Source organism: Labrenzia sp. THAF187b (assembly GCF_009363375.1).
Classification (GTDB): domain Bacteria; phylum Pseudomonadota; class Alphaproteobacteria; order Rhizobiales; family Stappiaceae; genus Roseibium; species Roseibium algicola.
In genome coordinates, this window is sequence record NZ_CP045344.1 from 3,509,846 (window position 1) to 3,565,662 (window position 55,817).

Annotated in this window: 55 protein-coding genes (3 of these 55 only partly in view); 23 read left to right on the forward strand and 32 right to left on the reverse strand. The window is 59.3% G+C overall.

What is annotated here, in order from left to right; genetic code table 11:
* Positions 1–62, reverse strand: partial view of a flagellar biosynthesis regulator FlaF gene (flaF, locus tag FIV03_RS16075; RefSeq protein ID WP_075284275.1) — the beginning only. It extends 304 nt beyond the left edge of the window; 62 of the gene's 366 nt are visible here — the first part of the coding sequence; it begins with the start codon at positions 60–62; the stop codon falls past the left edge of the window.
* Positions 1–438 carry the 5' portion of a flagellar biosynthesis repressor FlbT gene (gene flbT, locus FIV03_RS16080; protein ID WP_006932693.1) on the reverse strand. It extends 57 nt beyond the left edge of the window, so 438 of the gene's 495 nt are visible here — the first part of the coding sequence; the start codon lies at positions 436–438; the stop codon falls past the left edge of the window. Before flbT ends, flaF begins: the two co-directional genes overlap by 119 nt.
* 92 nt (positions 439–530) lie before the next feature.
* Positions 531–2,024 carry a flagellin gene (locus FIV03_RS16085; protein ID WP_152510259.1) on the reverse strand — a complete coding sequence of 498 codons (1,494 nt, stop codon included), beginning with the start codon at positions 2,022–2,024 and terminating at the stop codon, positions 531–533.
* Between the two features lie 289 nt (positions 2,025–2,313).
* Entirely contained in the window at positions 2,314–3,810 is a 1,497-nt protein-coding gene (locus FIV03_RS16090) for a flagellin (protein ID WP_152510260.1), read from the reverse strand.
* A gap of 690 nt (positions 3,811–4,500) precedes the next feature.
* Positions 4,501–5,997, reverse strand: a complete 1,497-nt coding sequence (locus FIV03_RS16095) for a flagellin (protein WP_152510261.1) — start codon at positions 5,995–5,997, stop codon at positions 4,501–4,503.
* Between the two features lie 629 nt (positions 5,998–6,626).
* A complete protein-coding gene (locus FIV03_RS16100) occupies positions 6,627–7,022 on the reverse strand; it encodes a hypothetical protein (RefSeq protein WP_152510262.1) in 396 nt (131 codons plus the stop codon).
* A gap of 274 nt (positions 7,023–7,296) precedes the next feature.
* Positions 7,297–7,791 carry a hypothetical protein gene (locus FIV03_RS16105; RefSeq protein WP_023000699.1) on the reverse strand — a complete coding sequence of 165 codons (495 nt, stop codon included), beginning with the start codon at positions 7,789–7,791 and terminating at the stop codon, positions 7,297–7,299.
* The gene (locus FIV03_RS16110) at positions 7,788–8,099 is read right to left on the reverse strand and encodes a rod-binding protein (RefSeq protein ID WP_023000700.1); all 312 of its coding nucleotides are present in this window, start codon (positions 8,097–8,099) and stop codon (positions 7,788–7,790) included. The genes FIV03_RS16105 and FIV03_RS16110 overlap by 4 nt, the downstream gene beginning before the upstream one ends.
* Complete coding sequence (locus FIV03_RS16115) at positions 8,099–9,223, reverse strand: flagellar basal body P-ring protein FlgI (protein WP_023000701.1); 1,125 nt, start codon at positions 9,221–9,223, stop codon at positions 8,099–8,101. The genes FIV03_RS16110 and FIV03_RS16115 overlap by 1 nt, the downstream gene beginning before the upstream one ends.
* Here FIV03_RS16115 and FIV03_RS16120 point away from each other — a divergent pair.
* The 3 genes from FIV03_RS16120 to dksA all read left to right on the forward strand — a co-directional run bounded on the left by FIV03_RS16120 (position 9,204) and on the right by dksA (position 10,558).
* Entirely contained in the window at positions 9,204–9,500 is a 297-nt protein-coding gene (locus FIV03_RS16120; RefSeq protein ID WP_152510263.1) for a hypothetical protein, read from the forward strand. The genes FIV03_RS16115 and FIV03_RS16120 overlap by 20 nt on opposite strands.
* Before the next feature lie 56 nt (positions 9,501–9,556).
* The gene (locus tag FIV03_RS16125; protein WP_023000703.1) at positions 9,557–9,976 is read left to right on the forward strand and encodes a flagellar assembly protein FliX; all 420 of its coding nucleotides are present in this window, start codon (positions 9,557–9,559) and stop codon (positions 9,974–9,976) included.
* A 165-nt stretch (positions 9,977–10,141) separates the two neighbouring features.
* Positions 10,142–10,558, forward strand: a complete 417-nt coding sequence (dksA, locus tag FIV03_RS16130; protein WP_006932683.1) for an RNA polymerase-binding protein DksA — start codon at positions 10,142–10,144, stop codon at positions 10,556–10,558.
* Positions 10,559–10,836: 278 nt separating this feature from the next.
* On the opposite strand, the gene FIV03_RS16135 is transcribed toward dksA, so the two are convergent.
* The 7 genes from FIV03_RS16135 to flgF form a co-directional block, all read right to left on the reverse strand.
* Positions 10,837–12,819 (reverse strand): bifunctional 2',3'-cyclic-nucleotide 2'-phosphodiesterase/3'-nucleotidase, encoded by a 1,983-nt coding sequence (locus FIV03_RS16135; protein ID WP_209009678.1) that lies wholly within the window; start codon positions 12,817–12,819, stop codon positions 10,837–10,839.
* A 206-nt stretch (positions 12,820–13,025) separates the two neighbouring features.
* Entirely contained in the window at positions 13,026–13,832 is an 807-nt protein-coding gene (locus FIV03_RS16140) for a lytic murein transglycosylase (RefSeq protein ID WP_152510264.1), read from the reverse strand.
* Positions 13,833–13,964: 132 nt separating this feature from the next.
* Complete coding sequence (locus tag FIV03_RS16145) at positions 13,965–14,729, reverse strand: NAD(P)H-dependent oxidoreductase (protein ID WP_152510265.1); 765 nt, start codon at positions 14,727–14,729, stop codon at positions 13,965–13,967.
* 189 nt (positions 14,730–14,918) lie between these two features.
* Positions 14,919–15,668, reverse strand: a complete 750-nt coding sequence (flgH, locus tag FIV03_RS16150; protein WP_023000707.1) for a flagellar basal body L-ring protein FlgH — start codon at positions 15,666–15,668, stop codon at positions 14,919–14,921.
* Positions 15,669–16,646 (reverse strand): flagellar basal body P-ring formation chaperone FlgA, encoded by a 978-nt coding sequence (gene flgA, locus FIV03_RS16155; protein ID WP_152510266.1) that lies wholly within the window; start codon positions 16,644–16,646, stop codon positions 15,669–15,671. It lies immediately after the preceding gene.
* 17 nt (positions 16,647–16,663) lie between these two features.
* Complete coding sequence (flgG, locus tag FIV03_RS16160) at positions 16,664–17,446, reverse strand: flagellar basal-body rod protein FlgG (protein WP_023000709.1); 783 nt, start codon at positions 17,444–17,446, stop codon at positions 16,664–16,666.
* A 22-nt stretch (positions 17,447–17,468) separates the two neighbouring features.
* Positions 17,469–18,209 (reverse strand): flagellar basal-body rod protein FlgF, encoded by a 741-nt coding sequence (gene flgF / locus FIV03_RS16165; RefSeq protein WP_152510267.1) that lies wholly within the window; start codon positions 18,207–18,209, stop codon positions 17,469–17,471.
* A 282-nt stretch (positions 18,210–18,491) separates the two neighbouring features.
* On the opposite strand from flgF, the gene FIV03_RS16170 reads away from it, so the two are divergent.
* The 6 genes from FIV03_RS16170 (at position 18,492) to FIV03_RS16195 (ending at position 26,912) form a co-directional block, all read left to right on the forward strand.
* Positions 18,492–19,010, forward strand: a complete 519-nt coding sequence (locus FIV03_RS16170) for a flagellar basal body-associated FliL family protein (protein WP_152510268.1) — start codon at positions 18,492–18,494, stop codon at positions 19,008–19,010.
* 50 nt (positions 19,011–19,060) lie between these two features.
* A complete protein-coding gene (gene fliM / locus FIV03_RS16175; protein WP_228872743.1) occupies positions 19,061–20,257 on the forward strand; it encodes a flagellar motor switch protein FliM in 1,197 nt (398 codons plus the stop codon).
* Complete coding sequence (locus FIV03_RS16180; protein WP_031269186.1) at positions 20,254–20,811, forward strand: DUF6468 domain-containing protein; 558 nt, start codon at positions 20,254–20,256, stop codon at positions 20,809–20,811. The genes fliM and FIV03_RS16180 overlap by 4 nt, the downstream gene beginning before the upstream one ends.
* Positions 20,808–21,539, forward strand: a complete 732-nt coding sequence (locus FIV03_RS16185; protein ID WP_152510269.1) for a hypothetical protein — start codon at positions 20,808–20,810, stop codon at positions 21,537–21,539. The genes FIV03_RS16180 and FIV03_RS16185 overlap by 4 nt, the downstream gene beginning before the upstream one ends.
* Before the next feature lie 93 nt (positions 21,540–21,632).
* A complete protein-coding gene (locus FIV03_RS16190; RefSeq protein ID WP_209009679.1) occupies positions 21,633–25,922 on the forward strand; it encodes a hypothetical protein in 4,290 nt (1,429 codons plus the stop codon).
* 225 nt (positions 25,923–26,147) lie between these two features.
* Positions 26,148–26,912, forward strand: a complete 765-nt coding sequence (locus FIV03_RS16195; RefSeq protein ID WP_152510270.1) for an alpha/beta hydrolase — start codon at positions 26,148–26,150, stop codon at positions 26,910–26,912.
* A gap of 36 nt (positions 26,913–26,948) precedes the next feature.
* Here FIV03_RS16195 and FIV03_RS16200 read toward each other — a convergent pair whose 3' ends face one another.
* The 3 genes from FIV03_RS16200 to FIV03_RS16210 all read right to left on the reverse strand — a co-directional run bounded on the left by FIV03_RS16200 (position 26,949) and on the right by FIV03_RS16210 (position 30,757).
* Positions 26,949–28,025, reverse strand: a complete 1,077-nt coding sequence (locus tag FIV03_RS16200; RefSeq protein WP_031269187.1) for a DUF2336 domain-containing protein — start codon at positions 28,023–28,025, stop codon at positions 26,949–26,951.
* A 105-nt stretch (positions 28,026–28,130) separates the two neighbouring features.
* Positions 28,131–28,853 carry a flagellar type III secretion system pore protein FliP gene (fliP, locus tag FIV03_RS16205; RefSeq protein ID WP_031269188.1) on the reverse strand — a complete coding sequence of 241 codons (723 nt, stop codon included), beginning with the start codon at positions 28,851–28,853 and terminating at the stop codon, positions 28,131–28,133.
* Positions 28,854–28,897: 44 nt separating this feature from the next.
* A complete protein-coding gene (locus FIV03_RS16210; RefSeq protein ID WP_152510271.1) occupies positions 28,898–30,757 on the reverse strand; it encodes a flagellar biosynthetic protein FliO in 1,860 nt (619 codons plus the stop codon).
* Between the two features lie 423 nt (positions 30,758–31,180).
* Here FIV03_RS16210 and flgB point away from each other — a divergent pair, with 423 nt between their 5' ends.
* From flgB to chrA, 9 genes are all read left to right on the forward strand, one after another.
* Positions 31,181–31,585 (forward strand): flagellar basal body rod protein FlgB, encoded by a 405-nt coding sequence (gene flgB, locus FIV03_RS16215; RefSeq protein WP_023000722.1) that lies wholly within the window; start codon positions 31,181–31,183, stop codon positions 31,583–31,585.
* A gap of 32 nt (positions 31,586–31,617) precedes the next feature.
* Positions 31,618–32,028, forward strand: a complete 411-nt coding sequence (gene flgC, locus FIV03_RS16220) for a flagellar basal body rod protein FlgC (RefSeq protein WP_023000723.1) — start codon at positions 31,618–31,620, stop codon at positions 32,026–32,028.
* Positions 32,029–32,062: 34 nt separating this feature from the next.
* Positions 32,063–32,383 (forward strand): flagellar hook-basal body complex protein FliE, encoded by a 321-nt coding sequence (locus tag FIV03_RS16225; protein WP_031269190.1) that lies wholly within the window; start codon positions 32,063–32,065, stop codon positions 32,381–32,383.
* Between the two features lie 24 nt (positions 32,384–32,407).
* The gene (gene fliQ / locus FIV03_RS16230) at positions 32,408–32,674 is read left to right on the forward strand and encodes a flagellar biosynthesis protein FliQ (protein ID WP_023000725.1); all 267 of its coding nucleotides are present in this window, start codon (positions 32,408–32,410) and stop codon (positions 32,672–32,674) included.
* Positions 32,675–32,687: 13 nt separating this feature from the next.
* Positions 32,688–33,461 carry a flagellar biosynthetic protein FliR gene (gene fliR / locus FIV03_RS16235; protein WP_152510272.1) on the forward strand — a complete coding sequence of 258 codons (774 nt, stop codon included), beginning with the start codon at positions 32,688–32,690 and terminating at the stop codon, positions 33,459–33,461.
* A 9-nt stretch (positions 33,462–33,470) separates the two neighbouring features.
* Positions 33,471–34,550 carry a flagellar biosynthesis protein FlhB gene (flhB, locus tag FIV03_RS16240; RefSeq protein WP_152510273.1) on the forward strand — a complete coding sequence of 360 codons (1,080 nt, stop codon included), beginning with the start codon at positions 33,471–33,473 and terminating at the stop codon, positions 34,548–34,550.
* Positions 34,551–34,703: 153 nt separating this feature from the next.
* On the forward strand, positions 34,704–37,256 hold the full coding sequence (gene cckA, locus FIV03_RS16245) for a cell cycle histidine kinase CckA (RefSeq protein WP_023000728.1): 2,553 nt from the start codon (positions 34,704–34,706) through the stop codon (positions 37,254–37,256).
* Between the two features lie 52 nt (positions 37,257–37,308).
* Positions 37,309–37,644: a cupin domain-containing protein gene (locus FIV03_RS16250; protein ID WP_152510274.1), complete on the forward strand. Its 336-nt coding sequence runs from the start codon at positions 37,309–37,311 to the stop codon at positions 37,642–37,644.
* Between the two features lie 213 nt (positions 37,645–37,857).
* On the forward strand, positions 37,858–39,126 hold the full coding sequence (gene chrA / locus FIV03_RS16255; RefSeq protein ID WP_152511953.1) for a chromate efflux transporter: 1,269 nt from the start codon (positions 37,858–37,860) through the stop codon (positions 39,124–39,126).
* 18 nt (positions 39,127–39,144) lie between these two features.
* On the opposite strand, the gene FIV03_RS16260 is transcribed toward chrA, so the two are convergent.
* The 9 genes from FIV03_RS16260 to FIV03_RS16300 all read right to left on the reverse strand — a co-directional run bounded on the left by FIV03_RS16260 (position 39,145) and on the right by FIV03_RS16300 (position 46,809).
* Entirely contained in the window at positions 39,145–39,684 is a 540-nt protein-coding gene (locus FIV03_RS16260; RefSeq protein ID WP_062488279.1) for a hypothetical protein, read from the reverse strand.
* A gap of 4 nt (positions 39,685–39,688) precedes the next feature.
* On the reverse strand, positions 39,689–40,318 hold the full coding sequence (locus FIV03_RS16265; protein WP_152510275.1) for a lysophospholipid acyltransferase family protein: 630 nt from the start codon (positions 40,316–40,318) through the stop codon (positions 39,689–39,691).
* Between the two features lie 277 nt (positions 40,319–40,595).
* On the reverse strand, positions 40,596–41,522 hold the full coding sequence (locus FIV03_RS16270; RefSeq protein ID WP_152510276.1) for a phosphatidate cytidylyltransferase: 927 nt from the start codon (positions 41,520–41,522) through the stop codon (positions 40,596–40,598).
* A complete protein-coding gene (locus FIV03_RS16275) occupies positions 41,519–42,130 on the reverse strand; it encodes a CDP-alcohol phosphatidyltransferase family protein (protein ID WP_152510277.1) in 612 nt (203 codons plus the stop codon). The genes FIV03_RS16270 and FIV03_RS16275 overlap by 4 nt, the downstream gene beginning before the upstream one ends.
* Before the next feature lie 81 nt (positions 42,131–42,211).
* The gene (locus tag FIV03_RS16280) at positions 42,212–42,922 is read right to left on the reverse strand and encodes an alpha/beta fold hydrolase (protein ID WP_152510278.1); all 711 of its coding nucleotides are present in this window, start codon (positions 42,920–42,922) and stop codon (positions 42,212–42,214) included.
* Positions 42,919–43,719, reverse strand: coding sequence for a CoA ester lyase (locus FIV03_RS16285; protein WP_152510279.1), 801 nt, complete (start codon positions 43,717–43,719; stop codon positions 42,919–42,921). The genes FIV03_RS16280 and FIV03_RS16285 overlap by 4 nt, the downstream gene beginning before the upstream one ends.
* On the reverse strand, positions 43,713–44,549 hold the full coding sequence (locus FIV03_RS16290; RefSeq protein WP_152510280.1) for a MaoC family dehydratase N-terminal domain-containing protein: 837 nt from the start codon (positions 44,547–44,549) through the stop codon (positions 43,713–43,715). The genes FIV03_RS16285 and FIV03_RS16290 overlap by 7 nt, the downstream gene beginning before the upstream one ends.
* A gap of 2 nt (positions 44,550–44,551) precedes the next feature.
* A complete protein-coding gene (locus tag FIV03_RS16295; protein ID WP_152510281.1) occupies positions 44,552–45,649 on the reverse strand; it encodes a CaiB/BaiF CoA-transferase family protein in 1,098 nt (365 codons plus the stop codon).
* On the reverse strand, positions 45,649–46,809 hold the full coding sequence (locus FIV03_RS16300) for an acyl-CoA dehydrogenase family protein (RefSeq protein ID WP_152510282.1): 1,161 nt from the start codon (positions 46,807–46,809) through the stop codon (positions 45,649–45,651). Before FIV03_RS16300 ends, FIV03_RS16295 begins: the two co-directional genes overlap by 1 nt.
* Before the next feature lie 113 nt (positions 46,810–46,922).
* Between FIV03_RS16300 and FIV03_RS16305 the strand changes: the two genes are divergently transcribed.
* Both FIV03_RS16305 and FIV03_RS16310 read left to right on the forward strand, forming a co-directional pair.
* Complete coding sequence (locus FIV03_RS16305) at positions 46,923–47,870, forward strand: LysR family transcriptional regulator (protein WP_152510283.1); 948 nt, start codon at positions 46,923–46,925, stop codon at positions 47,868–47,870.
* A gap of 113 nt (positions 47,871–47,983) precedes the next feature.
* Positions 47,984–48,709: a serine protease gene (locus tag FIV03_RS16310; protein ID WP_152510284.1), complete on the forward strand. Its 726-nt coding sequence runs from the start codon at positions 47,984–47,986 to the stop codon at positions 48,707–48,709.
* Positions 48,710–48,742: 33 nt separating this feature from the next.
* On the opposite strand, the gene FIV03_RS16315 is transcribed toward FIV03_RS16310, so the two are convergent.
* Positions 48,743–49,444: a DUF1287 domain-containing protein gene (locus FIV03_RS16315; protein WP_152510285.1), complete on the reverse strand. Its 702-nt coding sequence runs from the start codon at positions 49,442–49,444 to the stop codon at positions 48,743–48,745.
* Positions 49,445–49,670: 226 nt separating this feature from the next.
* Here FIV03_RS16315 and FIV03_RS16320 point away from each other — a divergent pair, with 226 nt between their 5' ends.
* On the forward strand, positions 49,671–51,167 hold the full coding sequence (locus tag FIV03_RS16320) for a sensor domain-containing diguanylate cyclase (protein WP_173013868.1): 1,497 nt from the start codon (positions 49,671–49,673) through the stop codon (positions 51,165–51,167).
* 60 nt (positions 51,168–51,227) lie between these two features.
* On the opposite strand, the gene FIV03_RS16325 is transcribed toward FIV03_RS16320, so the two are convergent.
* Both FIV03_RS16325 and FIV03_RS16330 read right to left on the reverse strand, forming a co-directional pair.
* Positions 51,228–52,268, reverse strand: coding sequence for a PLP-dependent cysteine synthase family protein (locus FIV03_RS16325; protein WP_152510287.1), 1,041 nt, complete (start codon positions 52,266–52,268; stop codon positions 51,228–51,230).
* 36 nt (positions 52,269–52,304) lie between these two features.
* The gene (locus FIV03_RS16330) at positions 52,305–52,850 is read right to left on the reverse strand and encodes a helix-turn-helix transcriptional regulator (protein WP_023000745.1); all 546 of its coding nucleotides are present in this window, start codon (positions 52,848–52,850) and stop codon (positions 52,305–52,307) included.
* Positions 52,851–53,153: 303 nt separating this feature from the next.
* On the opposite strand from FIV03_RS16330, the gene FIV03_RS16335 reads away from it, so the two are divergent.
* A complete protein-coding gene (locus tag FIV03_RS16335) occupies positions 53,154–54,683 on the forward strand; it encodes an AMP-binding protein (protein WP_152510288.1) in 1,530 nt (509 codons plus the stop codon).
* Positions 54,680–55,483, forward strand: a complete 804-nt coding sequence (locus tag FIV03_RS16340) for an SDR family NAD(P)-dependent oxidoreductase (RefSeq protein WP_075283783.1) — start codon at positions 54,680–54,682, stop codon at positions 55,481–55,483. The genes FIV03_RS16335 and FIV03_RS16340 overlap by 4 nt, the downstream gene beginning before the upstream one ends.
* 70 nt (positions 55,484–55,553) lie before the next feature.
* Here FIV03_RS16340 and FIV03_RS16345 read toward each other — a convergent pair whose 3' ends face one another.
* Positions 55,554–55,817 carry the 3' portion of a YHS domain-containing (seleno)protein gene (locus FIV03_RS16345; RefSeq protein WP_152510289.1) on the reverse strand. The gene runs 216 nt beyond the window's last position, so 264 of the gene's 480 nt are visible here — the last part of the coding sequence; the start codon falls outside the window, past its right edge — the gene reads right to left on this strand; it ends in the stop codon at positions 55,554–55,556.

Sequence of the window (55,817 nt, forward strand, 5' to 3'; positions counted from 1 at the left end):
TCCCTCGGTGACATCGCCACCTGGCTTGTTTTCTGGTAAGCCTGCGCTGCCTGTTTGTACATGACTGATCAGCGTCCCTTCGTACTCGATGAGCTTACGTGCTTCTTTCAGTGCTTTATAGAAGGCGCCGGTTAGTATGGCGTTACTAATCCTGGTGACAAAAGGGATCGTACTCGGCGCGGCTTTCACTATGTCATTGACGAGGCTGAAGTAACTCTCCTGTATCTTCTCCAAGTCAGTTGACAGATACATCAGCTGAACGGCCAGGTAGACCCGTTTGGCTGGTGTATCTGCAGTGGCCGGCGTGAGAATATCCTTTTCTCGCAGAATGGGAGCCTGGCCTTCGATAAAGAGGCGAGTGCGTTGATTGTCATTGGTGATAACGCTTTCCCCAATGATAATTCGCTCGCCCGGTTTCAGCTCGACCTTGAGCGCCATTCCGTGACCTCCACGCAGAAGTATCGCTGTGAAACGTTAACGAAATCGTTAACGATTTGCCCCCGATACCTTAATGATAAATGCCGCCGGTGTTAACCGAACAGGCTCAAGACGCTCTGATCTGCCTGGTTGGCCAGAGACAGAGCAGTCGAAGAAAGCTGCTGACGGGTTTGCAGCGCCAGCATGTTAGCACCTTCTTCGTTCATGTCCGCAATAGTTAGGTGGCCAGCGCCAACCTCCAGCGTGTTGATCAGATTTTGGGTGAAATCGGTCCGGATTTCCACAGTCGAAAGAGCCGTACCCATCGAACGGGCCGCACTACGAAGCTCGTCGAGCGCCGCGTTGATGGCCTGAAGCGTTCGATCGATATCCGTATCCGACTTGAACTCGGACGGAGCCGCCGTCAGTGACACGATTCCTGTCGTCGATCCGAGCGTCGTTCGGTTGAAGTCACTGTTGCTGCTGGAAATGTCGAAAGAGACTTCGCCGATAAGGCTGATGCTGCCGCCCGAGAAGGTGGCATCCAGGCCCTTTACGTTGTTGATGAAGGTCACGAGATCGCTGACCGTGGTTTCTTCGTCGATCTCCAGAGAGGCAGGTTCGAAGCCGTTGCCGTCAGTGATCGTGATCGTGTCGCCGGCCTGGAAGCCGCCGGAGGAAACCAGCGTTGCCGTGGAACTGAGAGGAGACACCGTCATCGTGGTCGTTGTGCCGCCGGTGTCGCCACCGTCCGTTGCTGCGCCGCCGCCGGTGTTGTCCTTGGAGATATAGAGGGCGTTGTCGAGACCGGACGTGATGGTGATGGAGTCCGTGGCTTCGTCAAAAGTGGCGTGAACGCCGTTCAGATCGTTCAATGCGTCCACGTAGTCCTGCACCGTGGTGATGTCGGTACCGACCGTCAGGTTGGTGGTGCCGGAGGAATCCGTGATGCTGACAACGTTGCCGGTTGCCCAGTCGGCGAGGTCCGTCAGATTCGAGGACGCCTGCAGGCCTGACAGGGAAATGGAGGTGGTGCCGCTGAAGAGATTGAAGGACGACGTACCGGTGCCTCCGGCATCCAGGTCATCCAGATTGAGACCGTCATCTAGTGAAGTGTCTGTAAAGTCTACCGGATTAACGGTCAGATTCGAGGTGCTGTCCTCGTTGAAGATAACTTCCAGCTCGTTGCCGGCTCCGGCAAGAAGGTTCTTGCCCTTGTAGCTGGAGTCCCGTGCCATGTCCTCGATCTGCTCAAGCAGGTCGTTGTACTGGCTGGTGAACAGCTTGCGTTCGTATTCACTGGAGGTCTGCAAGGCCTGGTTCGCGATGGCCTTGGCCGATTCCACAAGTTTGGTGATCGACGTGATGCCCTTGTCTGCTGCGCGGATCGTCTGAACCGCCTGGCCCATGTTGTCCAAGAGGTTCGAGAGATCGCTCGCGCGGTCGTTCAGGGATTGTGCCGTGAAATAGGAGTTCGGATTGTCGAGCGCCGTGTTGACCTTCAGACCCGTTGCCAGGCGCGTTTGCGTGATCGACTGCAAATCCGCCGTCTGTTTCAGCGACAGGAGATTGTCCCGGACAGCACTGGAGAGAACAATATCAGGCATCAGACTTCACCGCTTTCCCTATTCAGGTCTCGCCAAAGGCAACATGCGGGTAATCCAAGTCGAGCATGCACCTTTGCCGTAAATCTAAATGGAAAGTTAATCACTGATGCACGTATTAACGTCCCGTAAATAAAAGTTACCAAAAGGTTTCTTTTAAGATATTGATTCTCAATGATAAAAAATTTCGGGTTCAGACAGTAATTCACGGCGTAAACGAAAACGGCGGACCAGTGGCCCGCCGTTTCTGATGCTTGTCTGTGAGTCGTGCGTCCGACTGATTCTCTTTGAATTAGAAGAGGGATAGCACGGTCTGGTCCGCCTGAGAGGCGAAGGACAGAGAGGTGGAAGCAAGCTGCTGACGGGTCTGAAGGGCCAGCAGGTTTGCACCTTCCTCGTTGGTGTCGGCCAGGGTCAAAAGACCTGCACCTTCCTGCAGTGTATTGATCAAGGTCTTCGTGAAGTCTTGCCGGATCTCTACTGTGGAGAGGTTCGTACCGAATTCGGAAGCCTGGGACCGCAGGTTTGACAGACTGGTGTTCAACCGGTCTATGACGCGGTTGATGTTCGTGTCCGTAGCGAACCCACTGTCGGAGATAGCTTCGATCACGATGCCATCCGCGTCGGCGGTGAAGCCGGAGCTGTTGAAGTCCGTGTTGTCACTGGTCAGAGACAGGTCGGTTTCCGAAGTGATGGTGATACGACCGGAGCCGTCATCGAACTTGGCCGAGACGCCGTTGAAGTCGTTGATGAAGTTTTCCAGATCGTCAACGGTGCTGTCTTCTTCAACTTCGAAAGTGCCGAGCTCGTAGCCGTTACCGTCCGTCAGCGTCAGAGTATCGCCAACTGCAAAGGAACCGGAGTCGATCAGGGCATCCGTGGTCGAGGAGAATGCGGTTGCGTCGACGAGGGTGCCTGTAAAGCTCGTGGTCGCAGAACCGTTACCACCGATGTAGAAGTCTTCATCGGAGTAGATGGTCAGTTCGCCCGTGCCGTTGTCGAATTCTGCACGAACACCGGCAATGGCGTTGAGGCCATCAACCAGATCCTGAACGGAAGCCGTCGAGGAAACACCACCGGAGAGCACGGCCGGGTTGGTGGCAGTGTCGTTGACGAAGGACAGGCTCTGGGTCGTGGAGATCAGAGTGGAGTCCGACAGGGTGGAGGAAGTGTTCAGAGCAGAACCGCCTGCATCCTGCAGGGTGATGACGGTCTTGCCGCCCTGCAGCTGCAGGGAAGAGGTTGCACCTTCGCCTTCTGCCAGGTCGGAAAGGTTCAGACCGGTGGACAGTGCGGTGTCGGTGTAGTCGACCGCTTCAATTGTCAGCTTGGAGGTCGCATCTTCGTTGAAGATGGTGGTCAGGTCGTTGCCGTCACCTGCAAGCAGGTTCTTGCCTTTGTACGAGCTGTCCTTGGCGACATCTTCGATCTGTTCCAGCAGGGCGTTGTACTGTGCTGCGTAGGTTTTACGCTCGTACTGGCTTTGGGTCTGCAGGGCCTGGTTGGCTTTCGCCTTCGCGGTTTCGACCAGATCCGTGATGGTCTGAATGCCTTTGTCCGCGGCTTTGATGGTCTGCAGGGACTGGCCCATATCGTCCAGCAGGGTGCTGAGATCGCCTGCGCGGGAGTTCAGTCCGGATGCCGTGAAGAAGCTGTTCGGATTGTCCAGCGCGGAGTTCACCTTCATGCCGGTTGCCAGCTTGTTCTGGACGCCCGACATCAGGTCTGCAGTGGATTGAAGTGTGAGGAGGTTTTGCCGCACGGCGGCTGACAGCGTAATGTCACGCATCGAATTATCCCTTTCCTGGGTCAAATTTCAACTGCTCTTCCTGAGCAGGTTGGGACCGATCATCGAGCGTTAACCTTAATCAATGGTTAAGCGCCTGAAAAATAGGGTTATCAGGAGGTTAACGCCGTTTTGCCCCCTGTCTGAACTGTCAGGCGCAATGCTTTCAGGTGCCGATGCAGGGTTCCAAAAAGTGCCAGTGTCTTTACAGCGAGGGCAGGGTGCCTGGTTACGGCGACAGGCATGCAAAGCCCGGAGTCCCGCGGGTTTTGTCCTCGTCGGGTTCAGGAGAGACAAGTGTTCTCAAAAAAAATCATTGCGTGGCTTCACGGGAGGTGGCGCCGGCCTTGCATGTTTGCGCTGGCGTCGAGAAGGGCCTGAGTAGCCGCTGCAATTCGAAGGAATGGGTGCAGGCTGCGAGCCGCGTTTATATCCACCGGAGCCAGAATCTTAACGATTGGGATCAGGCAAGGCTTTGAAACCGATGTTCGGGAAGAGGGGAGGTTTCGGGTTGAGGGCGTGTCTTGGGCGTGGGCTTGGGGAGTGGGTTTGGGGAGTGAGGCCAGGTACAGATGCGCTTAAAGTTTTCCGCGGGCGCGAACGGCTGGATCGGGAAACGCGCTTGAGGATCCGGAAACAAGAAAAGCGGGCCGTGGCCCGCTTTCCAATGTCGTTCTAACCGAAATGTCTGGCTTAGAAGAGACGCAGAACGTTCTGGTCTGCCTGTGCTGCGAAGGACAGCGAGGTAGAAGCCAGGCTCTGGCGAGTCTGCAGGGCCAGCAGGTTTGCACCTTCTTCGTTGGTGTCGGCCAGCGTCAGCTTGCCTGCACCTTCTTCCAGCGTGTTGATCAGGTTCTTGGTGAAGTCCTGACGGTTTTCAACGATGGAGAGGTTGGTACCGAAGGAGGAAGCCTGCGTTCTCAGGTTCGACAGTGCAGTGTTCAACCGGTCAACTGTACGGTTGATGTCCGTATCCGTCGCAAAGCCACTGTCGGAGATCGCCGAGATGCCGATACCGGTGGTATTTGCGGTGAAGCCGGAGCTTGCAAAGTCGTCGTTGTCACTGGTCAGCGACAAGTCGGTTTCCGAAGTGATGGTGATGCGGCCAGAGCCAGTGTCGAAGTCAGCGGAGACGCCGTTGAAGTCGTTGATGAAGTTTTCCAGATCATCAACCGTGCTGTCTTCTTCAACTTCGAAGGAGCCGAGCTCGTAGCCGTTGCCGTCCGTCAGCGTCAGAGTGTCGCCAACAGAGAAGGAACCGGAGTTGATCAGGGCATCCGTGGTCGAAGAGAACGCAGTCGCGTCGACGAGGGTGCCTGCAAAGCTCGTGGTCGCAGAACCGTTACCGCCGATGTAGAAGTCTTCATCGGAGTAGATGGTCAGTTCGCCCGTGCCGTTGTCGAATTCTGCACGAACACCGGCAATGGCGTTGAGGCCATCAACCAGATCCTGAACGGAAGCCGTCGAGGAAACACCACCGGAGAGCACGGCCGGGTTGGTGGCAGTGTCGTTGACGAAGGACAGGCTCTGGGTCGTGGAGATCAGAGTGGAGTCCGACAGGGTGGAGGAAGTGTTCAGAGCAGAACCGCCAGAATCCTGCAGGGTGATGACGGTCTTGCCGCCCTGCAGCTGCAGGGATGCGGAAGCGCCTTCGCCTTCTGCCAGGTCGGAAAGGTTCAGACCGGTGGACAGTGCGGTGTCGGTGTAGTCAACAGCTTCAATGTCGAGCTTCGAAGTGGAGTCTTCGTTGAAGATGGTTCTCAGGTCGTTGCCTTCACCTGCGAGCAGGTTCTTGCCTTTATAACCGGAGTCCTTCGCCAGGTCTTCGATCTGCGTCAGCAGGTCGTTGTACTGAGCAGCAAACTGCTTGCGCTCGTACTGGCTCTGGGTCTGCAGGGCCTGGTTGGCCTTTGCTTTTGCAGATTCAACGAGCTTGGTGATGCTCGAAATACCCTGGTCGGCTGCCTTCAGGGTCTGCGTGGACTGGCCCATGTCGTCCAGAAGAGTGGACAGGTCGTTTGCACGGGAGGTCAGGCCGGAAGCCGTGAAGAAGCTGTTCGGATTGTCCAGAGCGGAGTTCACCTTTTTACCGGTCGCCAGTTTGTTCTGGACGTCCGACATGAACTGTGCGGTGGACTGAAGGGTGTTGAGGTTCGCGCGAACCGCGCTCGACAGAGTAATGTCGGCCATTTTGTGTCCTTTCTAGGAGTACAAGATACGAGGACCCTTCCTGGGTCCGAGGGACATCTATCGGCGCTTTCTTGTAAGAAGTTCTAAACAAAGATGGTTAGCGTAAATTAACCTTAACAGCCCCCTAAGCCGAGCAACTAAAATCATTGCCAGAAAAAGTTGAGTATATTGTTTTGAAAGACAAATTTTATCTGAGTAAAGATCTTAACAAGGGGCAGCGAAAGCTTGAAGAATGCCTCTTGTCAGGTGCTCGGGCAGCGCAAGTTTCCCCTAAAGGCGGTCGACTTGTCTGAAACCTGACGGATCTGTTAACTCGTGTGCGGAACGAGACCGGTGAAGGTACCGAAATCGAGGACGATAGACAGATGCGCCGGCAAGACGCGACGGGCCGAATGCACGTTGGGTTTGCCGGCATGCTTCATAGAGCAAGCGTCAGGCAACGCGCTTGAGGAGGCTGCAAGCGATCAGTTCAAAGACCGTGTGGGGGCGAAGCTGAAGGCGTCGCTGGAGGAGGCCGCAACCCTGCAGGAGAGGATTGAGGAAAGTCGAGCAGACAGGGGATTGCCAAGGTCACAGTAAAGCCGGGCGCCGTTGGGAAACGGGCAGGGTATGTGGATGGCTGCGCCTGATCAGATAACTCGTTGAACCGGTTCTGCCTGGGGCTGGGTCTGCCGGGTTTCTATCGACTCGTTGTACGCCCTCAGACGAAGCAATGTCTCTGCAGGTATCTGCCGGACGACCTGACCGGTTTCGGTGTTGGTCGCGACATAGACCAGGGCATCATATTCCGGGTCGATGATGTTCTGGCGTTCGACCGTGGAAGAAAACCGTTCGCCAAACGAGCGCTGGTCGCGCTCGTTGTTCGCACTGCGCTGTGGGTTTTGCGTCTCGGTGGATGGTCTTACGGTCTCTTCGACCGGAAGGTCCGTTTCAACTGATGGAGCATTGCGCTCCGGAGCCCGCGCTACCGGCGTAATCGCCGTATATGTCGGCGATGGCGGCCGGGCCAATCCCGTGTCCAACATCTTTTCCTCCGGGTGACTAACAACTTTTACCCGATCAATCTGGAAAGATAACGTAAGGGAATGAATCGTCTGTTAACGGAATGATTAGACTTTTAAGGATCGCGATCTATCCGGTTGCGCCTGTTCCTGATTCGCTCTCGCAGTCCCGTCCTGCCGTTCGGGGAAACCTCTGGGCAGGTTTCGCGAGGGGGATAAATACACGAAAAGCTCCCGGCGGGGAGCTTTTCATCATTTCAGGATACCCGGCGTGGTTCTTGCTAGCTGTCAGCAATCATCACAGCGACTGATTGACAGCAATGCCCCGAGCGGATTGCGGTCCGGTTGGCGCAGAACCGTTTCGTCCGTAAGTGGTCGGTGCATTGGCATTCTTGGCACCGGCGACCTTGGCGACGGTTGCGACGATGTTATTGGCAACGTCTCTTGCCGTTGAAAGAACTGCCAGGTTGATGCGCAAAACCGGCTGGAATTCGCTGTGCTGGCGACGCAGCGACTGGGTGGAAGCCGGGGAAAGATTGCCCAGGGCGACCGCGTGTTCCTTCGCTGTCATCATGCCGCGGGTGTATTCGTGGATCAGCCGGGCCTTGTCGGGCTGCAGTTCACCAGCTTCCCGGAGTTTACCGGCCCTGACCAGATCGGTTTCCATTTCGATCACCGACAGGAGGGCTTCCATGGTGCCGGACAAGGCAGAGCAGAACTGCTCGGCTTCCTGCTGGCTGGTAGGCCGCTCAAGGGAAAACGGAAAGGTGGATGCGTTGGGTTGTGCGGTCATCTTGACCCCTCCTGCAATGCGAGCAGTTCACGTTCCACGCTGTCGGCAAGGCCGATGCCGCCTGTTTGGGCGATGTTGCGTGCATATTCGTCGACCAGAAGGCTCTGCCAGGCATCCGCCCCGTGGCCTTTGCCCCAGGTGCCGCCGTTTTCAAGGCCGGTGAACATGTTCTGGAGCATGGTGTTCAGGAAAACGGCCTCAAACTCTTCGGCGGCCTCGCGAACGCGCGTCTTGTTGGTCCGGTCGACGCCGCGCAGCGTGTCCAGCGGGCTTTGTTGAAAGGATGTCGGTGAAACAAGCTCGGCCATCACAGCACCTCGATATCGGCCTGGAGGGCACCTGCGGCCTTGATGGCCTGCAGGATCGAAATCATGTCGCGCGGACCGATCCCGAGAGCGTTCAGACCATCAACAAGCTGCTTCAGCGTGACGGTTTGCGGAACGATGGCGAGTTTGGAACCTTCCTCATCCACGGTGACGTCAGAGCGCGGCACCACCGCGGTCTGGCCGTTTGCGAAGGGCAGCGGCTGCGAGACCTGCGGTGATTCAGCAATCGTCACGGTCAGGTTGCCCTGGGCAACGGCGACCATGGAAACCTTCACGTCCTGTCCCATGACGATGATGCCGGAGTTCTCGTCGATGACGATGCGGGCTGCCAGATCCGGTTCGACGATCAGCTGCTCGATGTCCGTGAGAAGATCGACGATGTTGCCGTCATACTGCTGCGGCAGATCGATGCGTACGGTTGCCGGATCAAGCGGTTCGGCTGTCGGCATGCCGATCAGTTCGTTGACAGAGAGCGCGATGCGCCGCGCGGTGGTCAGATCCGGATTGCGCAGGGCGAGACGAAGCGTGGTCAGCGAAGCCAGCTTGAATTCCAGTTCGCGTTCAACAAGGCCGCCGTTGGCGATCCGTCCGGCGGTGGGAACACCGCGAACAACCGACGCGGCATCCGCCTGTGCGGAAAAGCCGCCGATCGCGATCGAACCTTGGGCGATTGCGTAGACTTCACCATCGGCACCGACCAGCGGTGTGACCAGAAGCGTGCCACCCTGAAGCGATTCTGAATCGCCGAGGGCGCTGACGTTGACGTCGATCCGGGTACCCTGTGTGGAGAAGGGCGGCAGGTTGGCAGTCACCATGACGGCCGCGACGGTGTTGGTGTTCAGGTCGATGTTGCGGGTGTTGACCCCGAGACGTTCCAGCATAGCCTGCAGGCTCTGCTGCGTGAAAGGCGAATTGTTGAGCGAGTCGCCGGTACCATTCAGGCCGACCACAAGGCCGTAACCGATCAACTGGTTCTCGCGAATGCCTTCGAAATCGGCAATATCCTTGATACGGGAGGCGGCGTGTACCGGTGCCAGCAAAGTTGTTGCAGCAACGGCTGCGGCAGCACCCAGAAGTGCCAGCCGCTTGAACCCTCCGCAGATCATTTCACCAATTTTTCGCATTACCGATCTGGCCCGCCATCGTGTTTCCGGCTTTGCTGCCGGGATACATATATTCGAAATGCGCAATGCGAGAGCCGTGCCACTTTTTACAAAGGCGTTGGTTCTTTCCATAAAAGTGGCGGAAATCCGGGCTCTTTGCTGGTATGATCACGAGCATATCCACGCAAAACTGTCGCTTGAGGTTAAAGAAATGCACCTGTTGGTCGGCAAATATTGCCTCACCCCCAAGGACTCATTTACCCTTCTCGGCAGAATCTGACGGGCAGAGCCACTCCATGCGCCAGAATTGCCGTCAGTCTGACTGGAAGATCGATCATGCGTATTACAGGCAATAAACCCATTTCCGGCGTTCAGGGACGAGGCGCCAAGAAGAGCGTTTCTTCAAACGGCGACCAGTTCGCACCGGACCTCGGGGGTGAGGTTTCACAGTCTTCCCAGACCGCGGGCGGTGCGTCCATTCAGGGCATGGATGCCTTGCTGGCCCTGCAGGAGGTTGACGACCGCGCCGAGCGCCGATCTCGCGCTACCAAGCACGGGCACAATCTGCTGGACACACTGGAGTCGGTGCGGGCGGATCTGCTTGCCGGACACGTGTCGGAGGACCGGCTGGAGCTGCTCGCCAGGCAGGTTTCCAAACGCCAGTCGAGTGGTGATCCTGAGGTTGATTCGGTGCTCGAGGAGATCGAATTGCGGGTCAAAGTCGAGCTTGCAAAGCTCGGCCGATTCCAGGATTGAGCGTGCACACAAATCGATAAAATTTGTCGGCTTAGTGTCCAAAATTTACGCAACGTCTTGAAAGGTATAAACTTTCCTTGACGCCATTTTTAGCAAATGAACCGTTGTCCGCTGGCGGAACCGCCTATATATTGCGCCCGGCATAACGGTAATCCGGAGCTATCGATGACGGTTGAAATTGAGTCTGAATATCGACCCTCGGAAGACGAGCCGTTCATGAATGACAGGCAGCGCGAGTACTTTCGGAACAAGCTGCTTGTGTGGAAAGAAGAGATCCTGAAGGAAAGCAAGGAAACCCTCGCCAATCTTCAGGAGGAAAGCCAGAACCATCCTGACTTTGCCGACCGTGCGTCGTCCGAAACGGATCGGTCCATCGAACTTCGCGCCAGGGACCGTCAGCGGAAACTGATCTCGAAGATCGATGATGCCTTGGAACGCATTACAGACGGAAGCTATGGCTATTGCGAAGAGACCGGCGAGCCGATCTCTCTTCGGCGCCTCGAGGCGCGCCCGATCGCGACTTTGTCGATCGAGGCTCAGGAAGCCCACGAGCGTCGGGAAAAAGTGTATCGCGACGACTGATTTCCAGAAAACGGCCGGTTTGCCGCACAGACGGCAGATCCGTAACGACTTTCAAGACCTTCCCCTCGTGGGAAGGTTTTTTTATGTCTGTGGGCAGCTTTCCCATGCCGACCGCAGGCACGCCTCTCCCTGAGGGGGACCTTCAGGTCCGCCTCGAAGGATGGGCAGCACACTCTCAAGCAAGCGGCCCATCCTTCGAGACAGCGCTATGCGCTTCCTCAGGATAAGTTTTTTGGGGGACCTGCTCGTTCAAGCAGGCTTACGAATGTCGAGACCGTTCAAAGTGTGATCCGGTAACGGGCGAAACCATCTGCACCGTCGCCTGCCGGTTCGATCCGGACACCTTCCACGGAGGCGGCGTGTTCCGTGCCACCCGGGCCGGTTTCGAACAGGACGCTGGTATCCGGCATCGGTTTGAACGACCAGTTGGCATCTGCCGAAGGGTTGATCGTACCCTGTTCGACAATGTAGCGCACCAGGACGTCGCGATTGGTGTCCGGGCCGACGAAAACGACAACGTCGTCGCTGATGCCGGGGAAATTGCCGCCGCCACCTGCACGGTAATTGTTGGTCGCGACCACGAAGGTTGCTTCGGGGTCAAGCGGTGCGCCGTTGAACTCCAGGTTCACGATACGGCTGGCGTCCGGATTGAGGACTTCGCCTTTCGCGGCGTATTTCGATGGCTGGCTCAGGTCTATCTGGTAGGTGACACCGTCGATCACATCGAAATTATAGCTTGGAAACTCCGGGTTGATCAGTGTCTGGTCGGCCTTGCCCGGCTCGATTTGCTGGAAAATTCCGGCTGAACGTTCCAGCCATTCCTTCACCGTGCTGCCCTTGATGGCGACCGCGCGAATGGTATTCGGATACAGGTAGAGATCGGCCACGTTCTTGATGGCGACATCGCCGACCGGAACATCGGTGTAGTAGTCCGGGCCGCCACGACCGCCAGCCTTGAAAGGCGCTGCTGCGGAAAGAACCGGCAGGCCTTCCCATTCCGTACCCTTCAGCATCTGTTCGATGTACCAGATCTGCGCCTTTGAAACGATCTGGACGCTCGGGTCGTCGGCCACGAGGGCGAAATAGGAATGCAAGGGAGCCGACGTCTTGCCGACGGGGCGGCGGACATAGGCAAGGGTTGCCTCGTGATCTTCCTTCACCGCATCGAGTACATCCTGCTGGCTCTCCACCAGCGGTGTTACGGTTCGACCTTCTTTTTCGTAGATCGGGCGTGCTTCGGTCATGAAATTGGCGACACGCCAGCCGTTGCCGTCGCGCTCGATCATCAGGTCGATGACGCCCAGATGCGATCCCCAGAAGCCGCCCATCGCGGCAGGCTTGCCGAACAACGTGCCTTTCTCGCTGTCGATACCCGGCAGTCCCTCATACTGGGGACCGGGGAAGACCAGATGCTGGTGACCGGTAAAGACGGCGTCGATCCCGTCCACGCCGGCAAGGTGCAGTGAGGCGTTTTCCATGCCTTCGGAATAATCGTTGGCGTCAATCCCCGAGTGGGAGAGGGCGATTACCAGGTCGCAGCCCTGTTCGCGCATCTCCGGAACGAAGGCCTTGGCGGTTTCGATGATGTCACGCGCATTGGCGTTGCCTTCCAGGTGGCGGCGGTCCCAGTTCATGATCTGCGGTGGCACGAAGCCGATGAAGCCGATCTTGATCGGATAGGACTTGCCGGCACCGTCGGTGACCTGTTTTTCAACGATCACATAGGGCTTCAGGAAAAGGGCGTCGTCTCGCGGGTTGCCGGCCAGCGTGCTTCCCTTGACAAGATTGGCGCAGACGACGGGGAAATTGGCACCGGCCAGCACCTTCATCATGAAGTCCAGGCCGTAGTTGAATTCGTGGTTGCCGAGTGTTGCCGCGTCGAATTCGAGAACGTTCATGCCTTTGATGACTGGGTGCAGGTCACCTTCGTTCATGCCGCGTTCATAGGCGACATAGTCCCCCATCGGGTTGCCTTGCAGAAAGTCGCCATTGTCGACCAGAACCGAGTTTGTGGCCTCGTTCCGGATATCGCGGATCAGTGTGGCTGTCCGGGCGAGACCGGCGGTGTCGACAGGTTTGTCGCTGTAATAGTCGTACGGGAAAACATGGACATGGAGGTCCGTCGTCTCCATCAGGCGAAGGTGAGCCGTACCTTCCTTGGCCAGAACGGAATAGGGGTGCAGAGCTGCCGTGAAGCCAGTTGCCGCCGCGCCCATCAAAAGGGTGCGCCGTGAAATCGATAAGTCTTTGATGCTGGACATGGAATGGCTCCTGTTCGGTCGCTCGGCGATTGGTGTCGTTCAGCCTTGCGGAACAGCGCAAGCCGGACCGACAGCTGCCGGTGCCAGCCGGGCGGCATGTTTCCGCGGAACACGGTTTTGATCCGCAAGGATTACAACCGTATGACGCAAATTGCTGCCCGGATCGTCAGTTTTGTCAAGCAGGTTTATGGGGCGTCAAGCGGGCTCTACTCGCTGATCTGGCCAGCCATGACCGAGATCGTTTCCACGTAGACACTGGCCTTGTTCCATTGTTTCAGAACGTTGTAATTGGCGGTGCCGGGGCCCCAGCCCTGGCCGCGGCGCCAGCCTTTCTGGGCCAGGTAGTTTGCGGTGGAAGCCAGCACATCCGGGATCGAGCGGATCAGGTCCTTGCGGCCGTCGCGGTCATAATCGACCGCGTAACGGACATAGCTGGTGGCGAGAAACTGGGTTTGGCCGAGTTCGCCGGCCCAGGCACCTTTCATTTCGGCCGGCTGCATGTCACGGCTCTGCACGATCTTGAGCGCGGCGACCAGTTCGGCGGTGAAGAAATCGGACCGGCGGCAATCATAGGCCAGCGTGGCAAGGGATTGCAGGACCGGCATGTTGCCGGAGAAGCTGCCGTAGTTGGTTTCAAGCCCCCAGATCGCCAGAAGTACAGGTGCGGGAACGCCATATTTCTTTTCGATGCCACGGAAGATGCGGGCGTAGGTCTTGCCGAGCTGCTTGCCCCGCCGGATCATCGCGTTGTTGACCCGCTTGGCATAGAACTGGTTGAAGCTGAGCTTGAAGGATTTCTGGTTCCGGTCGAGCGAGACCACCTTCTTGTTGTACTTCACGTTTTTCAACGACGGTTCAACGACCCTTTTCTTGAGGCCGTAGCTTTGGGAATTAGCAATGAACGACTGTTTCCAGGCTTCAAATCCGCCAGGGCCGTTGCCGCAGCTTGCACTCCAGGCAGAAGGTGCGGACAGAAGAACAAAACCAAAGACGAATGCAGAAAGGAGGCGCATCGAATCCCCGCTGGGCCAATATAAGATTACCTACATTCTATCCGAAAAAACGGTAGCGTCATCCGGCAGATACAGGAAAAAGAGGTGTGGAAGCGGACAAATCCGGTCTCGTCTTTGCCGGTTGCCGCAAAATCAGGGGTCGTGCCGGATGAAGTGGCTGTAAGATGGCGCGCCCGGGCTAAGGGTGCCGGCGCGGTCGAATTCGCTGTCGGCGTTGAAGCTGATCTTCGGCAGCGTTTCGAACCTTGCGATCGTCTCCCGGTGGCCTTCGATCTCGTTTTGAAGTCGCGTTTCCAGGTCTTCCTTTGCCTCACCCTTGTGATAACCGTGAACACCGTGGACGATCCTGGGAACCAGAACATCGAAACCCAGATAGCGCAGTGTGTAGGCGAGTGGCCAAAGCAGCATCTGAATGTCGCCTTCCTTGCCGTTGTGGGCACTTTCGCTCGCCTTGGATCCGGTCGTGACGCAGAAAAGAACCGGCTTGTTCCTGAAATGGCCGGTATCGAAACGGTTGGAGGTGTCGTGCAGGCCGCCGTTGGCCAGCACGCGCTCGCACCAGCCCTTCAGGATGGCGGGTGGGGCGAACCACCAGACCGGAAAATGAAACACGATCCGGTCCGCCTGGCGCAGCTTCTCGACTTCTTCCGAAACAGCCGCGGGAAGGTTCCCGGTTTTTGAGGCAGCTTCCTGTGTTTTCAGAACGTCGTAAGGTTCAGTGACAATCTCCTCCACGTAATGCGCTGCGCGCTCCGCCGGATCGAAGCCAAGCTGGTAGAGGTCTGACCAAAGCACCTCATCGCCTTCAGATCGGCACGCGGCTTCGGTTGCGCGCGCCCAGGTAGCGTTGAAGGAAGTCTGAGCAGGGTGGGCGAGAACGATGAGGGTGGTGGTCACGCGGTGGGGTCTTCCGGAATGAGCGACAAATCAGGCAACGGGTCACACCCTAAACGGTCTTTTCCGGCCTGGAAATGAGAACGGGCACGATGCTCGGGGAGCGAGACATCGTGCCCGTCATCAGCCGGGCCGGCGACGCTTCTAGAACGCGTCGCCGGATTCGGCCGGGGGACTGAGAAAGGTTTGGGATCAGAAGGGGAGCAGGATATCCAGCACCTGGTTGCCGACCCGTGGCTGCTGGACATCGGTAATCTGGCCGCGGCCACCATATCCGATCCGCGCTTCGGCGATCTGCTCGCTGGCGATGCGGTTATCCGACGTGATGTCCTCAGGTCTGACGATACCGGCGACGATCAGCTCGCGGACTTCGAAGTTCACACGAACTTCCTGACGGCCTTCGATCACCATGTTGCCGTTCGGCAGAACCTGGGTCACCACGGCGGCGACGGTGGTCTGCAGGACTTCGTTGCGGTCGACGCTGCCGTCGCCCGAGAAGCTGGAGTTGCTGTTGACGTTGGCAAGGTCGCTGGCGGCAGAACTTGCCGGCAGGAAGATGGTGTCGATTGCCGTTCCGAGTGCGCCACCAACATCGGCGCCGCTGGACTCAGACCGGCTCCGCTCGGTCTTGTTGTCGATCTCGGCCTGGTCGTCGATGGTGACGACGACAGTCAGGATGTCACCGACCTGGCTGGCGCGCTGGTCCTTGAAGAAGGCGCGGCTGCCGGACTGCCACAGCGAATTCGGATTGTAATGAGCCTGCTGCGGTTCCGGCATGGGCATCTGCACCGGCCGGTAGCCCGGAGTGGTGGTCGGATCCTGAATGGCGTTCAGGGCTGGCTGCTGGCCGACATTTGCGAGTTTGTCCGCAGTGCCGCAACCCGCGGCGAGGGCGGAAAGGGCGATGCTTGCCAGCAGGTGTCTGGGAAAGGTGCTCAGCATTTAGTTTTTCTCGCTGTTCAAGCTTGCAACAATTGGATTGGCGGCGTGAACGCGTACTTGGCCGCGGGAGGTAATCGTCGCCGGCACGATGCGCCGCGACTGCAGGTTCATGACATCGATCACGTCGCCCTTGGCACCGGTATCCATGGCCTGGGCCCGTGAAGTCAGTTTCATGCCCGGCATGACATAGGTGACGGTGATCTTCTCACCGCGTTCGATCAGGATCGGGCGCTGGACGTCATTGCGGGACAGGGGCGAATTCGCACGCAAGGTGGTGCGGGCCTGCTTGCCGACAATGTCTTCCATTTCGGTGAGGGCACCTGCCGGTACCTTGGTGCGGGCTTCGCGAATGATGTTCAGGTCTTCTTCACGAACAATGTCGCCGCGGCGCACGGGCTGCACCAGAACCAGCACATCGACCATCTCCGTCGCAACGCCGGTCAGGGTCAGAGGCTCGGTTCCGAACTCGACCGCGACGGCTGCGTGGATGGTGAAGCGGCCGTTCGACTGGGACCATTCTACCCGGTCGATGCGGATCGGATCGTGTACCTTGGGATCGGCGAGAACCTGATCCGGTGCCTGCAGCAAGCGGATATCCAGGCGCTCGGGATCGATGCCGGCATTGCGGTCTGCCAGAGCCTTGCGGGCAAGGCCGGCAAGCTGGTCACGGTTCAGCCTTGTTGCCCCGCGAAAGACGACGACGGTTCGCAGGCCGTCGGTGCCGGCCGTTTCGAGGCCGGCCGCGCGAGCGCGTTCGGCGACGACATCCGCAGGCACATTGCCGGAGGTCCCCATATCCGGAGAACGGAACAGCGGCTTGGATGCCAGCAGACCGGCATTGGAATAGAAGTCGCCAACCGTCACGATGTCCGACAGGGTCATGACCTGCGACCGGAGTACGGGTTTTTCGTCCGCCAGGGCGGGCAGGGACAGCAAGCCCGCCAGCAGCAACCCGACTTTCAGCAGATGTCTCATCATCGTCTCAAGCCTCGGTCCTAGCGGAGGTTCGTGGTGGTGGAATACATCTCGTCGGCTGCCTGGATGATCTGTGAGTTCATCTCATAGGCGCGCTGTGCGGAAATCAGGTCGGCGATTTCCGTGACTGCATCCACGTTGGCCATTTCAAGAAAATACTGCTGCACCGTGCCGTAGCTCTCATCGCCCGGATTGCTGGTATCCGGTGCGCCGCTGGCGTCTGTTTCCAGGTAGAGGTTGTCGCCAATGGCTTCGAGACCTGCCTTGTTGACGAAACGGGCAAGCTGGATCTGGCCGAGCTGAACAGTATTGCCGCCCTGGTCGACACCCTGAACGACACCGGTGTTGGAAATGGTGACGTCCTTGACCGTTTGCGGAATGGTGATGCCCGGATTGACGGAATAGCCGTCGATGGTCACCAGTTGCCCGTTGGCATCGCGCTCGAAGGAACCGTCACGGGTATAGGCCGTCGTTCCGTCCGGCATGTCGATCTGGAAGAAGCCTTCACCGCGGATGGCCAGATCCAGTTCCTTGCCGGTCTGCTCGAGAGAACCCTGGGACATGATGCGGCCGGTGGCTGCGATCTTCACACCGGAACCGATCTGGATACCGGTCGGGACGATGGTGCCGGAATCCGATGTTTCCGTGCCCATGCGACGCAGGTTCTGGTAGAGCAGGTCCTGAAAGTCGGCCCGCTGCTTCTTGAAGCCTGTCGTGCGCATGTTGGCGACGTTGTTCGAAATGACTTCGACGTTCAGTTCCTGGGCCTTCATGCCAGTTGCGGCGATATGAAGTGCTTTCATGGTAGTGATCCCTTAAAGGCGCTTAGGCCTGAATCTTGCCGAGAGTGGAGATCGCCTGCCGGCGCAACTCATCCAGGTCTTTCACGATCTTGGAAGTGGAGTCGTAAGCGCGCGTCACTTCGATGAGGCGCGTGACTTCCGTGATGCCGTAGACGTTGGAGCCTTCAACGGCGCCCTGCACCATGCGGACTTCCTGGGCCGGTATCGGGTCTTCAGCCTTGAACATCGTGTTGCCGATCTTCTCCATCGTCCGAACGTCTTCGAAGTCAACGACCTTGATGCGGCCGCGAATGCCAAGACGGGTGGAGATCGTGCCGTCCTGGGCAATCTCGACGCGGCCATCCTGTTCGTTGAAGGAGATCGGACCCTGTTCGGTCATCACAGGGCTGCCGTCTGCCGAGATCAACTGGCCGGTCGAGTCGAGCGTGAACGCGCCGCTGCGCGTATAGGCTTCGGTACCGTCCGGCATCTGGACCGCGAAAAAACCATCACTGTTGAGGGACAGGTCGAATTCGTTACCCGTCATCTTGATCGGGCCATGCGTGAAGTCGGTCCGTGTCGTAAACATATCGACATAGGAAATGGCGCGGTCCTGCGGCTCAAAAGCCGTGCCGTCTGCCACCGGCATGACGTATTCCGAAAAATGCAGATTCTGCGACTTGAACCCGGACGTATTGATGTTCGCCATGTTGTTGGCGATCACATCCAGATGGTTCCGCAGGATCGATTGCCTTGATAAGGCAACTAGTTGAGCGTTCTCCATAGTGAACGGTTCCCTTCGTGCTCCCCGAGTAAGCCGGCCGATCTCCCCAGATCCGCTGGCTCGTTAAGGTTAATGCACGAGGCGTGCCAGTTTTTAAATCCTTGGGAAATCTGGGTAAAAAACAAAAGGGGCGGGTGCACGCGGCAAGAGATTCCGGCAGAAGTTAACCACTTGGCAATTTTTGCCCGGTGACTCGCGTTAATGGCTCGGTAACCATTCGTTAACCATTAACTCTTTAGTAATAAATAAGCGCGCGCGAGCGCCTGCAGATCGGAGTGCGGAATGACAGACGAAAACGCCGCAGCCGGAGAAGACGGCGAGGATGGAGCTGAAGCTGGTGGCGGTGGCCGCAAGAAGAAGCTTATCCTGTTCGGCGGCATCGGTCTGGTGGTTCTGCTCGCCGCGGGTGCGGCGGCCTATTATTTCCTGATGGGATCGAGTGCACCGGCACCGGCACCGGTTCCCGGAGAAACGGAAGCGCCGCAGGAAGTGCAAAAGCCGGTGGTCTTCTATGACCTTCCGGAAATGACGGTGAATTTGGCGACGGAAGGGCGCACGACCTATCTGAAGGTCAGGATTGCCCTGGAAGTCGAGAACCGTGCGATGATCGACCAGATCCAGCCGTATCTGCCGCGCATCCTGGATGCGTTTCAGATCTATCTGCGCGAGCTTCGCCCTGCGGACCTGGAAGGGTCTGCCGGTTTGTTCCGCCTGAAGGAAGAATTGCTCAGACGGATCAATCTGTCGGTTTATCCGGCGAAAGTTGAAGGGGTACTGTTCAAGGAAATCCTTGTCCAGTGACTTTGTGAATGGCTGATATCGACGACGATGACGACCTGTCCGAAGAGGATATGGCCGATGCCTGGGGCGCCGCTCTTGCAGAGCAGGGTGCCGGCAGCGACGACGACGAAGATCTCGCCGCGGCGTGGGGTGCTGCTCTAGAGGAGCAGGGCGCCGGCAGTTCCGACGACATGGCGGCCCAATGGGCAGCCATGATCGACGACAGCGAACCGGACCTTGAAAACGCCACGCGCGGTGCCGACCGTGTCCTGAACCAGGAAGAAATCGACAACCTCCTCGGCTTCAACATCGAGGATACGATTGCTGGCGACCAGAGCGGCATCCGCGCGCTGATCAACTCGGCAATGGTTTCCTACGAGCGTCTGCCGATGCTCGAAATCGTGTTCGACCGTCTTGTGCGTCTGACGACCACATCCTTGCGCAACTTCACGTCCGACAACGTGGAAGTGTCGCTCGATTCCATCAGCTCGGTTCGTTTCGGCGACTACCTGAATTCCATTCCGCTGCCGGCCATTCTCGGTGTCTTCAAGGCCGAGGAATGGGACGGGTTTGGTCTGATCACCGTTGAATCCAGCCTGATCTATTCGATTATCGACGTGCTGCTTGGCGGGGGACGGGGAACCTCGGCCGTGCGCGTCGAGGGGCGGCCCTACACCACGATCGAGACCGGTCTGGTCCAGCAGATGGTGGCGCTGATCCTTCAGGATGCCGAACACGCCTTCGCGCCGCTTTCTCCGGTCCATTTCAACCTGGAGCGTCTTGAGACGAACCCGCGCTTTGCCGCGATTTCCCGGCCCGCAAACGCCGCCATTCTTGTCGAGCTCAGAATCGACATGGAAGACCGGGGCGGGTCCGTCGAAATCATGATGCCCTATGCAACGCTGGAGCCGATCCGCGATCTGCTTCTGCAGATGTTCATGGGGGAAAAATTCGGCCGGGATCCGATCTGGGAAGGCCATTTGGCGACCGAAATTCATGCCGCGGAAGTCGAGGTCGATGCGGTTCTTTACGAGACCTATCTGCCTCTCGGGCGGGTGCTCAGTCTCGACGTCGGCCAGACGCTCGTCTTCGACAAGGAGCCGACCGACCCGGTGACGATCAAATGCGGCAACATTCCACTGACCGAGGGAACGCTCGGCAAGGTGGAGGATTCCATTGCCATCCGTGTCGCAAAGAATTTGCGCAAGCCAAAAATGACGCTGGCCGCCTTCGAGCGCGCCATGCAAAGCGAAATGGGGGACCAATGAGCACTTTGCCACTCGGAATGATCATTGAAGGACTGGTCGCGGTTCTTCTGGTGATTACCATCGGCTACTGCTTCACGCTGAACCGCCGTCTGCAGCGCTTGCGGGCCGACGAAGAGGTACTGCGTGCGACCATTTCGGAGCTCATGACGGCCACGGAAATTGCCGAGCGTGCCATCCTCGGACTGAAGACGACCGCGGCGGAGGCCGACAAGACACTTGGCAGCCGTCTTAAGCAAGCGGAAACCATGTCTCACACTCTTGCCGAACAAGTTGGCGAAGGTGAGATAGTATTCACACGGATATCGCAGATTGCGGAGGCGGCCCGTTCGGCTGCGCCGCAGCGCGAGGCGGTGACGAGGAGCGATCCTTATGCGGCTCAGCCGCAACCGGAGCCGCAACAATACGCGCAACAGGCTGCAGGCTATGGCCAGGCAGCTCCGGCCGTGGAGCCGGAGCGCCGCAGAAGCAGCCGGGCTTCCGACATTCGCAGTGCTGCGGCGGAAGCAACTGCGCGACTGGAACAATTCCGTAAACGGAACGGTGCTGCTGCATGAACTTGAGACTGCTGCCTTTGTTGGGTGTTTCGGCAAGCGCTCTGCTGGCCCTGAAGCTACTTGGCTTCGCGCTGGGCCCGCAAAGCGGCAACCTGCCCATCAATGGCGCAGTCGCACAGGAAACGCCGGGGGGCGACGGCGGTGACATGGCTGACCCAACGGCTGAAATGGCCGCGGATGGTCCGCCGCCGCCACCGCCTCCGGGAGGCGGGCTGCCCGACCAGCCGGCCCTGCCGGACAGTCTTGAAATCGGTGGTTCGGCCGCCGAGCGCGCCGTTCTGGAAAGTCTTGGCAGACGGCGCGAGTCGCTGCAGGAGCATGAAGGCCAGCTGGACCTTCGTGAAAAGCTTCTGCAGGCCACAGAAGAACGCATTCAAAAGCGCGTTGACGAACTGAAGAAGCTCGAAGAGCGCATCGAGGCTGCTGTCGGACAGAAGCAGGAGCAGGAAGAAAGCGAAATTGCCGGCCTCGTGACCATGTACGAAAGCATGAAGCCGAAAGATGCCGCCCGGATCTTCGACCGCCTGAGCCTGCCGGTCCTGCTGAAAGTCGTGCGCCAGATGAAACCTCGCAAGATGGCAGATATCCTCGGGAAAATGGATCCCGAAGCGGCCGAGCGCATGACTGTGGCAATCGCGAACGCCTCTCCGTTACCCGCAGCGGACACAAAACCGGTGCAGGCACAGGCGCAAGCGCCGGAGGCCTTGCCGAAAATTCCGTCAAACTGACCGGAAAGACCGGATTTCGGCGTATCGCGTAAGGGCACGTTAACAAGACCTGACTAACAATAGTGTGTTGGCGTCATCCGAGGACAGAACATCTTGCCAGGACCGTTCCTGACATCCCAGACCGGCGGAACTCCCGCGTTTTCGGACAGGGTGCGAGCTTTCGCGCGCCTGCTGGTTTCGTTCTGGCTTGTTCTGGCCTGCTTCACGGGTGCTTCCCTGGCTCAATCCGACAATATGGAACCGGTTGATCTGACCGTTTCTCCGGGGGAAGGCTATGGCCGTATCGTCCTGACGTTCAAGGATCGCACGCTGCTTCCGATCTATGATGCGGTCATCACAGGCGGGGTCCTGCGGATTTCCTTTGAAGATCCGATCGACATCAACGTTGACGATGTTCCGCTGGACCTGGGCGACTACGTGACCATCGCCCGCCGAGATCCGGACGGAAGTGCCATCCGCTTTGCACTGAAGAACCAGTTCCAGATCAATACTCTGGAGGCCGGCGAAAAGCTGTTTGTCGATATCCTGCCGATGGACTGGCAAGGCTTGCCGCCAGGACTTCCCGACGATGTCGTACGTGATCTTGCAAAGCGTGCCGAAGAGGCGATGCGCAAGGTTCGCGCCCTCGAACAGGCGCGGCTGAAGGCTCAGGAAGGGCCGGAGGTGACGCTGCATGTGGGTGAGCACCCGACATTCACCCGTCTGGTGTTCGACTGGTCGATCAAGTTCGACACCGCTTTTGTGCGCGAAAACGACATCATCAAGGTGACGTTCAACCATCCGGCACAGCTGGACATTGCCCACCTGCGCGCGCATCTGCCCCAAGGGGTGATCGACGCGACCTCCTTCCTGGATCAGGGCAAGCTGAAATTCCTTATGCGCGTCGAGCCGTCGGTCGACATTCGGGCGTTCCGGGAGGAACAGACCTACGTTATCGACGTGACGCCGGAAAACATGGAAGTGAATGATCCGGCAAATGCGCTGATCAACAAGGAACTGTCCGTCGAAGACAACGAAAACCGCAAGGACATGATTACCGCTCCAGGCCTGCGCGACACGCGTGAGGTCAAGAACCCGCGCGGAAATCCGACGTCCGGCGCGAGCACGGCGAGCGGAGGCGGGGTCCTGAAGGAATCCAAGGCCGATGAATCGCCGGCCTATACGATTGTTCCACTGGGAGGTGGCAAGACGGATGAGGGAGCCGAGGCACCTCAAGCACCGCAGCCGTCAGCTGTTGAAAATTCTGATCAGTCCGCCGCACTGTCGGCCGAGCCCGATCCGGAAGCCGGTCGTGCGAACGCTCCGGCCGAAACTCAGCTTGCCATGGTCCCGCGCATCAAACCGTTGGTCGGGGAAGAGGCGTTGTCAGGGCCAGGTAGCGGGACCGAGATCGCTGCCGCTGGTGTTGACGTCACTCCGACCGCCTTGGCGGTCGAAACGCTTCCTGCGCCTGAGCTTGCAGCGGCTGTCCTGCCGATTTCGGCTGATGGCGCAGCTGAATTGCTGACGACAGCGGCCATTCCCGCGGCCGAAGCAACAAGCGGGAACGACGCCGTTGCTCCGTCCAACGATGGTCTTGTAACCGTTGCCCAGGCTGAGCCCGGTGCTTTGCCGTTGAACGAAGTGCTGCCGGAGGATGAGGAAATCGTCCGGGAAGCGCCGATGCTGGACTTGTCCACGCAGCAGATCGGCGACCAGCAGCAGGAAGCCGCGCCCGAGAACAACGGTATTCCGACACTGCAGCAGGTCGAGACAATCAACCGGGGTAGCCAGCCGAATGCGCCGTATGGCGCAACGCCAGTGCAGATCCTGAACACGCCGACGCTTGGAAGCGGCGACGTTCCTGCTGGAATCCAGCTTCCCGGCACGCAACAATCAGCACCGGAAACCTGGCGCGCGAACGGCGGTCAGGATTTGAACCAGGGGCGTCCCTCACCGGAGCAGCCGCCGGAAAACTTCGCTGAGGAAGTGCGCAATTTCGTTTCTGCCGAGGCCCGGCGCATCGGGAACACGGTCCGCGTTGTGTTTCCGTTCTCCGAGCCGGTTTCCAGCGCGGTGTTCCGGCGCAATGACAGCATCTGGCTGATCTTCGATACCGATGCAACGATCGACACCCGGGGGATGGTCTCGGCGCTGGCCGAAACGGCGGAAACAATCGAGGTTCAGCAGTTCGACGATTACCAGATCCTGCGGATGGACATGACCGATCCTGTGCTGGCGACGGTGGGTGTTGACGGCAATGCCTGGTCGCTCGTTATCGGCGACCTGATTCTGGAACCCTCCATTCCGCTGCAGCTGGAACGGACTGTGCGAGGCGATGGCGGCTCCGTGCTGCGTGTGCTCTATCAGGATCCACAGAACATCCGTCAGATTACCGACCCGTTCGTTGGCGACACGATATCTCTCGTCACCGGCTTTGGTCCGCCACGCGGTCTGTTGAAGCCTCAGACGTTTGTCGACCTGGACGCCCTGAGTTCCGCTCAGGGCATTGCCGTCGTGCCGAAATCTGACGGCTTGAAGATGAAGATCCTTGGAGATGACGTGATCATCGAAAAGGAAGGCGGTCTTGCGCTTTCCAGCCAGCATCTGCGTGGCGGATCCGGATCGGGTCAGACAATCGTCGATCCCGAAGACAGCAATTTCATCGAGTTCGTTTCCCTGAGTACCGAAGGTCCGGGGGCTTACCGCACCCGCTTGCTGGAGCTGCAGGACAAGCTGGCAAAATCACCGGCAGGCAAGCGCCGCAAGCCCTTGATGGCTCTGTCGCGGTTCTATCTGGCGCATCAGTTTGCGCAGGAAGCGCTGGGGCTGATGAAGCTTGCGCTGGAAGAAGAGCCGGCACTTGCCGAAGACAGTTCCTTCAACCTGATGATGGGGGCGGCCCAGACCCTGGCCAACCGGCCCGACGCGGCCTATGCGCATCTGAACCGGCCAGACCTGAAGAACAGCCCCGATGCTGCTGTCTGGCAGACGATTGTCGATGTGAAACTGGGTAACTGGACGTCCGCCCGCATTGCCATGCCGCGCGGACGTGCCGTGGTCGGCAACTACCCGGAAGCCATCCAGACAGAATTCAAGCTCGCCGCCGCACAGGCCATGGTCGAGGTCAATGATTTCGGTGTTGCCAACAGCGTGCTGGCCGAGATCGAGCCCGCCGAAGTGACCCGGACGCAGGCTGCCCGTTACGATATCCTGCGTGGCCGTGTTGCCGATGCCTCCGGGCGATCACAGGAAGCCTTGACCGTGTTCGATCTCGTGACCAGGTCCGACGATCGGCCGCGGGCGGCCGAAGCGGAATACCGCGCGCTCCGGATTCGTTACCGGGATGGCGAACTCAACATGGAGCAGGCCATCGATCAGCTTGCCGGGCTTGCAACGTCCTGGCGTGGTGATGAAATCGAATTGAAGACATTGAGGTTCCTGGCACAGCTCTATGCCGAGCAGGGCCAGTACCGCGAAGCGTTCGAAGCCATGAAATCGGCCGTTCAGGCTGAACCCGATGCGGATACCACGCGGCTGCTGCAGGAAGAGATGAACGGCCTCTTCAACGCTTTGTTCCTGGACGGCAAGGCGGACGAGATGCAGCCGGTGAAGGCGCTGGCACTCTTTTATGATTTCCGCGAACTTGTGCCGATCGGTCGTCAGGGAGACGAGATGGTCCGCCTTCTGGCCAAGAGACTGGTGGAAGTCGACTTGCTGGACCAGGCAACCGAGTTGCTGCGCCATCAGGTTGACAACCGCTTGAAAGGTGCCGCGCGGGCGCAGATTGCAGCGGATCTTGCCGCGATCTACCTGATGGATCGCAAGGCCGAGGAAGCACTGCGGGTGCTCAACCGGACACGGCAGGCGAGCCTTCCGTCGACCCTGGAGCGTCAGCGCAACATCGTTGAAGCCCGTGCCCTGACCGAAAGCGGGCGCCCGGATCTTGCCCTGGAACTGGTTCGCAACATGCGCGGTTCGGATGTCGATCGGTTGCGGGCAGATACATTCTGGGCAGCCGAAAGCTGGCGGGATGCGGGTGAGCAGCTGGAAGCGATGCATGGCTCACGCTGGTCCGACAACATTCCGCTCGACGATCTTGAACGTCGCGACATCCTGCGGGCCGCGATCGCCTATTCGCTGGCAGGTGACCAGCTCAGCCTGGAACGCCTGCAGACAAAGTACATGTCCAAGATGTCCGACAGCCCCGAGGCAATGTCCTTTGAGGTCGTGACCCGGCCGATCGAGGCGCAGGGTGTCGAGTTCCTCGAAGTCGCCAACAGGCTTGCCGATGTCGATTCACTGGAAACCTTCCTGAAAGAATACCGGCGTCAGTACATGTCTCCCGATCGCAGCCCGGATCAGTCTGCCGCTGCGCCCGTCACGGAAGAAAATGCCGGCTGAAGCTGACGCTGCATGAAGGTTGTCCGGTTGCAGGGTGTTGCCTCTTGCGCACCGGTGCCAACTCCTGTTCAGTTGCGGTTGTTCACCCTTCCACACGTGTCGCTATCCGCAGCACGTTCTCACAAAGAACCTGATTATCCGGCCTCATGGCCCCACCTTTCCGTTTTGCAGCGGTGGATGTGTCGGTTCGATGGCGTTGGAACACCGGAACAAAGGAACGTCTTCATGTCCTTGAAAATCGTCCGGCGTCTTATCCCGGAATGGGGCACGACCTATGGTCCTGCAGGCGAGGGGCCCTTTCCTGCCGTCATGGTGTTTCATGGCTCAGAGGGGGCATGGTCGGGCTGGAGCCATCGAAATGCGGTTCTCCTGGCAGCACACGGTTACCTGGCCTTTCCTTTCGGCTACTCGAAGGGTGGCAATGCCTGGAATGCCGGCAGCATTGAAAACGTGTCACTGGACAGAAGTCTGGAAGCCTTCCGGGCGCTGCGTGCATTTGAGGCCGTTGGTGAAAAGGCGGCATTCTATGGCGTGTCGCGGGGGGCCGAACATGCCCTTTTGCTGACAGCCCTGATGGCGGAGGAAGGTCTTGACAGCCTGCCTGACGCGGTGGCTGTGCACAGTCCTCCAGACGTTGTGTGCGGGGCGTTCGACAGCAAGGCTTACCGCGACGCTGGAGATCCTGGCTGGCAGCCATGGGACCCCGGTGAGCGGGCATGGTCCTGGCGCGGGTCTTCCGAAAACCTTCTTCCTACGAAACAGATCGAAATAGAGCGCTATGACGGACCGGTTTTCCTGAGCCACGGGTCGGCCGACCGGGTCTGGTCAGTGGCCATGACAAAGCGTCTTGAAGCGCGGCTTCTTGCCCATGGCCGGAAGCCGGAGGTTCATATCTACGAAGGCCAGGACCATATCCCGACCAGTGCTGCAGAAAACCTGCATCACGAGAACCTGCTGACATTTCTGGACAGAAATCTTCTGGCATCGTGACATTGCCGAGGGCGGCGAGCTGACCACTCAGTCGTGTCAGGTGACTGCCTTCAGAAGCGACTGTGACGGCGGCTGACCCGGGTTCTGATGCGGTTTCTTGAGTTCGGACTTGTAGCGCATGACAAGTTCGGGAATGGAGCGGGTGCTTCGGTCCAGCCACTCGCAGCGTGCTTTCAGGAAGTCGCGATAGGTCTTTTCATGGATGCCGGTCTGCAGCATCAGGCGCATGATTGCACCATCCGCATCGGATTTCAGCGTGTCGGAAACAACCTCGTCGGCGAGGTTGATCTTGCGGCTGATCAGCCAGATGGCCGCATCAAGGCGGCCTTCTTCGAACAGCGTCCGCAGGATTGCATCGAAGGACAGCTCGCCGTTGGCAATCTGGATGCTGGCTTCGTGGCGCGAATAGGTGATGCCATCGAGGTCGATGCTGCCGTCGTGTCGCTCTTCGATGGTCTTCGCCAGGCGCTGCAGTTCGCCGGTTTCCAGTGCCTTCTTGAGAGGAGGCGGGATCAGCGGACAGTTGGTCTCCAGAATGTCCATCTGGGTTTGGAGAAACTCCTCGTCTTCCAGTGCACGCCTTGCAATGCCGGCGAGCACGTCTGCTTCCGTGTTTGCAAAGATCAGCAGGGCGAGTGTGCCTCGGACGGAAAAGGGCGCTGCCATGTTATGGAGGAGCTCGTGGACCACATCCCGGCTGGCCCGCGCAATCATCGTGTCGGTCATCTCTTCGGAAAGATCAGGTCTCTTTGCCGTTGACTTGCGCTTGTCGTTGCCGCCGTTTTTGGCGATCTGCATGAGACCGTTCTGGCTGATCATCGGCGAGCATTCGATCACCGGTTCCGACAGCTCGTAATCTTCCTGGGCGAGCCGGTCCGCAAGGTCGGGGATGATGCGGTCGGTTTTTGCAAGGCGTACGACAAGTTCGTAGCGTGCAGCGCGGTCCAGCTGGTCGAAAACCGAGAGAACAATTCGCGAAAACAGTTCCCGCTCCATCTCCGTCGGCTCGTGGTCTTCCGACCGCGCATATTCGCCGACGAGCGTGCGGATGAGTTTTGATCTCGCCTCTGGTTCTTTGATCCGGGCGAGCTGTTCTAATTGTTCTCTTAACACTGTCCTGCCGCTATTAACGAAGGGGCACAGTTCGGGCCCGCACGGCTGTAACTATTACAGTCCTATCTTAATTTTCTTCTACTTTTAACGACTTGGCCGGGTGCTTCAGCCGCCGCCGAAGCTCTTGACCAGGGAGCCTGCCACCAGGTTCCAGCCATCGACAAGCACGAAGAAGATCAGCTTGAACGGAAGAGAGATTACCACCGGCGGCAACATCATCATACCCATGGACATCAAGACGGATGCGATCACGAGGTCGATGATGAGAAACGGCAGGTAGAGCAGGAAGCCGATCTCGAAAGCACGCCGCAGTTCGGAGATCATGAAAGCGGGAATGAGCGTGGCCATGGAAAGGTCTTCCGGGCCTTCCGGTGCTTCTTCTCTGCCGGAGAGTTCCTCGAACAGGGCGAGATCCTTTTCGCGGACCTGGGACAGCATGAACGTCCGGAACGGATCGGAGGCGCGCTCGTAGGCCTGCTCGAATTCTATGTCCCCGTCGATGAGCGGTTGAACGCCTGCATCATAGGAAGCCTGCAAGGTAGGCATCATGATGAAGGCCGACAGGAACAGTGCAAGGCTGACCATCACCATGTTGGGCGGGGCCGTCTGCAGGCCAATAGCAGACCGCAAGAGCGACAGTACCACCACAATACGGGTGAAGCTTGTCACCATGACGAGAATGGAAGGCGCCAGCGACAGGATGGTCAGAAGGACAACCATCTGGACGGCGCGTTCCGTCAAGGTGGTGTCATCGCCAAAACCGACCGAGATTTCCTGCGCCGCAGCCGGTCCGGCCAGAACCGCGAGCAGTGCGGTCAGCAAAAGCATCAGGCGGATCAGACCGCCAGGCCGCAGGAGCGATTGCAAGCGCATCATCCGTTTGACTGTCCACCCAGTTCGTCCAGGATCTTCGCCATTTCTTCCTCGATGGGATTTCTGTCGCCCAAACCGGCGGAAGGCCTGACAGGCGCCTTGACCGGTGGCGCAGAGCTCGTCACCGGACCGCCGGTTACAGGGGCAGGAGCTGCTACCGATGCCGCGGCAGACGGCGCGACCGTCGCGGTAGCGCTTGTGGTTTCTTCCTGCGTCTCTTCAGCCTCGTCGGCAGATGCCTCGTCAGTTGGCATTTCCGCAGCGGAAGACGCTTCGGGTTTGTCCTGAGCCGGGGTGGACGCTTCCGGCACGTCTTCCAGGAGATCGCCGATATCCAGCGAGAGTTCCCTGGAAGGGGCGGCTTCTGCGACCGACTGCGTTTCGGCTGTGGCACCTTCCTCTTCTACGGAAGCCGCTGTCCGGGCTTCATCATCCGCCGTGACGTCGGCAGGTTCGATTGCTTCCGTCACTTCGGGCTCTGAAACATCGCTTGAAGAGAGTTGTGCATCGGCCATCTGCACGCTTTCGTCCACCGTGTCCGCCATCGCCTGGCCGAGGTCGGCGGGCTGGTCCGGTTTCGGCATGCTTTCTTCCGCCGGTGCTTCCTGCGTCGGGGCCTGTTGAGGTGCGGATGCTGCGGTCAAGGTTGCGGCAACGAGCACCGGCTCCACCTTGTGCTCCGGCAGAACCTGCTCAACAGGCTTCAAGAGAGCGGTTTTGGCACGTGCCGCCGGTCCGGAAGCGGGCGGGGAGATCGTTCCGCCATAGGAAGGCCGGTCACGGGCCGTGAAGGGGCGTGCCAGGGACTTCAATGTGGAAGCTGTCTTGCTTTCCTGCGGGGCAGAGGGAGCCGGAACGGCAGGGCGCACTTCCGGCGCCTTTACGGATGCTGTTGCAGGTTCACTCGCCTGTATCTCAGCTTCCAGGGCAGCAGCAATGTCGACCTTGCCTTCGTCGGTGCTTCGCGGAGGCGAAACTTCCGGCGAAGCAGGCGCGGGAGCGGCTGGTTTCGAAGCGGCCCGGTTGAAGCCGTTCTGAGTGGCGGCACGTAGCAGATCACTCGCGCGGCCCAGTCCTCCACCGCTTTCCGGCTTGTCAGGGGTGGTCTTTGGTGGCGTTGCCTGTTGGGCCGGGGGCGTCGGGGCTTGTACGGTTGCCGGAGCACTCTCGGCCGCACGCGTGGCGGTAAGCCGGGAGGGAGCGGGTTCCGAATAATTGCGTTGCGGTGCAGCCGAACTCACACTGGGGGCTGCCGGCGTGGCAACCGGGGTGGCCGGTGCCTGATACGAAGGCGCGGCCGGTGCGGATGGCTGTGCCGCCGGAGCGGCAGGTTGCGGTGCCGGAGCGGCCTGTTGTGGTGCCGGTGAAGACGGCTGCGCTAACGGCGCGGCAGACGGAACTGGCGTACGTGCCTGGACTGCGGGTGCTGCAACTTCCTGTTCTTCGAGGAAGTCGTCGGGCCGGGCCGGGATCTCCGGTCCGGGGGCGACCGCGGCCTTGACCGGCATCGGCAGGTTCGAGGGAGACGGTTGTCCGGGCCGGGCCTGGGCCAGCGGGGTGTTGCGAACGATATTCTGTTCCACCACAACGTCGCTCGGGCCGCCAACCAGGATGAGATGCTCGATATTGTCCCGGCGAATGAGCAGCAGCCGGCGGCGAGCGTCGACAGAAGCACTGTCCATGATGGCAATCCGGGGCTGCCGGTTGCGGCTTTGTGGAGCGCTTGCCCCCATCAGGCGCTTCAGAATGAAAATAAACAGTCCGAACAGCAGCAGCACGACGGCCAAAGCCAGGATGACTGCAATAGCCTGCGTGATGCCCCCGCTCACGTTGAATGTGGTCTCAATCCAGTTATACATCTTACCCTCGTGCCGCCCCGCTTGCGGTTTGATCGCGTGTGCCGGTTACTCCGGTTTTTTGCCTCAATTGGGGAGGTTTGCCTTTATCCCCAGTAATTCCGGCGGTTGAGCCTGTGCAGGCTCCTGTCTCGCAAACCTCTCGGCTTTTTTGTTTTTCCCCGTTGCGGCGGGAGTGTTTTGCCCCGTCGGCACCGGTTCAGCCGCTTGCTGATCTGCTTCGAATCTCTCTAGGACTTAAAGTTAACAGAGGCAGGCAAATTTTGCCTGTTGGCGGCGCCTCTCTTTTTGCGAAATGCAAAGGAAAGTTGCCTCCTCCACTGGTTTTTGAAGGGTTTGGGCCGGAAGAGGTAAATGGCTGTTAACTTTTCATTAACCATTTGAACGGCAATCATTGCCGGGTTGGTTAACGAATGGTGAATCGGAATGGCCATAACGGATCTGCCGCTGTTCCAGGCATTGAAATCCAAGATGCAGTGGCACCAGACGAGACAGAGCGTGCTGGCGCAGAACATCGCCAATGCGGATACGCCCGGATACATGGCGCGGGACGTGAAGGAATATACCTTCAAGGATCACATCGGGCGGCAGTCACTGAACCTGGCGACGACGACGACGGTGGCCGGGCACATCCCCGGGAAGCTGGGAAATACCGGTTCGGCCAAGATCGAGGAAGACGACACCTTCGAAGTCACGCCGAGCGGCAACAGCGTCAATCTGGAAGAGCAGATGATGCACATCACCGAGAACCAGATGGATTACCAGGCTGCGACAACGCTTTACACCAAGGGGCTCGGTCTGATCCGGACCGCGCTTTCCAAGAGTGTATGAGGCAAGGCAGCACAAGCTAGAGGACCGATAACATGGACCTGATCAAATCCCTGTTCATCTCGGCAAGCGGGTTGAGAGCTCAGAACGGGCGCATGCGCATCATCGCGGAAAACATCGCGAATGCGAACTCCACCGCCAAGACGCCTGAAGAACTGCCGTACCGGCGCAAGATTCCCACCTTCAAGAGCCATTTCGACAGGGAAATGGGCGCCGACATGGTCGAGCTGGGCAAGATCGCGGAAGACAATACGGACTTCCGGTCGGTGCACATGCCCGGTCACCCGGCGGCCGATGCCAACGGTTACGTGCTGCAGCCCAACGTCAATACGCTGATCGAAACGACGGACATGCGCGAAGCGCAGCGATCCTATGAAGCCAATCTGAACGTCATCGATTCCACGCGGCGGATGCTGCAGCGGACCATCGACATCCTGCGCGCCTGAGCGGCAGTCCTAATCCGGGAAGGGAGCCTTAGTCATGTCTACTCCGTCGATCGCAAATAATGCCTACCAGATGGCCGCCAAGCTGCAGCAGCAGGCGCGTGCGATCGAGGACAAGGCGGGCGCTCCCGAAGCTGCCGGTCTCGACTTTACCAAGCTGGTGGAAGAGGCTGTCGGCGGTGTCGTCGACAAGGGCCGTGTCGCAGATGACAAGGCAGTCGGCCTTGTCGAGGGCAAGGCTGACGTGGTCGACGTTGTCACCGCGATCGCCGAAACGGAAGTTGCTCTGGAAACGATGGTCGCCGTTCGCGATCGAGTGATTTCCGCCTATGAGGAAATCATGCGGATGCCGATCTGATCCGATGCGGCAAGGGGGCCTTTGATGACCGCTGGTGAAGTTCTCGATCTCGCCCGTGAAGGCGTTTGGACCATGATCCTGGTGGCCGGACCGGTCATGGTCATCGGTCTGTTGGTGGGTGTCGTCATCGCCTTGTTCCAGGCTCTGACGCAGATCCAGGAAATGACGCTGGTATTCGTTCCCAAGATCCTCGCGATCTTCGTGACGATCCTGATTGCGCTGCCCTTCATGAGCCAGGTTCTGGAGGCCTTCATGGGCAGGGTTGCCGAAATGATCCTGACCACCGGTTAGGACGTGGACCTTCATGACCATACAGCTCGATTATCTGCCGAACATCGCAGCCATCTTCATGCTGATGTTCGCACGTATGGGCACGATGGTCATGTTGCTGCCGGCTCTGGGCGAAAGCACGATCCCGACACGGTTTCGGCTGACCATTGCCCTGGCGTTGACGATTGTACTCTACCCCGTCGGCTCGCAGTATTACCCTGTCGACCTGACATCCAATACCTATCGCATGATTGCGCTCCTCTTCGGAGAACTGGCCATCGGATTCGGTATCGGCCTGTGCGCCAAGATGATCACGTCCGTCTTGCAGATCGCCGGCATGATCATGGCCAACCAGTCCGGCCTTGCCTTCGCGCTTGGGACGGATTTCGCCAACCAGGGCCAGCAGGGGGCGCTGTTCGGCAACTTCCTGTCCATTCTCGGTATTACGCTGGTCTTCGTCAGCGACAGCCACTTCCTGGTGATCGCGGCGCTCCACGACAGTTTCACGATCTTTCCGCCTGGCCTTGCTCCGCCGGTCGGGGACTTTTCACAGAACGCAACGGAAACCGTTGCGCATGTGTTTTCCATCGCGGTGCGCATGAGCGCGCCTTTTCTGGTTGTCGGTCTGGTTTTCTATTTCGGCCTCGGCCTGCTCAACAAGCTGATGCCGCAGATGCAGATCTTCTTTATCGCCATGCCCGTGAATATCGCGATCGGGCTGTTTCTGCTCATGGTGCTGATCGCGACACTGATGATGTTCTATCTGGATCATTTTCAGGAATCGCTCGGCAAGTTCATCGTGGGGTAGCGCTGCGCTATGGCTGACGATACCGACGACTCGGAAAAAACAGAGGACCCCACGCACAAGCGCCTGAAAGAGGCGCATGACAAGGGGGACGTACCGAAATCTCAGGAAGTCAGCACCTGGTTCACACTGGCCGGTGCGACGCTGATGATTGCCATTTTCGCGCCCAGCACTGCCGTGTCGCTAGGCGAGTTGATGAAGGGCTACATGGAGCATGCCCACCAGATTGCGGTGGACGGCTACGCGCTGAAAGCCCTGTGGCGGGACACGGGGCAGTCGGTGGCTCTTATCGTCGGCATTCCGCTGCTGGCGCTGGTGATCATGGCTGTGGCGGGCAATCTCGTCCAGCACCAGCCACTGCTGACCGCGGAAACGATCAAGCCGAAATTCTCGAAGGTTTCACCTGCCTCCGGTTTCAAGCGGCTGTTTTCCGCCGACAGTCTTGTCAACTTTGCCAAGGGAATGGTGAAGATCGCCGTTGTCGGCGCCATCATGGTGGCGGTGATGTGGCCGCACCGCGACGAAGCGGAAGTTATGGTGTTCGCCGATACGAACATCATCCTGGAAGAGGCAAGGATCCTGATCCTGCAGCTTCTGGCTGCCGTGCTGGCTGTGATGACGGTGGTTGCCGCGGCCGACTTCATCTACCAGCGCAACAAATGGTTCAACAAGCAGAAGATGTCCCTGCGCGAGGTCAAGGAAGAATACAAACAGACCGAAGGTGATCCGCAGATCAAGGGCAAGATCCGGCAGCTACGCATGGAGCGGTCGCGCAAGCGCATGATGGCGGCGGTGCCTCAGGCCACAGTGGTCGTCACCAACCCGACGCACTATGCTGTGGCGTTGAAATATGAAGAAGGCATGGGAGCACCGCTCTGCCTTGCGAAAGGTACCGATGCGGTCGCGCTCAAAATTCGTGAGCTCGCCAAGGAAAGCGATATTCCGGTCGTCGAAAATCCGCCTCTGGCCCGCGCGCTTTATGCGACGGTCGAGATCGACCAGGAAGTTCCGGAAGAACACTACAAGGCTGTTGCCGAAGTCATCGGCTTCGTCTTCCGCATGCGCAAGCGGGCATCCTGGCGTGCCAACTAAGTTGCTCTCAAGGATAGCGGACTGAAAAAGTCCGCGGCAAACAGGTGAATTTCAACAGGACTTGGTCGCATATCAGTTGAAATCGGCTATTAAGCACAGAATGCTTATGTACGGCCCCTTCAAGAACCGAATCGGGCCCGGGAGACAGGATTGATGAGTGACATGGACGGGACGCCGAGCGGGCCGATGATCAGCCGCCCGGAACGTTCCGGTAATATAGGCCTTCTCATAGGTCTCGCACTGCTGCTCGTCGGCGCTGCTGCTGCCTTTGCGGTCATGGACCGCGAAGTAGCACAGCCGTTTATTCTTGCGCTGCTCGGTATCCTGGCCGTCGTCGGGGTTTTCTGCCTGTTTGCCGGAGCCATAGGCTTTCTGCGCCTGTCAGCCCGCCCTGGCGAAGCCAATCCGCTTGCCTCCGCTTTTGTCGATACCCTTGAGGACGGAGCGCTTATTACAGATCTGGACGGCCGGCTTGTCTATGCCAACAAGGCCTATGCGGATCTGACCGGCGCTGAAACCGCTGCCGACATCCGTGTGGTCGAGCGTGTGTTTTCCTCTGATCCGGATGCCGCCGACGCCATTTTCCGCCTGTCCCAGGCCATGCGCGACAGCCGCAGGGCGCAAGAAGAGATCCGCATGCCGTTCCCGCTCGGCAGGGCCGACGGCGCTGCGCGCTGGTATCGGGTGTCGATCCGCCCGTTGCAGGTGTCGAAGGAACGCGGCGGTGGCAAGCCTATGGCGGTCTGGCAGCTGGCCGATATCACCCGCGACCGGGCCGAACAGGAAAACTCGTTTCAGGAACTGCAGCGCGTCATCAATTTCCTGGATCACGCGCCGGCCGGTTTCTTCTCCTGCGATGCGGAAGGCCGCATCGTCTATCTCAACGCCACCCTGGCCGACTGGCTTGGCTACGATCTTGCCCAGTTCGATGCGGGCGACCTTGATCTTTCGAGCATCGTGCGCGGCGACGGCACCGAGCTGATCCGCTCGATCAAGGGGCAGGCGGGCGAGGTCAAGAGCGAAACCTTTGATCTCGACTTCGTCACCCGCAACGGACGCGGCCTGCCGGTGCGACTGCTCCACCGTGTACCTTTCGGCGAAAACGGCCAGCCGGGTGACAGCCGTACACTGGTTCTCAACAGGTCTCGCGGTGAGGAAGCCTCCGAGGCGCTTCGGGCGGCGGAAGTCCGCTTTGCCCGTTTCTTCAACAACACGCCGATCGCCATTGCCTCGCTCGACAAGGAAGGCCGGGTCCTGAGAACCAACGCGCCGTTCCTGAAGCTGTTCGGTGCGGTCGACACGGATGACGAATCTCCCAAGCTGGAGGCTTATGTGGCCGAGAGCGGACGGCAGGAACTGGCGAAATCTCTCCAGGCTGCTGCCAACGGGATCGGCGAGATTGCGCCGATAGACATTCCGCTGGTCGAGGGCAATGACCCGCGTTCAGCAACCTTCTACGTCTCCGCAGTGCAGGAAGGTGAGGGTGACGGCGAAGCCGCCATCGTCTACGCGCTTGAAACCACCCAGCAGCGAGCCCTGGAAGCCCAGTTCGCCCAGAGCCAGAAGATGCAGGCCATCGGCCAGCTGGCAGGGGGGGTCGCGCATGACTTCAACAACGTCCTGACCGCGATCATCGGCTTCTCGGATCTGCTTCTGGCCAGCCACAGGCCGACCGATCCGTCCTTCCAGGACATCATGAACATCAAGCAGAACGCCAACCGTGCGGCCGGCCTCGTGCGGCAGCTTCTGGCCTTCTCTCGTCGTCAGACGCTGCGTCCGCAGCAACTGGAGCTGAACGACGTTCTGGCAGATCTCTCCATCCTGCTTGACCGCCTGCTGGGCGAGAAGGTGGAACTGAAGGTGATCCACGGCCGGGACCTGTGGCCGGTCATGGCCGACCTGAACCAGCTGGAGCAGGTGATCGTCAACCTGGCGGTAAACGCGGGCGATGCAATGTCCGACGGTGGCCGTCTGACCATCCGCACGCGCAACGTCAACGAAGCCGAAAGCACTCAGTTCGACAACATCCGCGGCATGCCACCGGGCGAGTACACCCTTGTCGAGGTGGACGACACGGGCCACGGCATTCCGCCCGACGTGATGGAGAAGATCTTCGATCCGTTCTTCTCCACCAAGGAAGTCGGCAAGGGAACTGGCCTTGGCCTGTCGACGGTTTACGGCATCGTCAAACAGACCGGCGGTTTCATCTTCTGTACCTCCGAAGTCGATGTCGGCACGACGTTCCGTCTTTTCCTGCCGCGTCACATTCCGAAGGTCGTGGAGAAGAAAAAGCCGGAACCGAAGGAAGTCGAGCCGGAAAAGGTCAAGGATCTGACCGGGTCCGCATCAATCCTGCTGGTGGAAGACGAGGAGGCCGTGCGTGCCTTTGGCGCCCGTGCCCTCGCGTCGCGTGGCTACACCGTCTACGAGGCGGGCTCGGGCAACGAGGCGCTGGAGGTCATGGAAGAGACAGACGGCAAGATCGACCTCGTGGTCTCCGATGTGGTCATGCCGGAAATGGACGGGCCGACGCTTCTGGTCGAGCTGCGCAAGACCCGGCCGGACCTCAAGATCATCTTCGTGTCCGGTTATGCCGAGGACGCCTTCGAGGAAAACCTGCCTCCTGGTGAGCAGTTCTTCTTCCTGCCCAAGCCTTTCACGCTGAAGCAGCTTGCGACGACTGTGAAGGATGTCTTGAACGGATAGGCCGACCTGGTCCAGACTTGCCTCAACACCATCCGTTTGAGGCAAGAGGTCCATGCAGCTTCCAGATTTCATCCGAAAGTTTCCCGCTCTCGATGTTCCCTTTCCCGAGGACGTTGTCAGATCCTACGCAGTGCGCTCTTACGCCGGACTGGTCGTTTTTTTCGATTTCGTGAAGGACATGGTCCTGCCGCCGCATTCGCATCTGGCGCAATGGGGCACTGTCCCGAGCGGCGAGATCGAATTCACCATCGCTGGTGAAACAAGGACGATGGGTCCGGGCGCTATCTACGATATTCCCAGCGGGGCGGAGCACAGTGCGATCATCAAGGCCGGAACCAAGGTGATCGATGTCTTCGAGGAGCCTGACCGCTATCCGGTCAAGGGATAGCGCTTGATACAGGATCTGGGCGTTGCCGCCTGCAAATGCGTTGCGCCGGTTCAGGTCTGACGGCATTCGGGTAAGGATTGCAGTTACCCTTCGATCCCGAATGCGCTAGAGGAAGGTCACGACAGGCTGTCTGCGACGAAAAGGGCTGACACGTTGACCGCACATCATGCATCTGGTGAAGGCGCTCCGGGCAAGGATGGAACAGCTTTCGACCTGGAAGCATCCTGGCGGCGGCTGATATCCGTCTTTGGCAGCATTGGTCTGCTGTCTTTCGGCGGTCCGGCTGCACAGATCGCGCTGATGCACCGCAAGCTGGTTGATGAGACCGGCTGGCTTTCGGAAAAAAGCTACGTCAACGCTCTCGGGTTCTGCATGTTGCTGCCGGGGCCGGAAGCCATGCAACTTGCGACATACTGTGGCTGGAAGCTGCGCGGCGTTACCGGTGGCCTGCTGGCGGGCCTTCTGTTTGTCGTTCCCGGCGCACTCGCAATTTTCGCACTTGCCGCGGTTTACGGAACCTTCGGCAATGTGCCGCTGGTCAGTCAGCTGTTTCTGGGCATCAAGGCGGCCGTCCTGATCGTGGTTCTGGAGGCATTGCTGCGCCTTTCCAGACGTGCACTCACCATCAGGCGGCAATGGGTCATTGCAGCTCTGGCCTTTGTCGGAATTTTCTTTCTGGCTCTGCCGTTCCCGCTGATTGTTCTGGCTGCCGGGCTTTACGGTGCTGCGTTCAGCACTGCGCAGACTGAAAGCCACGGTGAGCCTGGTGTTGCGATTGGCAGGCCGATTGCGAAAACGCTCCGCACGGTGTTTCTCTGGGCCTTCATCTGGCTCGCGCCGCTGGCGCTGCTGGATCTGGCCGGCAACGTGCCCTTGCTGGCGGATATCGGCTGGTTCTTTTCAAAGCTCGCTGTCGTCACCTTTGGCGGCGCCTATGCGGTGCTTGCCTATATGGCCCAGGACGTCGTCGCCATTCACGGCTGGCTGAGCGCAGGTGAAATGATGGACGGGCTGGGCCTGGCGGAAACAACACCGGGGCCGCTCATTCTGGTGACCCAGTTCGTCGGCTTTCTGGCGGCATTTCACGAAGGTGGGCTTCTGCTTGGCCTCGCAGGGGGGCTGGTTGCGCTCTGGGCGACCTTTGCTCCCTGTTTTCTCTGGATATTTGCCGGAGCGCCTTACATCGAATGGATCTCGGCGCAGCCGAGGCTAAAGTCGGCACTTTCGGCCATCGTTGCGGCGGTGGTCGGCGTCGTGCTCAATCTGTCGGTCTGGTTCGCGCTGCATGTCTTCTTCGAAGAGGTCACGGCGACAAAGTGGGGTGTCGTGACACTCTGGATCCCGGACCTTGCCAGCCTCGACTGGCGCGTGCCGGTCCTCGCGGCCCTGTGTGGCCTGTTGCTCCTGCGGTTTCACATGGGGCTGATCTGGGTGCTGCTGACGGCGGCTCTTGGCGGGGTGCTGCTGTCACAAGTGGGATGAGGGGGGGGGCTTGCCCGCTCACCAGCCCGCGGTGAGAAAATAGTTGGCATAGACAAATGGCCAGACCGCAAGGCAAAGGGCGAGCTTTCTCCTGTCGCTGAGACGGGCGCCGACAAGCCGGGACACTGACCAGGAAATCAAGGCGACAAGGACAAACCTTGGTAGCCGCGCCACCGGCGAGACAAGAAAAAGCGATTGTGCGGGGATCGAGGCGTAGCCCGCTTCAGCCGAAAGAACCTTGTAAGGGATGCCGCTGAAGGCTCCCCCGAGCAATCCCTCGAACAGGCCTGCCTGCAGCAGTTGCCTGGCCATTTCAAATGTTGATCCCGAAATCCCGGGCACAAGCAGCAGCACCTGAAGCGTTTCTTCCGGAAAATGCTGTGCGCAGGTCCAGACCAGCAGACCGCCGAACGCGGCCGCGAAGGATGCCAGAAGCGCCGCTATCATGGCCTTGCCCAGAGAGCGAAGCGCGATGATGCTCAAAAGCGCATCGGGAGCGATGAAGAACAGCGTTGCCTCGGCAAAGCTCCAGAGCGCAGCCAGGCAGAAAAGTGCCAACTTACTATTCCCAAGATGCAAAGGTTTTTTCCGTCGAGAGAGCGTTAAAGCGCTCCTTCAGTCCGGTCATAAAATGAGTCCGGTCCTCGTTCCAAGTGATTGGTTCCCCAACGAAAATATCGCAGAAGAACGGCACCAGCAGGAACGATCCCTTCGGCAAGGCCTTGCCGAGACCATGGGTGAAGACGGGCACGACCGGTGCTTCCGGGAACCGTTCGGCAAGAAAGGAAACGCCTTTCTTGAGATCCGTCATCTGTTCCGGTTCGCCGCGTGAACCTTCCGGAAACAGGATCAGAACCTTGCCCTGACGCAGAACTTCGTAGCAGCCTTCCAGCGGGTCGACGTTCTTCTCTTTCCGGCCACGCTCCACCGGGATAATGCCGAGGACATGTTCCGACAGCCATGCCTTGAGTGGTGACGAGAAGAAGTAATCTGCCGCCGCAACCGGCTTGATGTCCTTCAGCTTCGACAGGGGCATCAAGGCCATCAGCACCATCGTATCCAGATGGCTGTTGTGGTTGGCAACGATAATGGCCGGACCGTTGGCCGGCAGCAGTTCCTTGCGACGCACGTTCAGCCCGAGCAGGAACAGGACCGCGACCTTGACGAAAATGTAGAAGATCTTCTGGAGCATCAACGGAGGTTCCTGAATGCTGACGATCGAGCGCTTGTTCCAGTGTCGTCCTCTCCTCGGTCACCCCGGACGCAGCGAAGCGGAGATCCGGGGCCGGGGAACCCAGGCGCATGATCAGTGGCTGCACCTTTCAGCCGATCTAGTGGCTCCCCGATCCCGGCTCGCGCTGCGCTTGGCCGGGATGACGAGAGGAGAGGCGCGTGGGCTTGGAGAAGAGAGAAAGAGAAGCCTGCCGACTGCGTGCGCAGAATGGGAGCGGTCATCCTGACATCCCCCTTCAGTAATAGAAATAGCGGGTGAAGTGGAAGAACAGCGGCGCGGTATAGGTCAGGCTGTCGATCCGGTCGAGGATGCCACCATGACCGGGAATAAGACTGCCGGTGTCCTTGACGCCGAGATCTCGCTTCAGGGCCGAGACGGTGACATCTCCAACGAACCCAGCGACCGGGATCAGCAGGCCGGCGGCAGCGGCGTGGATCATGTCAAAGGGCGTGACCAGCGGTGCGGTCAGAAGGGACAGAACGAAAGTGGTTGCAACGCCGCCAAGAAAGCCTTCCCACGTCTTGTTGGGACTGACGCCCGGAATGATCTTGTGACGGCCGAACAGTTTGCCCCAGGTGTATTGGGCAACGTCGTTGAACTGGGTCAGGAACAGGAGGAACAGCAGCAGGCCAGGACCACCGGTGCTGTTGGCCTCGGTCGCCGGCAGGATCAGGAGGAAAGCCGCGTGGCTGATGGAGAAGACGCATAGCATTAGCCCCCAGTTGAGGGTGCCGACAGCGCGCAGGAAGCCCTCGGTCTGCTGGGTCAGAAGGCTGACGAAGGGTAGGAACAGGAACATGTAGACCGGGATGAACACCGCGAACATGCCATAGTAGCTGTCGTAGACCCAGAAGTACTGCACGGGGATCGACAGATACGCCCAGAACAGCACCCGCCTGTCAGCCCGGCGGGTGGGGATCATCGAAAAATACTCCTTCAGCGCCAGGAAGCTGATGAGGGCGAAAACAATGATCGAGACCGTGTTGCTGACCAGGAAGGAGACGGTGAAGATCGCCACCATCACCCACCAGCTGACGGTGCGCTGAACCAGTTCGCTCATGTTCTTGGCGGAGCGTTTCGAAATCACGAAGACGATGGCGCTGGCAAAACACAGCACGGCCCAGATGCCGATCAGGGCCCAATGGATGGTCAGGAGGTTCATGCGGATTGTTTCTCCCTGATTGCCGCCCTGGCGCGGTTGAAGATGGTAACCGCGGACAGCGCCAGCCCGACACTGAAAAGGATCTGATAAAGGAGAGGCGTGGTCAGTCCAAAGGCCATCAGGAACCCGCAAAGACCGAACAGGGCTGCTCGATCGCTCTTGCCGAAGGGGCCGTCATACCGGCGGCTTGCACCGATCTGGACTGCGATCACGCCGGTCATTTCGCCGATGACGGCAAGCACGACCAGTCCGACGACAATCGGCCCATCGACAAAAGGCAGGAGTGCAAAGGGTAGGTAGAGCGCAGCGTCTGACAGCACATCGCCCAGTTCGTTGAGCACCGCGCCAAGGTCGGATTTCTGGTCGTGTTCCCGCGCGAGCATGCCGTCGATCGCATTGAGGCCCATGCGGATGAACAGAACCAGCGGCAGCAGGATCAGCGGCAGGAAAGCGCCGGGAAAGATCCAGAGCAGAAGGCCTTCGCCAATCGACAGGCCAAGCGCGGCCAGGGTTACCTGATTGGCTGTCACCCCGTTTGCGGCAAGCGATCTGCACACAGGGCGAAGCAGGTCCTGAAAACGGGACTTCAGCTGGTAAATCGTTGGCATTCAAAAACTTTCCCGACTAATTTTCGGGAAAGATATAGGTATAAATCACCCGGTGCACGCTAGAATTTCAATTGCCTGCTGTCACTTCCTGACAGGGTGGCGCTGGAGCAGGCGTTTCAGGTGATCAGTAACATTTTCCGGCTCTTCCAGCGGTGTCAGGTGGCCACTGTGTTCCAGGACGACAAGGTCCGCTGCCGGGATCAGGCTGGCCATGGACCGATGGAGCTCCGGCGGCGTCAACTGATCATGATCGCCACACAACACCAGTGTCGGGCAGGTGATGCCGGTGAGTGACGCACGGCTGTCGGGGCGAGCAATGCGGGTCTGGCGAATGAAGACGTCCGGGCCAAGGCGCTGCGTCATGGCACGAACCCGATTGATCATGTCGGCATTGTCCCGGTTTTCCGGGGCAAGATAGGACTGGGCGAGTTTTCTGCCGAAACCGTGGAAACGGCCAGGTTTCGACGCCTGGGCAATCAGCTGTTCGCGCTCTGCCGCGCGTTCCGGCGTGTCAGGCAGCATGGTGGTGTCGAGGAGGGCGAGATGGGTCACGCGTTCCGGGGCGCGGCGCAGGATTTCCTGAGCGACGATACCGCCGAGCGAAAACCCGGCCAGTGCAAAGCGGTCCTCGCTGGTGGCCAGAACCATTTCCGCCAGAGCCCCAAGCGAACTACCGCGTGTTATGTCGGCAACGCGGGGGCGAGCGATGTTGGCGAGACCTGTGATCTGATCCCGCCAGAGATCCGCATCGTTCAGAAGCCCCGGGATCAGGACGATCTGCGGCAGGCTCATGCATCGGCCTCCTGCGCGGAGGCGAGGATTGTCCGGGCACGGATGCGGACCGGCTCGTCGACCATTGCGCCATCGACATTGGCTGCGCCATCACCCGAGGCGAGAACACGCCTGGCCCACTCGATTTCATCGAGGCTCGGGGCGAAGGCGCGTTTGATCTCGGCAAGCTGTCTTGGGTGAATGCAGAGTTTGCCGGTCATACCGAGATCCCGTGCATGGGAGGCGTCTTCAAATGTCTGCGCAGGGTTGTCGAGCTGTGCAGTGACGCCGTCGATCGGGGCCGCGATGCCGGCAAGCCGGGACGCCAGAACCAGTTCGGAGCGAACGGGCAAGAGCACGTCTTTCAAATGCGCGCAGCCAAGATCGGCGCAATAGTCGATAGACCCGAAAGCCAGTCGAACCACCCCATCGGTGCTTGCAATGCTCCTGGCATTGGCAAGTCCCCTGGCACTTTCAATGAGCGCGATAACCGGGACCGAGCCACCCAGGGCAGTGTGGAGCGTGGCAATCTCTCCGGGAGCTTCCGCCTTCGGCAGCATGACGGCATCCGGTGCCAGCTTGCGAAGAGCCATGACATCCTCCGGGTGCCACGAAGTTCCAACGGCGTTGATGCGCACGATGACTGGTTTTTCGGTGAAGCCGGTTGTCAGATTGGTGCGGGCGGCCTCTTTCTCCGATGCGGGGACCGCGTCTTCCAGATCCAGGATGATCGCGTCGGCTTCGGTTGCGGCTGCCTTGGGGAACCGGTCGGGTCGATTTGCCGGCACGAACAGAGGTGTCCTGACTGCCGTTACCATGCCGCCGTCGCCTCCATGGCAACCGGGCCGCCAAGCTGCGCGGTCCAGAGCTTCATGGTTTCTCCCTCCGTTTGCGCGTTCACCGTGAAGTCCGCCGTGTCGAATATGGTCGACAGACTTCGAAACCGGAAGGTTTTCGGTGCTCTTTCCTTGAGATCGGCCGCGAACTGGCAAAGCAGTGTTGCCTGCAAGGGACCGTGAACAATAAGCCCTGGATAGCCCTCCACGTCGCGGACATAGTCCTTGTCGTAGTGGATGCGGTGCCCGTTGAAGGTCATGGCCGAATAGCGGAAGAGGTAGGCAGCCGATGGCGTGACCTGCATGACGTCGTCTCCAGCCGGTGCAGGCGCCGGGGGCGTCTTCATGCCCGTACCGTTCTGCGCCTCCCGGTAGACGATGTCCTGACGCTCGTTCAAGACAGGTCGGCCGTCAGAAGTGACTTCATGATTGACCGTGACGAAACAGAGTGGCCCGGTGCGGCCCTGTTTCAGGACCACATCCCTGACGGTTGACACCCGCCGGACCTCTTCGCCAATCCGGATGTCACCCTGGAAGGTGAACTCGCCGCCTGCCCACATGCGCCGGGGCAGGGGCACGGGCGGCAGGAAGCCGCCACGGGCCGCATGACCGTCCGGTCCCAGACCGGCTGTCTGAACGGCCGGCTGAGCAAGACAGAAATGGATCAGCAGCGGCGCGATATCACCCGGAGCTTCACCTGATGTCCGGTCAAAGGTCGCGTTGAACTGGCGAACCAGTGCGGGGCTCAAGACCTCCGAGGCGCTGTCTTCGCGCCCTATCCAGCTGCGCAGGTGGTCGATGTCGAGGTCCATGATCACGCCTCCAGGGGGGTGAGGGCCGGGACTGGGCCGTAGCTGCGCGGTTCGCCCGAAAAGATGGCGGCGGGGGCGGGGAAGGAGACCGGGCCATTCGGGCTGTCGACAGTGATACGCCTCAGGTGCGGATGGGTCGACAGGCCTTCCATATCGTTGACCGAGGCCAATGCGATATTGGCATCCGTCAACAACCTGATGGCCGTTTCGGCATCAATTTTCGCAAAGGCTTCGCCAACAGCGGCATCCGTTTGCCTGCGATTGTTCACACGTGCGACGTTTGTTGCGAACCTTGGATCGGTGCCGAGTTCGGGTTTTCCGATGAAGTCGCTGCAAAGGGTCCTCCATTCCCGGTCGCTTTGAATGGCGATCAGAATTGCCGGACCTTCCTTTGGCTGGAAGACGCCATAGGGCGCAATCGAAGGATGGGCGAGGCCGACCCGCTGGGGGCTCTTGCCGCCTTCATGGTTGAGAAGGGGGACGGTCAGCCAGTCGGCAAGAACATCGAACATGGAGACCGAGATCTGCGTGCCCTTGCCGGTGATCCCACGCTGGATCAGGGCTTCCAGAATGGCGGTATAGGCCGTTGCCCCGGTGGCGATGTCGACAAGGGAGATGCCGACACGCGCAGGTTCGTTCGGCCCGCCGGTGATCGAACAAAGACCGGTTTCGGCCTGGATCAGCAAATCATAGGCCTTGCGGTCGGCCATCGGCCCGGTTTCGCCGAAACCGCTGATGGAGCAGGTAATAAGGCGCGGATAATCCACAACCAACCTGTCCGGATCAAAACCAAGGCGCGCCAAGGCGCCAGGCTTGAGGTTCTGGATCAGGACATCGGCGTCTGCGATCAGCTGCGCCAGCTTTTCCTTGCCCGTGTCGGAACCAAGATCCAGCGTGATGCTGTCCTTGCCCCGGTTCAACCAGACAAAGTAACTCGACTGGCCCTTGGCAACGTCGTCATACCCCCGGGCAAAATCACCCTCGGGCCGTTCGACCTTGGTGACTGTCGCTCCGGCATCCGCAAGCCGGGACGTGGCGTAGGGGGCGGCCACCGCCTGTTCGATGGCGACGACCTTCAATCCTTCCAGCGGCAGCACCATCAGAACGACCTCGGCAGGCCAAGCACATGCTCGGCAACATAAGAAAGGATGAGGTTGGTGGAGATTGGTGCCACCTGGTAGAGCCGCGTCTCGCGGAACTTGCGCTCGACGTCATATTCGCAGGCAAAACCGAAGCCGCCATGGAACTGGATGCAGGCATTCGCCGCTTCCCAGCTTGCCTTTGCGGCCAGGTATTTGGCCATGTTTGCCTCCGCGCCGCAGGGAGCGCCGGCATCGAACAGGCTACAGGCCTTGTAGCGCATCAGGTTGGCGGCCTCGATCTCGATATAGGCTTCGGCGATCGGGAACTGGACGCCCTGGTTCTGGCCTATGGGACGGCCGAAGACTTCCCGTTCGCGCACATAGTCGGTCACCTTGTCGGTGAACCAGTAGCCATCGCCGATACATTCGGCGGCAATCAGCGTGCGTTCGGCGTTGAGGCCGGTAAGGATGTATTTGAAGCCTTTTCCTTCCTCGCCGATGAGATTTTCTTCCGGGATTTCCAGGTTGTCGAAGAAGAGCTCGTTGGTCTCGTGGTTGACCATATTCAGGATCGGGCGAACCTCCATGCCCGATTTCATGGCTTGCCTGATATCGACCAGGAAGATCGAAAGGCCTTCCGATTTCTTCTGCACGTCGGCGAGCGGCGTTGTGCGCGCCAGGAGGATCATCAGGTCGGAATGCTGCACACGGCTGATCCAGACCTTCTGGCCGTTGACGACATAGCGGTCGCCCTTCTTCACGGCGGTGGTCTTGATCCTGGTGGTGTCCGTGCCCGTCGTCGGCTCGGTCACGCCCATGGACTGCAACCGCAATTCGCCGCTTGCGATCTTCGGCAGATATTTCAGCCGCTGTTCTTTCGAGCCATGCCGCACGAGCGTGTTCATGTTGTACATCTGGCCGTGACAAGCGCCGGAATTGCCGCCCGCACGGTTGATTTCTTCCATGATAACCGAAGCTTCGGTGAGCCCGAGGCCGGATCCGCCGTAGTCCTCCGGGATAAGTGCGGCCATCCAGCCTTCGCGTGTCAGGGCGTCGACAAATTCTTCCGGATAGGCGCGGGCCTCATCGATCTTGCGGTGGTATTCGGCGGGAAACTGGGCACATAGCGCGCGGATGCCGTCGCGAATGTCCTGGTAGCTATCAGGTTGGCTTGTCATGTGGGCTTTTCGTCTTGCGTGTTCGTTGACCGCAGTTAAGCCGCTGAATTGCTATTGAACAAATATATGTTTTGGATAGTTACCATATAATTTTCATATGGTAACTTGTTGCCATGGACATTCGCCAACTCCGTTATTTTCAGGAAATTGTCGCGCAGGGTTCGCTCACCCGGGCTGCCGAAAGCCTGCATGTGGCGCAGCCGGCCCTGTCGTTGCACCTGAAGAACATGGAAGAGCAGCTTGGGACCAGGCTGCTGACGCGCAGCCGCTCCGGTGTCACGCCCACGGAGGCGGGAGAGCTGCTGCTGCAAAGGGCGCGGGCAATTCTCGAGGATCTGGCGCGCACGGAAGACGATATCCGCAATCTGGAAACCGATCCGTCCGGCATCGTGCGGATCGGCCTGCCGGGCACGATCAGCGCCATGGTGTCGCTGCCGCTGATCCTGGCGGCACGTGAGCGCTTTCCGCGGATCACGCTCAACATTACCGAGGCCATGAGCGGTTTCGTTGGTGATTGGCTGAGCGAAGGCAAGATCGATCTTGCCGTGCTTTACAGCCGTTCCAAGGATGCACGTATCCGGTCTGAATTATTGCTTGAAGAAGAGCTTGTGGTTCTGTGGCCTGCCGATGCCGAACGTCCGCTGGAAATGAACATGGAGGCACTCGACAAAGTGCCAATGGTGCTGCCAAGCGGAGCGCACGGTTTGCGGGTGCTGATAGACCGGACGTTCCAGGCGCAGGGCTTTGCACCTGAGATCGCGATGGAAATCGACTCCTTCAACAACATCAAACGCCTGGTGGCCGCCGGGTTTGGCCCGTCGATCCTGCCGCTCTACGCGGTGACGGAGGAGGTGGCAGCAGGTTCCCTTCGTGTCAGCCGCATCGCCGCACCGGGGCTCTGGCGCGGGGCTCATCTGATGTCGCCGGGTGGACGACCGGTGACGCGGGCGCTGGAAGCGGTGCACGCGTTGCTGCGCGAGGTAATTCTGGATCTGCGCGACAAGGGGGCCTGGGCCGCTTCCCGGCCACCGCAGGTTTCTGGCACCGCGCAAGTCTCCTGACGGGAACAAAACCCGGAGCTCTGTCGTTTTCCCGATACTGCCCTATGCTGGCTGAGCAAGCAGCCTGTCCATGTGTGCAAGGCTTCCCGCTATTTTTGGAGAACCGATTGACGATGATCGACGCTGTCCTGCTGACCTCGCCCCGTATTTCCACCTTTGATGACCAGACCTATCTCACGAACGCCAGCAGCTTTTTCTTTGCGCGTGATGAGCGCCTGTTTCTCGTTACCAGCCGGCATGTCATGGTGGATGAGGCAAGCGGGCATCATCCCTCCCGTATCGAAATCGAACTCCACAACGATCCTGAAAACCTGGCCGACTCCATCGCTTTTTCGATCCCGCTTTTCCGGGATGGCAAAAGCCTCTGGCGCCAGGGAGAGGATGCCGCAGGCGATATCGACGTTGCCGTGATCGAGATTGACCGGTCGGCACTACCTGAAAATATCGTCTATCGGGCCTTCGGGCCGGAACACCTGAGTGACCCGCAAGAGCATGTCGAGATCGGATCATCCATCCTGGTTGTCGGTTTTCCGCTCGGGTTTCATGACACGCTCCATCACATGCCGGTGGTCCGCCACGCGGTCGTGGCTTCCTCCTTCGGCTTTCGGTTTCAGGGCATGGGCTATTTCCTGACCGATGCCCGGACGCATCGCGGCACAAGTGGGGCTCCGGTCGTCATGCGCAATGCGGAAGGCACCGCAAGCGAACTGCCGTGGAAACTGCTTGGCGTTCACTCCGCCCGCCTCGACGTCGGCACGCGCGATCTCGTGCTGGATGAGGCGCTAGGCCTCAATTGCGCCTGGTATGCGGACATTCTAATGACGCTTACGGAGGGGTGACCCGCGTCAAAGGCAAACTTCAGCCCTGGAGCGTCAGGCGGGTTTGAACCTGTAGTGGCCGGTGATTTCGAAATCGAACAGCCGGTCTTCCAGCTGCGTTCCAGCACCAATGTTGTGGACCACCATCGGCCGTTCGTCGTCTGCGGAGGCACGGTGACTGACAATCGCCATGTGCGGCAGGTTTCCGGGCAGCATCTGGGAAACGATGTCGCCCGGCTGATAGTCTTTGGCGTTTGCGGTGACCTGAAGAGCTGCGCCTTTTCGTCTGAAGAAGGTCTGCAGGTTCGGCACCCGCCGGTGGTCGATGTTCCTGTCCGGGCGTTTGAGGCCCCAGATCTTTGGATAGGACGAAAAGTCCGACTTCATGTCCGCATTGACGGCCGACTGGAGATCGTAGCCGAAGGCATCGCGATAGGCCCTGATGACCACATCGGTGCATACACCGCGTTCGCGCGGCAGGTCGCCATTGGGAAACGGGAGCGAGACATAGGCCGGATCGTAGACCACCGTAACGCCGATCTGGCTTTCTGCCGCCCCAATCAGCTGTCCGGCCCATGCATTGGGCAAAGCAAAACTGTTAGCGGTTGCTTCAGTGGGCGGCATGGACGGTCCGGCAAGTGCCTTGCTGACGAGCTGCAACCCGGTTTGCAGCCGATAAGCGGGGAAGGTGTGTGCCGCGTACGCGCCTCCTGCTGCCAGTAGACCGGTTCCGAACAGGAATGTACGCCGCTTCATGTGAAAGCTCCCATAAATCTGAAGCCGGAATACTGGCGGAGTGGGACCGGAATGGGGCGAAGCGATAACTGCCTGTTTTTTCCGCTGGGTAAACAATGCCCATGTCATTACGGAAGTTGGCTAATTGCGAGTTTTTTGTTCTAGAAAATTTAATCTGATGAGGCTTTACTGCAGCGAAAGGCGGTAAATGTTGACGAAATTTGGGAAAATACTGCAGAAAGCGGCAATGATTGTCTTCTTGTCCTGGCTGGCGGTACCAGCCCAGGCCGAACAGACATCCCTGTCGTATGAGCAGTTTTTTCTGCGTCATAGTGCAACCATGATGCTGATTGACCCGGATACCGGAGGCATTCTTGATGCCAACAATGCCGCGGCAGACTTCTACGGGTTCGACCGGGATACGCTGCGCAGCATGTCCATTCAGAACATCAACCAGCTGACCGCCGAGCAGGTTGAAGCCGAACGTCAACTTGCCAAGGCTGAACACCGAAATTTCTTCATCTTCCGCCACAAGCTGGCAGATGGCTCCGTTCGAAGCGTGGAAGTTCATTCAACTCCGGTGGACTACGACGGCAGGAAGGCTTTGCTTTCCGTGGTGCACGATATTTCCGACGACCGGCGGCGGGAACAAGAACTGTGGCACTACAAGAACCGCCTGGAGGAAATGGTCGACAGCAAGAGCGCGGAACTTTCCTCTGCCTATCACGCCCGGAACCAGTGGATGGTCGGCCTGGTTGGTACGCTTGGCTTGTCGCTTGTCGTCGTCAGTTTTCTGCTGCTTGAAAGGCACACCGCGCACAAGCGGCTGCGATCCTCGGAGCAGCGTTTGCGGGAGATCATCTTCGGCACCAACGTCGGGACCTGGGAATGCAACGTTCAGACCGGGGAGGTGGTCTACAACGAACGCTGGGCTGAAATTCTCGGCTATTCGCTGTCCGAGTTGCAGCCGGTCAGCCGACAGACCTGGTACCGGCTGACCCATCCGGACGATGTGGAAAAATCAGAGCAGAAGCTGGCAGAGGTGTTTTCCGGCGCAAGGGAAGCCTACGACAACGAAATTCGCATGCGCCACAAGGAGGGCAGGTGGGTCTGGGTTCTCGACAGGGGACGTGTGGTCGAATGGACGAAAGACGGCAAGCCTTTGCGCATGTCCGGCACCCATTCGGACATTACCCGCCTGAAGAAGACGGAAGAAGCTGTCAGGCGGCTAGCGATGACCGATCATCTGACAGGCCTTTCGAACCGGGCACATTTCAGCCAGAGCCTTGCGGAAAACGTTGCCATTGCAGACCGGGATAACCGCAAGTTTGCGCTGATGATGCTGGACCTTGATACCTTCAAGCCGGTCAACGACAGCCACGGGCATCCGGTGGGGGACGCGCTGCTCCAGGCCGTTGCCTCCACCATCAAGCGCTGCACGCGCGAAGGGGATGTCGTGACCCGGATCGGCGGGGATGAGTTTGCGGTGATCATCGGCGATTATGCGGAAGAGAAGGATGTTCTGGCCTGTGCCTCCCGCATCTACCGGGAGGTCTCGCGGCCGATGGAAATCAAGGGCAAGGAAATCAACATCAGCATCAGCATCGGGGTATCGTTCTATCCCGATGATGCAGATGATGCCAAATCGCTGATCACCCACGCGGACCAGGCCATGTATGAAGCCAAGAAGAGCGGGGCAAACGTCCTGACGTATGAAGCCTACAGGATGCGGGTGGCGAGCTAGCTGCGGTGAAAGTGAACGACATTCCTTTGGCCTGCCTTCTTCCCCAGGCCTGCTCCTTGTCTAGACCCAGCGTGCCAGTTCCTCTTCGTAGGGCGAGATATCGCCGAACTTCGCCGTGACCCAGTCCGGATTGTAGTAGGTATCGAGATAACGCTGGCCGCTGTCACACATCAGCGTGACGATCGAGCCTGTCTCGCCATTGTCGATCATCCGGCCGGCGATTTGCAGCGCGCCCCAGAGATTTGTGCCGGTGGAAGCGCCCGCCTTGCGGCCGATCAGTTTCTCCAGCCACAGGATCGTTGCAATGCTTGCGGCATCGGGCACCTTGATCATGTCGTCGATGACGTCCGGCAGAAACGAGTGTTCCACCTTTGGCCGGCCAATGCCTTCGATCCGACTTGAGCAGTTTTCGGTGAGAGCGTGGTTCCCGGTACGATAGGCATCATAGAAGACCGAGTTTTCCGGATCGACTACGGTCAGGCCGGTGTCGTAGCCCCGGTAGCGGATAAACCGGCCAAGCGTTGCGGACGTGCCACCCGTGCCGGCGCTCATCACAAGCATCTTCGGCACGGGATGTGGCTCGAATTCCATCTGGTTGAAGATGCTTTCGGCAATGTTGTTGTTCCCGCGCCAGTCGGTTGCCCGCTCCGCATAGGTGAACTGGTCCATGAAATGCCCGCCGAGCTGTTCGGCAAGATCCACCGCCGCGCCGTGCATCTCGGGCGCTGATGCGACGAAATGCGGTTCACCGCCGTAGAGCCGGATTTGCTCGATCTTGCTGTGGGCGGTGCTTTGCGGCACCACGGCAATGAATGGCACGCCGATCATTTGCGCGAAATAAGCTTCCGAAACGGCTGTGCTGCCCGACGAGGCTTCGATCACCGGTGTGCCTTCGCGGATCCTGCCGTTGCACAGCGCATAAAGAAACAGCGACCGGGCAAGACGGTGCTTCAGGCTGCCGGTCGGATGGGTGCTTTCATCCTTCAGATAGATATCGACACCGGCGCAACTAAGGCCATGCAGCTTGAACAGATGCGTATCGGCGGACCGATGCGCATCCGCGTTAATCCTGGCGACAGCATCCCGCACCCATTTGTCCATCGCAGGTCTCCCAGCAGTTATTGCCCAAGAGTGGCGCTAAAGCGGAATGCCCGCAATATGGGCGATGAGTTCCAGGCTGTTGCGGGCGCTGAATTTCTTCATCAGCCGGGCCCGGTGGACCTCGACCGTGCGCGGTGACAGCCCGAGCAGGCGGGCGATTTCCTTGGTTGTATTTCCTTCGGCCAGCAGTTTGGCCACCTGGCGTTCACGCAGGCTCATTTCAGCCAATGGCCGGTCTTCGGAAATGTCGGCAAAGCTCCAGACCGCCCGGGCGAACGGGGCTTCAAGGTTGAGAGACTGGCCACGCACGCGGCACCAGAACAGATCTCCGGATTTGCGGCGCATGATGCGTTCATCCCGGTAGCGGCCACTGCCTTTCATCCGTTCCAGTCCGATCTTGCCGATGCGGAGAAACTCTTCCGAAGAGGGATAAAGGACAGACAGCGAGGCCCCGGAAAGTTCCTCCGGTTCAAAGCCGAACATATCGGCAAGACGGGCATTGCAGCGTCGGATCTGCCGTTCTTCCGTCAAGGCCAGGCCGACGGGCGCATTGTCGAAAGCAAGCGCTGCGAAGTCGTCCATGGGCTCCCCGTTACGTGTTTTGACGGAATTTTCGCTCTAAGGGTCTGAAGAGTATCAGATAGCTGTCCTGCACGGCCGTTTTTCTGGAAACCACATCTGGTCCGGAAGAACCAGCGAGCCGAAGGGATGAGGGAGGTGCCGGGAGGAGACTGGCCGGGGTGTGTCCGGAGGAGGGCATGCCCGGCCGGTCATTCTTGTCCTGATGAGCAAGCCTTGCTCGCGTCTCGAAGGATGAGAAAAGCGGGATGGCGGACCAACGCGGCGGCATTGCACCAGACGGCATATCGGGGGGAGAAGAACAGAATGAATCCGGCAGAATGGTTATACCGGAGCGCGGCGAGAAGCCCGCAAAGTCCGGCGCTGCTGCAGGGGACCGAGCGCAAGGCAAACTATCTGGAGTTTGCTCGTAGTGCCGGGGCAATAAGCGCTGCGCTTGCCGGCTACGGCATCGGCAAGGGAGACAGGGTCGCACTGTTTGCCGCAAATTCCACGCGCTATCTGGAAGCGCTTTACGGCATCTGGTGGCGCGGTGGCGCAGCCGTGCCGATAAACGCCAAGCTGCACGAAAAGGAAGCCGCCTGGATGGTGGAGAATTCCGGTGCAGAATTTGTGTTCGCCGACAGAAAGACCGCCGAACTTCTGGCGCCACATCTGCCGGAGGGCGTGCGTCTTGTCTCGCTCGACAGTCCTGAATTCGGCGCCATGTGCCAGGTAGCACCGCACAACACACCGGAAGCTCTGGATCTTGCAGATCTTGCCTGGCTTTTCTATACCTCTGGTACCACCGGCAGGCCCAAGGGCGTGATGCTGACTTGCGGCAATCTTGCGTCGATGGCGCTGAGCTACTTTGTCGATGTCGATGACGTCAAGCCGCAGGATGCGATCCTCTATGCCGCACCGATGAGCCATGGTGCCGGGCTCTACAATTTTATGCATGTGATGAAAGGGGCGCGTCACGTCGTGCCCGTCAGCGGCGGGTTCGACGCCGCCGAAATCCTGCAGATCGCGCCTGTGATCGGCTCCATCTCCATGTTTGCCGCGCCTACCATGGTCCGCCGCCTGGTGGATGTCGCCAAGGCTTCCGGGGGCACTGGCCGTGGGTTGAGGACCATCGTCTATGCCGGCGGACCAATGTACGAGGCGGACATTCTGGAAGCGGTTGAAGTGATGGGCGCACGGTTCGTGCAGATCTACGGTCAGGGCGAATGCCCAATGGGCATCACCGCGCTGCCGCGCGCCGAAGTCTGTGACCGCACCCATCCACGTTGGCGCGAGAGGCTGAATTCCGTCGGCACGGCCCAGTCCGTCGTGCGGGTTGCGATCGTCGACAGCGAAGGCCGGGAGCTGCCCCGCGGCGAAGTCGGGGAAATTGCCGTGCGCGGAGATACGGTGATGAAGGGCTACTGGCGAAACGAGGAGGCAACAGCCCAGACCATCCGCGATGGCTGGCTGTGGACCGGAGACGTTGGCCGTATGGATGAGGACGGCTACGTCACGCTGCAGGACCGGTCCAAGGACGTCATCATTTCCGGTGGCTCCAATATCTACCCGCGCGAGGTCGAAGAGGTGCTGCTGACTCACCCTGCTGTGCACGAGGTGGCAGTCGTTGGCCGGCAGGACCCGGAGTGGGGAGAAATCGTTGTCGCCTTTGTTGCCTGTCACCCGGGCCAGAGCGTGAGCGAGGCTGAGCTCGACAAGCTCTGTCTGGACCGGATCGCCCGGTTCAAGCGGCCGAAACACTATCATTTCCCGGCTGCCCTGCCGAAAAACAACTACGGCAAGATCCTGAAAACGGACCTGAGACAACAGCTCGAAGCGGAGGAAACGGCATGACAGATCTCACCGGAAAAACGGCTCTTGTCACCGGGTCCGTTCAGGGGATCGGCCTGGCGATTGCCAAGGCACTGGCGGGGGCGGGGGCACGCGTTGCCGTCCACGGTCTGGCGAACCCGGAAGAGGCGCAAGCGGCTGTGGCAGAGATCAAGGCTGCCGGGGCACCGGACGCCCGGTTCTTTGCCGCTGACATGCGCGACGTGGCGGCTGTCGAGACGATGATGGCGGATGTTGCCGCCTGGGGCGGCCCGGATATTCTGGTCAACAATGCAGGTATCCAGAAGACGGTCAGCTTTGCCGAGGCGGATGCTGCCACATGGGATGCCATCATCGGCGTCAATCTGTCAGGCGTCTACCATACGATGCGTCTTGCCCTGCCGGCGATGGCCGAACGCGGCTTTGGCCGTGTCATCAACATTGCCTCGGTGCACGGGCTGGTCGCCTCTGTCAACAAGGCGCCTTACGTGGCTTCGAAATTCGGTGTCGTCGGCATGAGCAAGGTGGCCGCGCTGGAATATGCGGCAAGCGGTTCCAGAGCCTCGGGTGGGGTGACGGTCAATTGTATCGCGCCCGGCTGGACGGAAACCGCAATCATCGAGCCTCAGGTGGCAGCCCGCGCCGCCCTTCATGGCGGCGATCGCGACAAGGGCGTTGCAGATCTTCTTGCGGAAAAACAGCCTTCCCACCGTACGTCCGACCCGTCTGAAATCGGTGCGCTGGCGCTTTGGCTGTGCAGCCCGGTGGCGCACAACGTGACGGGCGTGACCATCCCCGTCGACGGCGGCTGGACAGCTCAGTAAGGCTGTCGACCACCAAAACGGCAGACGAGCCCCCGGGGAGGGGCTCGTCCCTGTTTGGCTTGATGGGTGATCAGAGATCGCCAATGGCTGTCTCGCGGATCTCCGGCCACTTGGCGTAAGCGCCGGCGAGAACCTCGTCCTTCTGCTCCAGGTACTTGTCGAAGATGACGGCATTGACGAAGAGATAGAGCTTGCCGTCGACGATGTCGGCAAAGCGGACGTCGCCATCAAGTTTCTTGCCGACATAGATGCCGAAGGCACAGAAACCACCGAACTGCGGCAGGAAGCTTTCCGGAGCAGCGTCGAACTGCTCCTTGGTTTCGGCAGTGGCGAA

What these genes read in the sequence shown, in the direction of transcription:
- FIV03_RS16085 (WP_152510259.1), bottom strand. Translation starts at nt 2,024, where the DNA reads ATGCCTGATATTGTTCTCTCCAGTGCTGTCCGGGACAATCTCCTGTCG.
- FIV03_RS16090 (WP_152510260.1), bottom strand. Translation starts at nt 3,810, where the DNA reads ATGCGTGACATTACGCTGTCAGCCGCCGTGCGGCAAAACCTCCTCACA.
- FIV03_RS16095 (WP_152510261.1), bottom strand. Translation starts at nt 5,997, where the DNA reads ATGGCCGACATTACTCTGTCGAGCGCGGTTCGCGCGAACCTCAACACC.
- FIV03_RS16100 (WP_152510262.1), bottom strand. Translation starts at nt 7,022, where the DNA reads ATGTTGGACACGGGATTGGCCCGGCCGCCATCGCCGACATATACGGCG.
- FIV03_RS16105 (WP_023000699.1), bottom strand. Translation starts at nt 7,791, where the DNA reads ATGACCGCACAACCCAACGCATCCACCTTTCCGTTTTCCCTTGAGCGG.
- FIV03_RS16110 (WP_023000700.1), bottom strand. Translation starts at nt 8,099, where the DNA reads ATGGCCGAGCTTGTTTCACCGACATCCTTTCAACAAAGCCCGCTGGAC.
- FIV03_RS16115 (WP_023000701.1), bottom strand. Translation starts at nt 9,223, where the DNA reads ATGATCTGCGGAGGGTTCAAGCGGCTGGCACTTCTGGGTGCTGCCGCA.
- FIV03_RS16125 (WP_023000703.1), top strand. Translation starts at nt 9,557, where the DNA reads ATGCGTATTACAGGCAATAAACCCATTTCCGGCGTTCAGGGACGAGGC.
- dksA (WP_006932683.1), top strand. Translation starts at nt 10,142, where the DNA reads ATGACGGTTGAAATTGAGTCTGAATATCGACCCTCGGAAGACGAGCCG.
- FIV03_RS16135 (WP_209009678.1), bottom strand. Translation starts at nt 12,819, where the DNA reads ATGTCCAGCATCAAAGACTTATCGATTTCACGGCGCACCCTTTTGATG.
- FIV03_RS16140 (WP_152510264.1), bottom strand. Translation starts at nt 13,832, where the DNA reads ATGCGCCTCCTTTCTGCATTCGTCTTTGGTTTTGTTCTTCTGTCCGCA.
- flgH (WP_023000707.1), bottom strand. Translation starts at nt 15,668, where the DNA reads ATGCTGAGCACCTTTCCCAGACACCTGCTGGCAAGCATCGCCCTTTCC.
- flgA (WP_152510266.1), bottom strand. Translation starts at nt 16,646, where the DNA reads ATGATGAGACATCTGCTGAAAGTCGGGTTGCTGCTGGCGGGCTTGCTG.
- flgG (WP_023000709.1), bottom strand. Translation starts at nt 17,446, where the DNA reads ATGAAAGCACTTCATATCGCCGCAACTGGCATGAAGGCCCAGGAACTG.
- flgF (WP_152510267.1), bottom strand. Translation starts at nt 18,209, where the DNA reads ATGGAGAACGCTCAACTAGTTGCCTTATCAAGGCAATCGATCCTGCGG.
- FIV03_RS16170 (WP_152510268.1), top strand. Translation starts at nt 18,492, where the DNA reads ATGACAGACGAAAACGCCGCAGCCGGAGAAGACGGCGAGGATGGAGCT.
- fliM (WP_228872743.1), top strand. Translation starts at nt 19,061, where the DNA reads ATGGCCGATGCCTGGGGCGCCGCTCTTGCAGAGCAGGGTGCCGGCAGC.
- FIV03_RS16180 (WP_031269186.1), top strand. Translation starts at nt 20,254, where the DNA reads ATGAGCACTTTGCCACTCGGAATGATCATTGAAGGACTGGTCGCGGTT.
- FIV03_RS16185 (WP_152510269.1), top strand. Translation starts at nt 20,808, where the DNA reads ATGAACTTGAGACTGCTGCCTTTGTTGGGTGTTTCGGCAAGCGCTCTG.
- FIV03_RS16195 (WP_152510270.1), top strand. Translation starts at nt 26,148, where the DNA reads ATGTCCTTGAAAATCGTCCGGCGTCTTATCCCGGAATGGGGCACGACC.
- fliP (WP_031269188.1), bottom strand. Translation starts at nt 28,853, where the DNA reads ATGCTTTTGCTGACCGCACTGCTCGCGGTTCTGGCCGGACCGGCTGCG.
- FIV03_RS16210 (WP_152510271.1), bottom strand. Translation starts at nt 30,757, where the DNA reads ATGTATAACTGGATTGAGACCACATTCAACGTGAGCGGGGGCATCACG.
- flgB (WP_023000722.1), top strand. Translation starts at nt 31,181, where the DNA reads ATGGCCATAACGGATCTGCCGCTGTTCCAGGCATTGAAATCCAAGATG.
- flgC (WP_023000723.1), top strand. Translation starts at nt 31,618, where the DNA reads ATGGACCTGATCAAATCCCTGTTCATCTCGGCAAGCGGGTTGAGAGCT.
- FIV03_RS16225 (WP_031269190.1), top strand. Translation starts at nt 32,063, where the DNA reads ATGTCTACTCCGTCGATCGCAAATAATGCCTACCAGATGGCCGCCAAG.
- fliQ (WP_023000725.1), top strand. Translation starts at nt 32,408, where the DNA reads ATGACCGCTGGTGAAGTTCTCGATCTCGCCCGTGAAGGCGTTTGGACC.
- fliR (WP_152510272.1), top strand. Translation starts at nt 32,688, where the DNA reads ATGACCATACAGCTCGATTATCTGCCGAACATCGCAGCCATCTTCATG.
- flhB (WP_152510273.1), top strand. Translation starts at nt 33,471, where the DNA reads ATGGCTGACGATACCGACGACTCGGAAAAAACAGAGGACCCCACGCAC.
- cckA (WP_023000728.1), top strand. Translation starts at nt 34,704, where the DNA reads ATGAGTGACATGGACGGGACGCCGAGCGGGCCGATGATCAGCCGCCCG.
- FIV03_RS16250 (WP_152510274.1), top strand. Translation starts at nt 37,309, where the DNA reads ATGCAGCTTCCAGATTTCATCCGAAAGTTTCCCGCTCTCGATGTTCCC.
- FIV03_RS16265 (WP_152510275.1), bottom strand. Translation starts at nt 40,318, where the DNA reads ATGCTCCAGAAGATCTTCTACATTTTCGTCAAGGTCGCGGTCCTGTTC.
- FIV03_RS16270 (WP_152510276.1), bottom strand. Translation starts at nt 41,522, where the DNA reads ATGAACCTCCTGACCATCCATTGGGCCCTGATCGGCATCTGGGCCGTG.
- FIV03_RS16275 (WP_152510277.1), bottom strand. Translation starts at nt 42,130, where the DNA reads ATGCCAACGATTTACCAGCTGAAGTCCCGTTTTCAGGACCTGCTTCGC.
- FIV03_RS16280 (WP_152510278.1), bottom strand. Translation starts at nt 42,922, where the DNA reads ATGAGCCTGCCGCAGATCGTCCTGATCCCGGGGCTTCTGAACGATGCG.
- FIV03_RS16285 (WP_152510279.1), bottom strand. Translation starts at nt 43,719, where the DNA reads ATGGTAACGGCAGTCAGGACACCTCTGTTCGTGCCGGCAAATCGACCC.
- FIV03_RS16290 (WP_152510280.1), bottom strand. Translation starts at nt 44,549, where the DNA reads ATGGACCTCGACATCGACCACCTGCGCAGCTGGATAGGGCGCGAAGAC.
- FIV03_RS16295 (WP_152510281.1), bottom strand. Translation starts at nt 45,649, where the DNA reads ATGGTGCTGCCGCTGGAAGGATTGAAGGTCGTCGCCATCGAACAGGCG.
- FIV03_RS16300 (WP_152510282.1), bottom strand. Translation starts at nt 46,809, where the DNA reads ATGACAAGCCAACCTGATAGCTACCAGGACATTCGCGACGGCATCCGC.
- FIV03_RS16305 (WP_152510283.1), top strand. Translation starts at nt 46,923, where the DNA reads ATGGACATTCGCCAACTCCGTTATTTTCAGGAAATTGTCGCGCAGGGT.
- FIV03_RS16310 (WP_152510284.1), top strand. Translation starts at nt 47,984, where the DNA reads ATGATCGACGCTGTCCTGCTGACCTCGCCCCGTATTTCCACCTTTGAT.
- FIV03_RS16315 (WP_152510285.1), bottom strand. Translation starts at nt 49,444, where the DNA reads ATGAAGCGGCGTACATTCCTGTTCGGAACCGGTCTACTGGCAGCAGGA.
- FIV03_RS16320 (WP_173013868.1), top strand. Translation starts at nt 49,671, where the DNA reads ATGATTGTCTTCTTGTCCTGGCTGGCGGTACCAGCCCAGGCCGAACAG.
- FIV03_RS16325 (WP_152510287.1), bottom strand. Translation starts at nt 52,268, where the DNA reads ATGGACAAATGGGTGCGGGATGCTGTCGCCAGGATTAACGCGGATGCG.
- FIV03_RS16330 (WP_023000745.1), bottom strand. Translation starts at nt 52,850, where the DNA reads ATGGACGACTTCGCAGCGCTTGCTTTCGACAATGCGCCCGTCGGCCTG.
- FIV03_RS16335 (WP_152510288.1), top strand. Translation starts at nt 53,154, where the DNA reads ATGAATCCGGCAGAATGGTTATACCGGAGCGCGGCGAGAAGCCCGCAA.
- FIV03_RS16340 (WP_075283783.1), top strand. Translation starts at nt 54,680, where the DNA reads ATGACAGATCTCACCGGAAAAACGGCTCTTGTCACCGGGTCCGTTCAG.